General features: G+C 37.9%; 50 protein-coding genes, 9 tRNA genes, 1 pseudogene and 1 riboswitch. Of the genes and pseudogenes, 33 read left to right on the top strand and 27 right to left on the bottom strand.

Features of this window, described 5'->3' with window-relative positions; genetic code table 11:
• Window positions 1-294 (top strand): IS200/IS605 family transposase (gene tnpA / locus LMB57_RS09325; protein WP_229278044.1); only part of this gene is annotated, 294 nt, incomplete at its 5' end.
• A 139-nt stretch (window positions 295-433) separates the two neighbouring features.
• Here tnpA and thiE read toward each other — a convergent pair.
• From thiE to thiM, 3 genes are read right to left on the bottom strand one after another with little or no spacing between them, the layout of a single operon-like run.
• Window positions 434-1084 carry a thiamine phosphate synthase gene (gene thiE / locus LMB57_RS09320; RefSeq protein WP_229271799.1) on the bottom strand — a complete coding sequence of 217 codons (651 nt, stop codon included), beginning with the start codon at window positions 1082-1084 and terminating at the stop codon, window positions 434-436.
• Window positions 1081-1899, bottom strand: coding sequence for a bifunctional hydroxymethylpyrimidine kinase/phosphomethylpyrimidine kinase (gene thiD, locus LMB57_RS09315; protein ID WP_229271800.1), 819 nt, complete (start codon window positions 1897-1899; stop codon window positions 1081-1083). Before thiD ends, thiE begins: the two co-directional genes overlap by 4 nt.
• Window positions 1892-2701, bottom strand: coding sequence for a hydroxyethylthiazole kinase (thiM, locus tag LMB57_RS09310; protein WP_229278209.1), 810 nt, complete (start codon window positions 2699-2701; stop codon window positions 1892-1894). Before thiM ends, thiD begins: the two co-directional genes overlap by 8 nt.
• A gap of 58 nt (window positions 2702-2759) precedes the next feature.
• Window positions 2760-2865, bottom strand: a riboswitch (TPP riboswitch).
• Window positions 2866-2981: 116 nt separating this feature from the next.
• Here thiM and LMB57_RS09305 point away from each other — a divergent pair.
• On the top strand, window positions 2982-3287 hold the full coding sequence (locus tag LMB57_RS09305) for a hypothetical protein (RefSeq protein WP_003663603.1): 306 nt from the start codon (window positions 2982-2984) through the stop codon (window positions 3285-3287).
• A complete protein-coding gene (locus tag LMB57_RS09300; RefSeq protein WP_229271796.1) occupies window positions 3288-5174 on the top strand; it encodes a DUF6933 domain-containing protein in 1887 nt (628 codons plus the stop codon).
• A gap of 179 nt (window positions 5175-5353) precedes the next feature.
• Here LMB57_RS09300 and LMB57_RS09295 read toward each other — a convergent pair whose 3' ends face one another.
• From LMB57_RS09295 to LMB57_RS09285, 3 genes are all read right to left on the bottom strand, one after another.
• Complete coding sequence (locus tag LMB57_RS09295; protein ID WP_229271795.1) at window positions 5354-6019, bottom strand: Crp/Fnr family transcriptional regulator; 666 nt, start codon at window positions 6017-6019, stop codon at window positions 5354-5356.
• Window positions 6020-6990: 971 nt separating this feature from the next.
• Window positions 6991-7428 carry a hypothetical protein gene (locus tag LMB57_RS09290; RefSeq protein WP_229271794.1) on the bottom strand — a complete coding sequence of 146 codons (438 nt, stop codon included), beginning with the start codon at window positions 7426-7428 and terminating at the stop codon, window positions 6991-6993.
• A 9-nt stretch (window positions 7429-7437) separates the two neighbouring features.
• Window positions 7438-8397, bottom strand: coding sequence for a hypothetical protein (locus LMB57_RS09285; protein WP_229271793.1), 960 nt, complete (start codon window positions 8395-8397; stop codon window positions 7438-7440).
• Between the two features lie 136 nt (window positions 8398-8533).
• Between LMB57_RS09285 and LMB57_RS09280 the strand changes: the two genes are divergently transcribed.
• Complete coding sequence (locus tag LMB57_RS09280; protein ID WP_229271792.1) at window positions 8534-9553, top strand: ABC transporter substrate-binding protein; 1020 nt, start codon at window positions 8534-8536, stop codon at window positions 9551-9553.
• Between the two features lie 58 nt (window positions 9554-9611).
• On the opposite strand, the gene LMB57_RS09275 is transcribed toward LMB57_RS09280, so the two are convergent.
• From LMB57_RS09275 to LMB57_RS09265, 3 genes are read right to left on the bottom strand one after another with little or no spacing between them, the layout of a single operon-like run.
• Window positions 9612-10388: an ABC transporter ATP-binding protein gene (locus LMB57_RS09275; RefSeq protein WP_229271791.1), complete on the bottom strand. Its 777-nt coding sequence runs from the start codon at window positions 10386-10388 to the stop codon at window positions 9612-9614.
• Complete coding sequence (locus LMB57_RS09270) at window positions 10385-11380, bottom strand: FecCD family ABC transporter permease (protein ID WP_324255239.1); 996 nt, start codon at window positions 11378-11380, stop codon at window positions 10385-10387. Before LMB57_RS09270 ends, LMB57_RS09275 begins: the two co-directional genes overlap by 4 nt.
• Window positions 11373-11822 (bottom strand): flavodoxin family protein, encoded by a 450-nt coding sequence (locus tag LMB57_RS09265; protein WP_229271789.1) that lies wholly within the window; start codon window positions 11820-11822, stop codon window positions 11373-11375. Before LMB57_RS09265 ends, LMB57_RS09270 begins: the two co-directional genes overlap by 8 nt.
• Before the next feature lie 130 nt (window positions 11823-11952).
• Here LMB57_RS09265 and LMB57_RS09260 point away from each other — a divergent pair, with 130 nt between their 5' ends.
• The 3 genes from LMB57_RS09260 to LMB57_RS09250 are packed head-to-tail and all read left to right on the top strand — an operon-like array spanning window position 11953 to window position 13837.
• Window positions 11953-12354: a molybdenum cofactor biosynthesis protein MoaE gene (locus LMB57_RS09260; RefSeq protein ID WP_267493693.1), complete on the top strand. Its 402-nt coding sequence runs from the start codon at window positions 11953-11955 to the stop codon at window positions 12352-12354.
• Complete coding sequence (locus LMB57_RS09255) at window positions 12354-12599, top strand: MoaD/ThiS family protein (RefSeq protein ID WP_229271788.1); 246 nt, start codon at window positions 12354-12356, stop codon at window positions 12597-12599. The genes LMB57_RS09260 and LMB57_RS09255 overlap by 1 nt, the downstream gene beginning before the upstream one ends.
• Before the next feature lie 44 nt (window positions 12600-12643).
• Entirely contained in the window at window positions 12644-13837 is a 1194-nt protein-coding gene (locus tag LMB57_RS09250; protein WP_229271787.1) for a nitrate/nitrite transporter, read from the top strand.
• Window positions 13838-13896: 59 nt separating this feature from the next.
• Here LMB57_RS09250 and LMB57_RS09245 read toward each other — a convergent pair whose 3' ends face one another.
• From LMB57_RS09245 to LMB57_RS09195, 11 genes are all read right to left on the bottom strand, one after another.
• A complete protein-coding gene (locus LMB57_RS09245) occupies window positions 13897-14805 on the bottom strand; it encodes a polyprenyl synthetase family protein (RefSeq protein WP_229271786.1) in 909 nt (302 codons plus the stop codon).
• Window positions 14806-14809: 4 nt separating this feature from the next.
• Complete coding sequence (locus LMB57_RS09240) at window positions 14810-15778, bottom strand: hypothetical protein (RefSeq protein WP_229271785.1); 969 nt, start codon at window positions 15776-15778, stop codon at window positions 14810-14812.
• Between the two features lie 5 nt (window positions 15779-15783).
• Complete coding sequence (locus LMB57_RS09235) at window positions 15784-16056, bottom strand: hypothetical protein (RefSeq protein WP_229271784.1); 273 nt, start codon at window positions 16054-16056, stop codon at window positions 15784-15786.
• Between the two features lie 95 nt (window positions 16057-16151).
• Window positions 16152-16805 (bottom strand): response regulator, encoded by a 654-nt coding sequence (locus tag LMB57_RS09230; protein ID WP_229271783.1) that lies wholly within the window; start codon window positions 16803-16805, stop codon window positions 16152-16154.
• A complete protein-coding gene (locus LMB57_RS09225; protein ID WP_229271782.1) occupies window positions 16798-17856 on the bottom strand; it encodes a sensor histidine kinase in 1059 nt (352 codons plus the stop codon). Before LMB57_RS09225 ends, LMB57_RS09230 begins: the two co-directional genes overlap by 8 nt.
• Before the next feature lie 150 nt (window positions 17857-18006).
• On the bottom strand, window positions 18007-18291 hold the full coding sequence (locus LMB57_RS09220; protein WP_229271781.1) for a hypothetical protein: 285 nt from the start codon (window positions 18289-18291) through the stop codon (window positions 18007-18009).
• Entirely contained in the window at window positions 18281-18853 is a 573-nt protein-coding gene (locus LMB57_RS09215) for an NTP transferase domain-containing protein (protein WP_229271780.1), read from the bottom strand. Before LMB57_RS09215 ends, LMB57_RS09220 begins: the two co-directional genes overlap by 11 nt.
• Entirely contained in the window at window positions 18850-19341 is a 492-nt protein-coding gene (gene mobB, locus LMB57_RS09210; protein WP_229271779.1) for a molybdopterin-guanine dinucleotide biosynthesis protein B, read from the bottom strand. Before mobB ends, LMB57_RS09215 begins: the two co-directional genes overlap by 4 nt.
• Window positions 19320-20537, bottom strand: a complete 1218-nt coding sequence (locus tag LMB57_RS09205; RefSeq protein WP_229271778.1) for a molybdopterin molybdotransferase MoeA — start codon at window positions 20535-20537, stop codon at window positions 19320-19322. The genes mobB and LMB57_RS09205 overlap by 22 nt, the downstream gene beginning before the upstream one ends.
• Window positions 20527-21024, bottom strand: a complete 498-nt coding sequence (locus LMB57_RS09200; protein WP_229271777.1) for a MogA/MoaB family molybdenum cofactor biosynthesis protein — start codon at window positions 21022-21024, stop codon at window positions 20527-20529. Before LMB57_RS09200 ends, LMB57_RS09205 begins: the two co-directional genes overlap by 11 nt.
• On the bottom strand, window positions 21021-22040 hold the full coding sequence (locus LMB57_RS09195; protein ID WP_229271776.1) for a HesA/MoeB/ThiF family protein: 1020 nt from the start codon (window positions 22038-22040) through the stop codon (window positions 21021-21023). The genes LMB57_RS09200 and LMB57_RS09195 overlap by 4 nt, the downstream gene beginning before the upstream one ends.
• A 145-nt stretch (window positions 22041-22185) precedes the next feature.
• On the opposite strand from LMB57_RS09195, the gene LMB57_RS09190 reads away from it, so the two are divergent.
• Genes LMB57_RS09190 through narI form a run of 4 tightly spaced genes read left to right on the top strand, consistent with a single transcriptional unit; the run spans window position 22186 to window position 28653 of the window.
• Entirely contained in the window at window positions 22186-25851 is a 3666-nt protein-coding gene (locus LMB57_RS09190) for a nitrate reductase subunit alpha (RefSeq protein WP_229271775.1), read from the top strand.
• Window positions 25841-27400 (top strand): nitrate reductase subunit beta, encoded by a 1560-nt coding sequence (gene narH, locus LMB57_RS09185; RefSeq protein ID WP_229271774.1) that lies wholly within the window; start codon window positions 25841-25843, stop codon window positions 27398-27400. The genes LMB57_RS09190 and narH overlap by 11 nt, the downstream gene beginning before the upstream one ends.
• On the top strand, window positions 27393-27971 hold the full coding sequence (gene narJ, locus LMB57_RS09180) for a nitrate reductase molybdenum cofactor assembly chaperone (RefSeq protein WP_229271773.1): 579 nt from the start codon (window positions 27393-27395) through the stop codon (window positions 27969-27971). The genes narH and narJ overlap by 8 nt, the downstream gene beginning before the upstream one ends.
• The gene (gene narI, locus LMB57_RS09175; RefSeq protein WP_229271772.1) at window positions 27964-28653 is read left to right on the top strand and encodes a respiratory nitrate reductase subunit gamma; all 690 of its coding nucleotides are present in this window, start codon (window positions 27964-27966) and stop codon (window positions 28651-28653) included. Before narJ ends, narI begins: the two co-directional genes overlap by 8 nt.
• A 79-nt stretch (window positions 28654-28732) precedes the next feature.
• Here narI and LMB57_RS09170 read toward each other — a convergent pair whose 3' ends face one another.
• From LMB57_RS09170 to LMB57_RS09160, 3 genes are all read right to left on the bottom strand, one after another.
• Window positions 28733-29623, bottom strand: a complete 891-nt coding sequence (locus LMB57_RS09170; protein WP_229271771.1) for a DMT family transporter — start codon at window positions 29621-29623, stop codon at window positions 28733-28735.
• Between the two features lie 108 nt (window positions 29624-29731).
• Entirely contained in the window at window positions 29732-30379 is a 648-nt protein-coding gene (locus LMB57_RS09165; RefSeq protein WP_003663651.1) for a site-specific integrase, read from the bottom strand.
• 16 nt (window positions 30380-30395) lie between these two features.
• Window positions 30396-31250: a patatin-like phospholipase family protein gene (locus LMB57_RS09160; RefSeq protein WP_229271770.1), complete on the bottom strand. Its 855-nt coding sequence runs from the start codon at window positions 31248-31250 to the stop codon at window positions 30396-30398.
• A gap of 446 nt (window positions 31251-31696) precedes the next feature.
• Here LMB57_RS09160 and LMB57_RS09155 point away from each other — a divergent pair, with 446 nt between their 5' ends.
• A complete protein-coding gene (locus tag LMB57_RS09155) occupies window positions 31697-34072 on the top strand; it encodes a glycoside hydrolase family 68 protein (protein ID WP_229271769.1) in 2376 nt (791 codons plus the stop codon).
• 99 nt (window positions 34073-34171) lie between these two features.
• Here the strand turns inward: LMB57_RS09155 and LMB57_RS09150 are convergent, their stop codons facing one another.
• The 3 genes from LMB57_RS09150 to LMB57_RS09140 form a co-directional block, all read right to left on the bottom strand.
• A complete protein-coding gene (locus tag LMB57_RS09150; protein WP_003674018.1) occupies window positions 34172-34330 on the bottom strand; it encodes a hypothetical protein in 159 nt (52 codons plus the stop codon).
• A gap of 71 nt (window positions 34331-34401) precedes the next feature.
• A complete protein-coding gene (gene xerS, locus LMB57_RS09145; RefSeq protein ID WP_229271768.1) occupies window positions 34402-35481 on the bottom strand; it encodes a tyrosine recombinase XerS in 1080 nt (359 codons plus the stop codon).
• Between the two features lie 67 nt (window positions 35482-35548).
• Window positions 35549-35622 (bottom strand) — tRNA-Pro (locus LMB57_RS09140).
• 182 nt (window positions 35623-35804) lie between these two features.
• Between LMB57_RS09140 and fabZ (LMB57_RS09135) the strand changes: the two genes are divergently transcribed.
• From fabZ (LMB57_RS09135) to LMB57_RS09035, 21 genes are all read left to right on the top strand, one after another.
• Window positions 35805-36251, top strand: coding sequence for a 3-hydroxyacyl-ACP dehydratase FabZ (gene fabZ / locus LMB57_RS09135; protein WP_003667749.1), 447 nt, complete (start codon window positions 35805-35807; stop codon window positions 36249-36251).
• 86 nt (window positions 36252-36337) lie between these two features.
• The gene (locus LMB57_RS09130; protein WP_229271767.1) at window positions 36338-36784 is read left to right on the top strand and encodes a MarR family winged helix-turn-helix transcriptional regulator; all 447 of its coding nucleotides are present in this window, start codon (window positions 36338-36340) and stop codon (window positions 36782-36784) included.
• A 19-nt stretch (window positions 36785-36803) separates the two neighbouring features.
• Complete coding sequence (locus tag LMB57_RS09125; RefSeq protein WP_229271766.1) at window positions 36804-37778, top strand: beta-ketoacyl-ACP synthase III; 975 nt, start codon at window positions 36804-36806, stop codon at window positions 37776-37778.
• Between the two features lie 19 nt (window positions 37779-37797).
• Window positions 37798-38040, top strand: a complete 243-nt coding sequence (locus LMB57_RS09120) for an acyl carrier protein (protein ID WP_003674025.1) — start codon at window positions 37798-37800, stop codon at window positions 38038-38040.
• Window positions 38040-38990, top strand: coding sequence for an ACP S-malonyltransferase (locus tag LMB57_RS09115; protein ID WP_229271765.1), 951 nt, complete (start codon window positions 38040-38042; stop codon window positions 38988-38990). The genes LMB57_RS09120 and LMB57_RS09115 overlap by 1 nt, the downstream gene beginning before the upstream one ends.
• Window positions 38974-39708: a 3-oxoacyl-[acyl-carrier-protein] reductase gene (gene fabG / locus LMB57_RS09110; protein WP_229271764.1), complete on the top strand. Its 735-nt coding sequence runs from the start codon at window positions 38974-38976 to the stop codon at window positions 39706-39708. Before LMB57_RS09115 ends, fabG begins: the two co-directional genes overlap by 17 nt.
• 10 nt (window positions 39709-39718) lie before the next feature.
• Window positions 39719-40951 (top strand): beta-ketoacyl-ACP synthase II, encoded by a 1233-nt coding sequence (gene fabF, locus LMB57_RS09105; RefSeq protein ID WP_229271763.1) that lies wholly within the window; start codon window positions 39719-39721, stop codon window positions 40949-40951.
• Window positions 40952-40957: 6 nt separating this feature from the next.
• Entirely contained in the window at window positions 40958-41410 is a 453-nt protein-coding gene (locus LMB57_RS09100; protein ID WP_035156358.1) for an acetyl-CoA carboxylase biotin carboxyl carrier protein, read from the top strand.
• Window positions 41403-41837 (top strand): 3-hydroxyacyl-ACP dehydratase FabZ, encoded by a 435-nt coding sequence (fabZ, locus tag LMB57_RS09095; protein ID WP_085680892.1) that lies wholly within the window; start codon window positions 41403-41405, stop codon window positions 41835-41837. Before LMB57_RS09100 ends, fabZ (LMB57_RS09095) begins: the two co-directional genes overlap by 8 nt.
• Before the next feature lie 8 nt (window positions 41838-41845).
• Window positions 41846-43216 carry an acetyl-CoA carboxylase biotin carboxylase subunit gene (gene accC, locus LMB57_RS09090; RefSeq protein WP_229271762.1) on the top strand — a complete coding sequence of 457 codons (1371 nt, stop codon included), beginning with the start codon at window positions 41846-41848 and terminating at the stop codon, window positions 43214-43216.
• Complete coding sequence (accD, locus tag LMB57_RS09085) at window positions 43213-44061, top strand: acetyl-CoA carboxylase, carboxyltransferase subunit beta (protein ID WP_229271761.1); 849 nt, start codon at window positions 43213-43215, stop codon at window positions 44059-44061. The genes accC and accD overlap by 4 nt, the downstream gene beginning before the upstream one ends.
• Window positions 44054-44830 (top strand): acetyl-CoA carboxylase carboxyltransferase subunit alpha, encoded by a 777-nt coding sequence (gene accA / locus LMB57_RS09080; protein ID WP_229271760.1) that lies wholly within the window; start codon window positions 44054-44056, stop codon window positions 44828-44830. Before accD ends, accA begins: the two co-directional genes overlap by 8 nt.
• Window positions 44831-44840: 10 nt before the next feature.
• Entirely contained in the window at window positions 44841-45605 is a 765-nt protein-coding gene (gene fabI, locus LMB57_RS09075; RefSeq protein ID WP_229271759.1) for an enoyl-ACP reductase FabI, read from the top strand.
• Window positions 45606-45808: 203 nt separating this feature from the next.
• Window positions 45809-45880, top strand: a tRNA-Glu gene (locus LMB57_RS09070).
• A gap of 5 nt (window positions 45881-45885) precedes the next feature.
• Window positions 45886-45957: transfer RNA gene (locus LMB57_RS09065), tRNA-Gly, on the top strand.
• A 16-nt stretch (window positions 45958-45973) separates the two neighbouring features.
• Window positions 45974-46059 (top strand) — tRNA-Leu (locus LMB57_RS09060).
• A 6-nt stretch (window positions 46060-46065) separates the two neighbouring features.
• A tRNA-Pro gene (locus tag LMB57_RS09055) sits at window positions 46066-46139 on the top strand.
• A 185-nt stretch (window positions 46140-46324) separates the two neighbouring features.
• Window positions 46325-46395 (top strand) — tRNA-Gly (locus tag LMB57_RS09050).
• Window positions 46396-46412: 17 nt separating this feature from the next.
• Window positions 46413-46484, top strand: a tRNA-Glu gene (locus LMB57_RS09045).
• 5 nt (window positions 46485-46489) lie between these two features.
• A tRNA-Val gene (locus LMB57_RS09040) sits at window positions 46490-46562 on the top strand.
• Between the two features lie 39 nt (window positions 46563-46601).
• A tRNA-Gln gene (locus LMB57_RS09035) sits at window positions 46602-46673 on the top strand.
• A gap of 116 nt (window positions 46674-46789) precedes the next feature.
• Here LMB57_RS09035 and LMB57_RS09030 read toward each other — a convergent pair.
• Window positions 46790-47990: pseudogene (locus tag LMB57_RS09030) on the bottom strand (ISL3 family transposase).
• Window positions 47991-48116 lie beyond the last annotated feature (126 nt).

Here is a 48116-nt window from a genome sequence, read left to right as displayed (position 1 = left end):
GGTCATATGATGCCAGATCATGTGCACTTGTTAGTAAGTATTCCGCCGAAGCTAAGTGTATCGCAGTTTATGGGATACTTAAAAGGGAAAAGTGCATTAATGATGTTTGATCGACATGCAAACTTAAAATACAAATATGGGAACCGACATTTTTGGGCTGAAGGCTACTACGTAAGTACAGTTGGATTGAATGAATCCACGATAAAGAAGTATATCCGAGATCAAGAGAAACATGATATAGCAATGGATAAGCTAACAAGTGTGGAATATTCGGACCCTTTTAAGGGTAAGTGAAGTAGTACAAACACCGCTTAAAGCGGTGGCAAAGTAGTCAGAGCATTTTGGCTTGAGCAAAGCGAAAGCCAGCGCCTTGAGACGCCGGCTTTTATTATCGGCTTATAGCCGATGTGCAAACCACCCGTTTGACGGGTGGTTATGATTTATACAAATTCTTCATTTCCTTTACAGTTGTTGCAAGATCCTTGCTATCAAATACTAATGAAATAACTGCTAGTCCTGCAACTCCAGTGTCATGAACAACTTTCATATTTTCTTCATTAATGCCCCCAATTGCTACTACAGGACGTTCACTGATCATATTTAAACGTTCAAGGCGATTAATACCAATAGCAGTATCAGCGTCCGGCTTTGATTTTGTAGGGAAGACAGGGCCACAACCAATGTAATCAACAAAGTTCATTGCATTAGCACGTTCAACTTGTTCTGGTGTATTACAAGAATAGCCGATGAACATCTGATGACCCACCGCGACAGATACTTGTTCAATTTTGGTATCATTTTGACCAACGTGAACTCCATCAGCGTTAATTTGCTGGGCCAATTCATAGTCGTCATCAACAATCAAGGGGATTCCATAGCGCGTACATAAGGTCCGTAATTCTAGTCCTAAGTCTACTCGTTCATTAGGCCGTAACTTCGAATTTCCTTTTTCTCGATATTGGAAAGCAGTGATACCACTTTTCATTGCTAGCTCCACTTTTTCGAGAAATTTAACAACATCATTATGAACATCTTGTGTTCCGCCAACTAAGTATACTTGTAACATTTTTGGATCAAACATCATTTTAGATCGTCTCCTTCAATTTTAACCCAGTGATTAAGTGGCCCATGACCGTGACCAACGTTAATACCCTTGCTAATCGTCTTTTCAACATATGTCTTCCCAATCATAATCGCCTGTTCCATGGAGTGACCCTTAGCAATTTCCGCAGTAATACATGCAGAAATTGTATCACCAGTTCCGTGAGTATTTTTAGTATTAACACGAGGCGCAGTTAACCACATATCATTACCATCTTCAAATAAAATATAATCATCAGCTTTGTCTGAAGATTCTGCATGGCCACCTTTTATGAGAATATTTTTTGCTCCGCGCTTTTGTAATTCGTGGGCACCCTTTCTAATATCATTTTTATCCTTTATTGCGATTCCCGTCAACTCACAAGCTTCTGGAATATTTGGCGTAACCAGCGAGGCGAGGGGGATAAGTTCATCCCTTACAATTGAAATTGCATCATCACTAAGTAACTTTGCGCCCCCTTTTGCTACCATGACTGGATCGACAATAAGTGGGCCTAAATCATATTTCTTTAAATTTCGGACGACAGCTCTTACACGGATAGGATCAGCCAGCATCCCCGTTTTACAAGCCCTAATTTTTAAATCATCAGCAATTGAAGCAAATTGCTCATCAATTAATTTTTCAGGCATTGGCAGGACATCTTGCACTCCTAATGTATTTTGAGCTGTGACTGCTACGACTACCATTGCTGAATATACTCCTCGCATTTGCAGCGTCTTTATATCCGCTGGAATACCGGCACCACCGCCACTATCAGTTCCAGCAATTGTTAGGGCCTGGGGATAATCATTAATCAAGGTAATCTTCCTCACTTTCATCAAAGAATTCTAGTAATGCTTTTGTATCCATAATCGAAAGCTGGTCAAAAAATTGTACTTGCCACGAACCTAGTCCGACTGAATAACGGTTAGCTAATACTCCAGCGGCAGATACCAAAACCGTTGCAACAATACAAGCATCCCAAGTATTAGAAGTGACCCCTAAAAATGCAGCGATGATACTAGAAAGCATGTCGCCACTACCCACATTCATCGTTAACATATCAGCAGAAAAGGGATTTTCATAGATAACTTGCCCATCAGTTATTATGTCGGTTTCACCAGTCAAGACTACAATCGAATGGTAACGTCGAGCACACGTTTCGGCAATTTGAACCTGGTTAGGAACTTTACCGGCGTCGATTCCATGGCTAGTATTGTCAGCCTCTACTAAAGCAGCAATTTCACTGGCGTTACCACGAATAACATCAAAATGAAAAGCATTTAGCAATGAGTGGGCAAACTTTAAGTGGGATGGAACCGCACTTACCGCTACTGGATCTAAAATGAGGGGCTTTAGTGGCGTGGCAGCTTGCAAAATCGTCCTAATTTGTGTTGCCTGATGCTCATTAATTGTTCCGAGATTGATAGAAAGGGCATTTGCCAGCGTTACCATTTCATCTGCTTCAGTGGGCTCAACAGACATGATTGGCGACGCTCCGACAGCACTAACGGCATCGGCAACTTTATCAATTGTTACTAAATTGGCCAGGTTAAGGACAATCGGATTTTTAGCACGAACCCGATCGATTAGTGACCAGTTAATTTGACGTTGTACCATAAAATTAGCTCCTTAAATAAAAAAATACTCAAGGTAGGAGATACACCTACTTTGAGTATTAAAGTCCGGTGCATTTTCCTACGCAAGTGTTAACTTACAGGTTCTAGAGTCCATGCATCACTGCATATCTCAGCCCAGCACTATGGGCACCCCTAATGCAATAAATTGTCTATTAATAGTATACCGCAAATTATTCTTTATGAATATCAATAAAGATAATTGGCAAAATGGGAATGATAATTGTAAAATGTAATAAATAAAAAAGTAGGAGAATTTAGAAATGGAAGAAGAAATACGTCAAACTACTGATAAAGCTGAAGTTGTCATTATAAACGATGATACTAGTCAAAAATTGACATTTAGCAACGGGGGAGTAGACGGCGAATTTGAGATTATCGTCACAGATAAAAAGCCAGTGCCAGAGCTCTTCCAACCTGTTGGCACCTTACCAGATGGAAAATATACGATTAAGGGGAATTATGCTGGACAAGACTACCGAGAAATTAAGTTGAACGGTGCTTATGAAGTCTATGGAAACCCAGAAGATGGAAATGTAATGATTACGAAAAGAGATGGGGGAAACTAAGTGTTTATTAACGTTGAGAGGCGAGCACAGAAGCTATTTAATACTTATCAACAAGCAACGAGCGAAGAAAATATGGCCATGGTCTTAGCTAATCCGCTTTTTTCGTGGCATGCTACTTACTATACTGCTAAACGCAAGAAGAACATAATTTTCTTAAATGATGCTACCACCATGGCAATCGTCTTATTTGACGTAAATGCTAAAAATAAGCAAACGATTAAAGAACGTTTTGAGAAACAACTAGCAATAATTTGGCAAGAATTAGGGTTGTCTGCCGAATCATTGACAGATTACTTAGCCACAGGCGGGGATTGGCAAATCGGTAAAACAGTTCACCCTTTACAAATAAAAACTATAACTAATTTTTATCAAGATGTCATAAAGCCACAAGCCAAAACCGTAGTCAATGAAGTAGACTTAGCACAATCATTGGTTAAAAAGGTACAACAAAAGGGTAGAATTTATGTTGGTGAAGGCGAGACGGTTAAGATAATCGAAATGGCTCAACCTTTTAACATTAAACACGTAAATTTAGAAGAATTGTACTTAAAAGAAATTACTAATAAGTTAAGAAGATTAAGTCAGTTAGATGGAGAAAAACTTACTGCCGATGGTGTTGATAATGCAATTCAACAAATCCAAGATGCAAATAATCAACTCTTAGACCTTTTCCTTGCTGATGCTAAGCGTAATTCTAGTACTAGAACTATTCGCCGTTATCGAGATAACTTGCAATTTTATCTTAATGAATGGGTCGCCTATCGTTTGAGCACTATTTTTAATCTTGATATTCAAACTAGTGTTGATGAACTGGAATTTCACGGAGTAGGAAAAACAGAACGAACGAATATTAAGGCCTCGTTGAAAAAACTAGCAAAGTACTTGAAAAATCAAGATATCCTTAGTGATAATGAATACGATGACATTATTGTATATACGCAAAAAGACCCTGTCGATCTTGATGAAGATAATGATCAAGTAATAGGGGATTTTCTCGCTTCATTATTTAGTGAATCAGAGAAGCTTCCAGCAGTATTTGGTCCACAAACTGATAAAATGCTTGACGAATATCTTAAATCATTCATTGCTTTGTATGGTCTTATTTCTGCACAACAAGCTTACCAAATTATTCATTCTCAAAATCCCACAATTGATAAAGAACGATTTGAGCAATATATTCAAAATAAATTCGACGAAATGACGATGGAATACTGCATTATTGATTTTAAAGAAGAATTTAAGAATGTTGATATTGCTCCTGAAATTTTCATTTTTAGTCCACTTCTTATTAAAGATGAGAATAGGCTTCCTTCATTTTATAAACATCAGCAGGGACTGCTATACTATATTCCAGAAAAAGAAATCTTAGTTGATAACAACTTTAATCCATTTACAAACATTAGCAACTATCAACAAGAATTAGAAGAACTGCTTGCAAACCAATATGGATTATCTGGAGACGATCTTAAAGGCGCTGCTTTCTTATCACTTTATCAATTAAAAATGAGTGATTATGGGCTTGAATTAGCAAGCGTAAATGATGCAATTAATAAGGTTGTTACATTCTTAAACGAGGAGCACGGCCTGAGTGTTAAACCGGATAAAGCTAATGAACCATTGATTAAAATCTTAGCATTAACTGCTACAAATATCCGACGTCCATGGAACCGGGGATGGTCTAATTATGAATTGTTAAGGACCAAAAATATTGCTAAACTAGTGTCTGAAATGGAAATTAATTTGGAAGCCCCTAAATTGTCAAGTGAGATTATTAGTGGAATTCAAGTGGGAAAAATTAACCGTGATGAGTTGCTAGATTTTCTTGAAAATAGTAATTTACCACCAAAAGTGATCTCAAAGCTATATAAACAAGTAGAAGAAATATAAAAAAGATGGAGACGTGAGAAAAAGTTCTCGATGTCGCCATCTTTTTGCTTATGAAGAGCTTAAAATCAATTGAATGACAAAAATTCTTCAAAATTCATTCTATTTCAATGTCAAATTATAGTTAATGTCAACATTCAGGATGTAAATAGCTATTAAAATTATGTTATTGGGAATAAGGTCTACTTAAACTGCTCCCAAAAAGCTGGTTTTATAATAATTTTTCTGTGATGTCGTTCTATCCAGTCCTTTGTTTCAAAATCCCTAAAATAACGGGAGAGACTTTCAGCACTAGTCCCTAAATAACTTGCAAGGTTTTTTAATGACATTGGGAGGGTAATGGAATTTTCTTCTTCATTATAAGCAACGTTATAAAGGTCTTCTAAATAGGCTGCTAATCTAATATCAACGCGGTAAAAAGATAGTAATTCCGCTTGTCTTTCCAATTCAACTGATTTTTGAGCGTTTAATTTTAAAAGATTTTGGCCAACTTGATGGTCTATTTTTAATAATTTGTGAAAATCTGCTTTATAAAGAATGCATACTTCAGTCTTAGTTAGAGCTATCCCATAAACTGTTGTATTTTGCAGATCAAACAAATAATTTTCTCCGCCGTAATCTCCAGCGCCGATAATTCGGATAATATGTTCTTTTCCATCTTTATTCAACTTATAAACTTTCATTTGACCTAAAATAACAATAATTAGCTCATCTTGTGAATTCGGTGAAAAAATAAGATCTCCTTTGTTAAAAGCTTTATGATGTAGTAAACTTTTAAGATACTCTTTACCCTCATTAGATAAATCATTAAATAGTGGGACACGATGTATATAATCTTTATTTTTCATAGCTATTATTCCTTTATTAAAATTTCAAAAGTTGATGCCTATCATTTTTTTGAATTTATTAATGAATTATAATTATCATAGGATATAAAAATGAATGTTTTAAACAGCTATGTACAGCACATTATGCGATAAGAGAGTAGAAAAAGCAATAAAAAAACTAAAAATAATTAAGAGGAGTTGATTAATCTTTACTAAGTATTTTTATTAGAAAACCTACGGGTAGAATGAATTGATATAGGCTTTTTGATATCACTTATTCTTAAAGAATACTATAAAATAATCAATTTAGTTAAAATGTTAACTCCATTCTTAAATGATAATACGTTTACCCCAAAAATAAATTTAGAGTATTTGAATACAGTTCATAATACTCCTTCGACCGTACTAAATAACTTGTAATATGCGTATAAAATGATTGTTAGTTTTAATATATAAAGTAGTTTATGATTAATAGCGCTACATTAACAAAATTACTTTCGGTAAGGTTACATTCTAAATTGATTTTTATTTATAGTTGATAAAAAGATGTCTAAATTTCATTAGGGAAGATTTTTGATGGATTTGAAGGTGCTCCATCAAAAATCACTTCGCGAATACTTGTTTTATTTGATTATTTATAATAAAGCGCGTTATTAGGGATTCGAATCATCATATGATTTGAATTTATGGGTGGTTTTTTAATAAAAGTTCGAAATAAATATATGAGATTGTAAATTGTTTTATTAGTGTTAAGAGATTAATATTGCTTTGTAAACATATTGTTGGTATCAGATATTTAGTAGATGATGGGGAGCGAGACAGAAGTCACTTGTGACTTCGTTTTCGAGCCCCCGCAAGCAACAATAGGCCTCTAACGTTCGGTTTTGCCGGACATTAGAGGCCATTGTTGTACTGCGTATTTGCTTTTTATAAAAGTAACTTAACTTATGTCACAGTCCCCTTTTATAAAAATCGGCTATCTAATCTATTATTTATTGAAGACGTACATTTTCTTCTTTCCCAACTTCTTCGTCAAAGTAACCTAATCCATTTACTTCGAGTGTTTTTAAATAAGCTACCAATTCAATTGCGGAACTAGGACTCAATTCATTTACTGCATTTAAGCCAAGGCCAGTTGGAACCGTCTCACTCATTGCTGTAATTTGATTATTATTCTCAATCTGAACTTGTGAGCAACTAATAGCCCAACGATTATTGACGTTTGGAGCAAAAATAAAGAAGAGGTTAAAATCAGTTGAAAGGTATACTGGTAAGAACCAAGCAACCTCGTCTAGGCGTTCTGGGATGAGGTTACCTTGAAACGCAAAACGGTTAATATTTTCTTCATAAGGCGCTATATTGAGCATAAACATAGTATTTTCAAATTCTTTTGTTCCTAGCTTCATTTCAGGTGTAATTTTAGGCTTCATTATAATCTCCTAACTAAAGTTTTCACGGTAGTAGTTATACTTGTTTTTGATATCTTGAAGCGGTTCATCCATCACGTGCATTTTCCCATGGGCATCAAGCTTGAAATTATTTGCGATTACTTGATTAAGCTGCAAGCGGAGACGAGGATATTGGATGAGAATTTTCTCGATGTTAGTTGACATAATATCAAGAGTGGCAAGATATTGGGGGACAAAAATTTTTTTAAATTCGTTAAACGTATCTGCAATCACTTCAGCATAGGCATGATCAGCATATTTCAGTTCATTTTCCTCTAATTTATCATAATACTCGTTGCTTGTCAGACCACGTTCATTTTTGATGTTATATTGCTCATCATATTGGTGGGTAAGGTAAGAATCCCAGTCACGATAGCAATAAGTAATCATTTGAATTACTAATTGTCGTCCCTCGTAATTAACGTTTTTCGGAACCATCTTTCCCTGTGGATTTAACAAGTAAGGTCGGATTAGTTGTCGTGTTACAACATCATAAAAGGTTCCTGGCACAAGTTCTTTATCTTGATTGTCCTCATACAAAGGACCAGAACCTTCAAGCCCTTTTAGTTTACGGAGACTTTCACGAGTTTGGTTAACAGCGTAAATAACATCTTCAATCTCTTGGTCAATGATTTCACGTTTACTAATTGTCTGTAATAGATTGGTATAGAGTCGAATCAAATTATGGAGTTCAGATTGTTGATTAGAATAGAAACCACCTTGTTGCTGATATTTTCTAGTTTCGCGTTCTAATTGTTGTTCAATTACAAGTGCTTGATGCTCGATCTTAACAGGTAGGACTGGTTGCGAAAAGCTATTTTTAGCAAGCTGCTGAACTGCTTCGCGGATAATTGGTCTCATTTCACGAAAATCCGGAAAATCAAAGAAATTTTGAAAATCATTAACAAAGTTTAGGTGTTTGTATACTGCTGATTTAAGATCTCGCTTCATAAATATTCCTCCATTTTCTTTGATTTTAGTACGAAAACAGGTAAGAAAATATTAGGGAATTAGATAAAAAACCTTATTTTATTTGTATTTAACTCGCCTATAATTAAATTTGGATAATAAAATAGAGGAGATCATAATGAAAAAATTATTGAAGTTTTTAGCAATCTTTTTACTGTTTAGTAGTATTGTTAGCAGTTCGGCGATAGCCAGTTCAACAAGAACCGTAACAGATATGACAGGGGAAAAAATAAAGATCCCAAAGAAGGTTAACCGCGTTGCTGACTTATGGCATGCTAATAATCAGGTTGTTTTGTTATTAGGAGGACAAAATAAGCTGGTCGCCACAACACCTCTTGTTAAGAAGCAACATTGGTTCACAGTGGTAGATCCAAAAATTGCTAAAGTTGCTGCACCATTAGCAGGTAATCAAATTCAAGTTGAAGAATTGGCAAGGACAAAACCGGACGTTGTAATTGCCTCTGATCAAGCTCAAATAAAGGAATCCCGTCAAGCAAAATTACCAACAGTTAACGCAATGTATACCGATTTTACTGGGTTAAAGAAGTCAGTTACATTAACTGCAAATGTTTTAGGCGGAAGTTCTCCAAGAATTGCTCGGCAATACAACAAGGAATTAACAAACAACATTAATCTTGTTAAGCAAAATTTGAAGAGCCGAAAATCGACGCCAACGGTTCTTCATATTGTTAATTCAACAGATCTTACCAAGGTTGACGGGCAAAGAACAATTGTTAACGAGTGGATTAAACTAGCAGGTGGAGAGAATGCTATTCCTAAAAAGGGAAATCAAATCTCAGTTACGCCTGAAGAATTAATTAAAGCGAATCCAGATGTAATTATCGTTGGTAGTACGTCTACTACCCAAGCACGAAAAGCATTACGTGCTAATAGTCAGTTAAGTCAATTAAAAGCTGTGCGCGAAAACAAAGTATATGGAAATCCTCAAGGGACCTTCCCATGGGATCGTTATAGCGCGGAAGAAGCACTGCAAGTCTTATGGGCAGCAAAGACTCTTCATCCCCAAGAAATGAAGAATATTAACATGGTCTCTGAAGTTCAAAAATTTTATCAAAAATACTACCACTACAATTTAACAGTTAAACAAGCAAAGCAAATTTTAGCTGGTGAAAATTAGCATAAAAAACATCCCCTAAACTGGATATTAATTATCCAAAGCAAGGGGATGTTTTTAATTAGAGCTTAATTTGACAAGTATATCGTTGAAGATCAGGTAGATAAGTAAGAGTTAGTGGAACATGATAGATCCTTTCTAGCTGTTCAGTTGTCATTAACTCCTCACACGATCCGGTAAGCATGGAACCTTTTGAATCAAGAAGGCCGATTGTAGTCGGTAGCATTAAAGCATGATCTGGAAGGTGGGTAGTAAGAATAATGGTGATTTTTTGCTGAGCTAAGTCTTGAATTAGTTTTAATATTTCGTACTGTCGACTTACATCAAGGGCAGCCATCGGTTCATCGAGAATTAACAAGCGTGGTTCTTGGATTAGGGCTCGAATAATCGTAATTAGCTGTTGCTGGCCGCCGCTTAATGAAATAAAAGAATGATCACGAAGAGACGAAAGATAAAAACGTTGTAAGTAGGTTTCAGCAAGTTGAACGTCTTTCTGATGCGGAGTTTGGAGAAAAGAAAGATAAGGTGCACGACCAGTTAATAGATAATCAAGTACTGTGAGATTGGAATTAACATGATAATCCTGAGGAACATAGGCAACTTGTTGGGCAAGCGTTTTGCGCTTCACAGTCCCAAGCTCTTTTCCATCAATTATTACGGTTCCTTCATTTGGTGTTAAAAGTCCGACTAAGCAGTGGAGAAGCGTTGATTTTCCAACACCGTTAGGGCCAAGGATAGTAAATACCTCTCCAGCTTCGAGACTAAAGTTAACGTTGCGAAAGACCGGATGTGTTTTTGAATAGGCAAAACTAAGATTATTAACTTCGAGGACTTTCAATTTAATTGCACCTTCTTCTTAACTAGAATGTAAACAAATAGGGGTGCTCCAATGAAGCCAGTTAGAATACTTAATGGGATTTCCCCTGCCGATAGAGATCGAGCCATTGTATCGACAATTAACAAAAAGAGTGCACCGATAACTGCTGCAAGGGGAAGAGTTTCTTTTGTATCATCACCAACTAAAAGTCGAGCAATATGCGGAATCACAAGCCCAATCCAGCCAATATTTCCACTAAGACAAACTGTTGCAGCGGTTAAAAACGTACTGGCAGTAATTATCAGTAGTTGTTCCATATCCACATTAATTCCTTCTAGACGTGCTTGTTGGCTACCAAGTGAAAGAATTGTCATATGCCAGCGAAGGATAAATAGAATTATTGTACCTACAATCAAAAAGGGAAGGACAGCGATAATATTCGAAAAATCAACTTTTGCTAAACTACCTAGTTGCCAGTAGACAATACTTTGTAATTGTGAATCCGGATCAGCAATATACTTTAATAATCCAACCAATGCTTGCATAAATCCTGAAATCACAATTCCGGCTAATACTAGAATTAAGGTTCCGTGCTGATGAAGGATTTGGGCAATCAATAAAGTCAAGCTAACCGCAATAATCCCACCAATAAAAGCAAAGAGTTGAGTAAGTCCAATGCCATAGCCTAAGAGAATTGCACTAGCAGCTCCGGCGGCCGATCCATATGACACCCCTAAAATATCAGGTGAGACTAAAGGATTATGAAAAACACTCTGAAAGGAACAGCCAGCCATTGCTAGACCAGCGCCAACTAATAGCGCGCCGGTGATTCTAGGAAGACGGAGGTTAAAAATAATGTTTGCTGCGACTGGATTATTTTGCGGGTGCAAGAGGGTTTGAATGATCATAATTGGTGAATAATAGATCCGCCCACAAGAAAGAGCGAGAACTACTGCAATAATAACTAATAAGAATGCGGTAAAAAGTGTTAGGTGATAATGATGCTTAGTAATTAGAATCTCTTCCTTTTCTTAAGAAATTAGTGAGTTCATCAGTAACTGTTTGCTGAGCAGTTGGCAGGTCTTCATAGTCGATTTTTAATGAGGGTGCTAACGGTGAGGCACCATGTTGACGCAATTGGTGATCAAAAATATTTACTGCGTTAGCAAATTTTGCTGAACCAAAATTTTTATCTCCTACACCTGCAATATAGTAAATTAGCCTTGGGACAGAAAACTGACAAAGATAATTATAGAACTTTTCTTCAGATGCTGTCAGTTGTCCTTCACCATAAGTACAAGGACAGAGGATAAGCAAGTCAATCCTATCTAATTTTACTTGGAAGTCCTCCTTAAAAGAAAGAAAACTGGCAGATGGAAGGATAGTTTGATGAATAAAGGTTCCTAATTCGAAGTTATGACCGTAGAGTGTATCGTAGAGAATTAAAGTATTCATTGATTAATCATCCTTTCATTCAAATGCTAGTATAACAAGTCGCTAAAAATCCTATTATTAGGGATTTGACTAATTCTAAAGAACTATTATCGTGTGTAATAATAAGCATGATAAAGGCGGGTGATTATTGTTGCATTATTTACGAATAAGCGATGAACCCATTGATGTAAGTGAGATGTATAAACAGCTCGTCGCTCCAGAGTACGGAGGAATTGATATGTTTGTCGGCACTGTTCGTCAATGGACTGGCAAGATCGAGACTACTAAGATTGAGTATTCAGCTTATCATCCCATGGCGGAAAAACAATTAGAAAAAATTGCAGCACCGATTGAAAAACAAGGAGGACGCGTTGTTGTCGCTCATCGGACTGGCGAATTAGCGCTTACTGATATCGCGGTATTCGTAGGTGTGGCGGCTCCGCATCGTGCAGAAGCATTCAAATGGTGTCAACATGTGATTGATACACTTAAGCATGAAGTACCAATTTGGAAAAAGGAATATGATACAGATAAGGTAAGGTGGGGAAACTAATGGAAATTAACGTTAAATTGTTTGCGTTTTTACAAGATCAGTTAGGGCCATCTATTACTCTTGACATTGCTAACCCTATTCGAGTAGACGACCTTCTTAAGCAAATTAGCCAGCGGGCACCGCAACTGACATCAACTTTAGCAAATTCGCGGATAGCGCTTAATCAAGAATTTGTTAACGCAGAGATAATTAGCTTAAAAGCCAATGATGAGATCGCAATTATTCCGCCGGTTAGTGGTGGCTAGAGTATTCTAGAAGACAGTTAGAACTACAATAGGAGGACTTGATTATGTCAGATGTTAAAGATGTTGCTCATGGGAGTAGGCGAAATGCTTATACTGCATTAATCCTCTCCACGCTTGCAATGATTGTTTGTTTTATGTCGTGGTCTAACTTTGCGCCACTTGCATCCCAGGTCGCTGAGATGTTTAACTTGGATGTATCGCAGCGAACGTTGTTATTAGCAACGCCAGTCCTTTTAGGATCAATTATGCGAATTCCAGTGGGGATCTTAAGTGATCGTTACGGCGGTAAAAAAGTTTATTTGATCTTAATGGCCTTTATTTTGATTCCACTAATCATGATCCCGCATGTCCATTCATTCGGAATGTTGCTCTTTGCCGCATTGCTTGTTGGGATGTCAGGAACATCATTTGCTGTTGGGGTTTCTTATGCTTCAGTTTGGTTTCCGCCAGAACAGCAAGGACTAGCCCTAGGGATCGTTTCGATGGGGAACATGGGAAATGCTGTGGCTGCCATGACTTTACCTTATATTTCCAAGGCAGCGGGATTTGATAGTGTTTACTACTTTTTGATTATTCTCACAGTAATCTTTGGTGTTCTTTTCGCAGTCTTTTGTAAGGAAATGCCAGTTGATAAAAGTAAAACGATTAAGGGTGCATTGTCTGTTGCCACAGACAGTGGAACATGGTATCTATCACTATTTTACTTCTTGACTTTCGGTTTATTTGTTGCATTTACAAACTTAACGCCAACGTTCTTGACAGGGATGTTTCATTATACTCCTGTTACTGCCGGCCTTTATTCAGCATTATTTGCTTTTGTATGTACGTTAGTTCGTCCATTTGGTGGTTACCTTGCCGATAGAAAACGCCCAATGGCATTATTACAATGGGTCTTTGTAGCAATCGTTATTTTTGCTATTTGGATTATGCTTAGTTTTCATAATCAATTCATGTTTATCGCAGGGATTGTTCTGGTTGGTCTTTCTGCAGGAATCGGTAACGGGGTTGTCTTCAAAATGGTTCCATATGTATCCCAAGGTAATACGGGAGCAGTTACTGGTTTCGTTGGAGCTGTCGGTGGCTTAGGAGGCTTCTTTCCACCACTAATTATTGGTTATATTTACCAATGGACAGGTAGTTATGAACTTGGAATTACGCTCTTAGCATTAACTGGGATAATTTGCTGGTTTGCTTTATGGAAACATTACATTCATGGTGATGTTCACATCGTTAAATAATACATTGAAAAAATGGAGATGAGGATAATTCTTCCTTAATCTCCATTTTTAGTTTTAAATTATTCTTTTTTTAATTTTTCAACTAATCTAAACAATTCATCCTGAGTTTGACCAGCTGGCAATACTTTAATATCAAGAATTAACTGGGAGAAGATATCAGCAGTCAATTGTTTGACCTCATGAAGCTGTTTCAACGATAATTCATAAGCTTGATTAAACATCGCTTGTGAAGGACGATGATCTGAAGAGAAGAAATTACTAAACCATTGTGGATTCTGTTGGCGCGCGAATAAAAGTGCCAGGGGATACTGACCACTCGTTATCATCTTTACAAACGAGTCGGGGTCATTACTAAGCTGTTGAAACTCATGTGTAATATAACTAGCAGTGCCAAAGGCTTGACCAATTTGTCCTGCAAGTGAAACAATTTCCTTTTCTGCTCCGCTAAGGACGGCACTTTGTTTTGCAGTCATTGCTCCAAGTAATCCCCATCGTGCTTTAACATCTGCTAAATAGTCAGCTACCTTAAATTGCTGATTATAGTTAAATTGTAGTCGCTGAATCTGTGATAGCATCACATCCCCAGCGTCAGTTGTCAATTCCTCAATTACCTGAGGAGGATTACCCACAGTCCTTAGCGAACGGACAAAGCGATTCATTAAGTAGTTTGCAACGTATGAATACGCCTTTTGACTAGCAAATTCCCCAGGAGTTAGGTTATTTGGCTGAAAAGAAGGAGGATTCAAATGAGTCGCTAATGCCAAAAGTTCTGGTAGTTGAGCAGCTGTAATTTGATCAATTGTGAGATCTTTTTCGTTGAAATAACTAAAAGCCTCAAAAAGCGACAACCTTAGCCGCCGTTCTTCTTCACCAGTACTCAAGTTAATCATTTCGCGAACCATTGGTGGATATTGATAAATAACGGTTGTTAATGCATCTACCAACCGTTCATCTGGCGTTAAATTCACAGTATCAGTCCTTAAATTTATTTACTTCAGCAATTATTTGTCCAGCAACGGGGATGAAGATATCACTGAAATACTCATTAAAATCAACATTTTTTACTTGCTTCTCAGTAAATTCTTGTGCACGGTGAAAAGCATCATTACGCATATTAACGATAAGAGCTTCTCGTTGATGTTTAAGTCGCTTATGTAGCTTCTCGTTGTCATTGCTCATGTAGAAATAGTAATAAATTTCGTAGAAGGTATTATCAAGAACCCAAAAGAGGGTACTCCGTCGAATATTATCGCTTATCATTTCAGTAAAGGAATTTTTACCAAGAAGCTCATGGTTAGCAAAGGCTCCCGCAGATAATACGATTGCTTGAACTTCATGCATATCAGCCATATAGTGGCTGAATTGGTTAATTTCATTTTCTGGAACACTAAATCCCAGCTTTTCTTTTCGTTCCGCCTCAGTCATCTTAGAAAAAGTGATCTGATACTCTTGCATCACATTCTGACTATCTGCAATCAAATCCTTTTCGATAATCATTAGTAAAGCAAAATTATCTTGCATAAATTCCTTAACAGTTTGCCATATTTTTTCAATTTGTTCATTAAAGTTTGTGAAAAGATCTTGAACGGTGCCTATTCTTTTTTTAACCACTTCTTTTTTCTCTACATGAGGGGCATATTGAATTAGAAGAGGAATATCATCGTTATGTTCATCTAGACCGTGCTTGGACCGTTGTTCATTTTCATATTTTTTAAGTTCATCAAGATCAACAAGGCCGAGGGGCATTACATTAATTTCACCATTTGTAAGCATGATTTGTAAGGCAAACGGGGTTGTTGCTTCTTGATTCTCGACTAATGATTTTAAGGCATCAAATAATTTTCTACGATTTGCAAGTTCATTATCTGGATCTGCGTAAAAGCCTGCAGTATAGATCGATTTATTTTCGTAATCTCGTTTTAGCTTATTTTGAATGTCCATCTTAATTAATTCTCCTTTGTTGATTGAGCAAGAAGTTGTGCAAGCTTATTACGACCGCGATCAGTTAAAACAGCATTTTTTAAATTTATCTCTGCTAATGTTGAACTAAATGATGCGTCGATAACTGCTCCAGAAATATATTGTTTTTCAATGGCGTATTTAGTTGTTAAAAATAGGTTAGAAACAGGATTAACTTGTCGACTATTAGTAAAGCGTTTGCGAGCAATATCACTAAGAATTCCTCGTAATTCATCATCCCGACTGAGGTTCGTAGCCATTAGAAATCCACTCCTTTAAGCGTATTTTCTTTATTGTAGAAAAACATCGAAATAAATAAAATCGGGGATTCTTCCTAATTCAGAATCCCCGCTAGTTAAAAGTCAATTAAATGGTGATGAATAGCATATTGTACCAGCTCAACTCGACCATGTAAATGAAGTTTGCGCGAAATATTTGCTTTATGTGCTTCTACTGTCTTTGTTGAGATAAACATCTTTTGTGAGATCTCTTTATTTGAATACCCTAAAGCAATGAGGGGAAAAACTTCTTTCTCCCTTTTTGAAAGACTATTGTAGCCTTTTAGTTTTAAGGTGTTGCCAGATGCATTTATTTCTTTAATATCTGTCTTACTAACAATGATATTTGCATCAAGATATTTCTCGCCATTTATAACATGTTTTAGGGCATTAACAATTTCGATATCTGGTGAACTTTTCAAAATATAAGACATTGCGCCATTTGCCATTGCCTTGTTGATATATTCCTGTTCTTCATGCATCGAGAGAATGATAATTTTAACTTTGGGAAACTTATCATGGATTCGACGAGTAGTAATTAGGCCATTTTCGCCAGGGGGCATACTTAAATCCATAATTAAGATATCAATTCCGCCTTGTTCAACTCGAATATATGTATCAGTTCCACTCGCTGTCCCATCAACCACCGTAAAATTCGGTTGAAGATCGACTAAGTATGAAATTCCTGAGCGAACAATTGCGTGGTCGTCTGCAACTAAAACGTTATACATTTGTTCTCACCATATCCTTATTTAAAGCATTATTATAGGGAAACTTTACCTTGACTGTCGTTCCCTTATTAATTTTTGATGTAATTGTAAAGGCTCCGTTATATGCCTTAACGCGTTCATTCATATTCATTAATCCAAGTGAATGCCCATTAAATCCACTATGCTGATCAATATCAAATCCAGTACCATTATCAAGAATCTCTAACTGAAGGTAACTATTATGGTTCGTAACAATAATACTTATTTCTGTTGAATGAGCATGCTTAATTGCGTTATTAATTGCCTCTTGTGTAATTCGGTAAAGAACATTTTGAATATTTTTTTGCAGTTTTTCGGCAGAGGTAAGGGCTATAACGTCAATTGTGATTCCTGTACTGTTTTGAAGACGTTTCGCTAAAGCTTTGATTGCCGGAATTAAGCCAAAATTATCGAGAACTGAGGGACGAATATCAAGAGCGAGCTCTTTAATTTCTTTAAGAGTCGTTTGTAGCTGCTTTTCAATTGCAGCACTCATTGATTGAAACTGCTCAGGGTCCCTTTGATTTTGAACTGTTGCTAATCTTTGAATACCCATTATTGCTGCATAGATTCCCTGTGCAACACTATCGTGAAGATCCTGTGAGATTTTTTGCCGTTCCTTTTCGTGTGCTTCATTTACGTATTGATTGAGAATTCGGTGCTCTTCAACCTGAGAAAGGCGTTGCTGTTGCTCACGATTTTCAAGAGTCAGGGCAAAGACATTTTCTTTATCGGCAAGAGGACGATAAACCATTGAAAAATGAAAAGGATGAGTAGCATTGGAGTGAAACGTTATCGGAACTGTAGCTCCCATTAACCGCTTTTTAATCAAACATGAAGCACAATCATCATTTTCTAGTTGTGACCAAGCATTTTTACCAATTTGCAGTAGGTAATTAATATCTAAATTAAGCATAGTAACTAACCGCTGTGCCGGCTCATTACTAACTAAAAGATCATCATTTTTAAATAAGAAGATTGCATCTGGTGATTGATTAAAATATTTTTGTATCCAATTAGCTGTTTCAAGCACGATCTGCTTCCTCCCCAATAAAATTCCCCAATTGTCATCATAATATTCCTATTTTATATAATAACGCTTTCTTTAGGTAGAAGCAACGCTGGCCCACTTAAAAGGCAGGGCTAAGAAAAGCTCTGCTTCTTTAGCCCTGCCGTCTGAGTTTTAAGAATGTCGTGGTAATCCCATCGATGGTCCCTGGAAATACTTGGTTGCACTAAAATCAAATTCCGGATCCTGAAATTCGCGGTAATGATCAAAATCAGCTTGAATCTGTTGAATTTGGTCGTCCAGTTGTTCTAACTCCGCATCTTTTTCCAGCGAACTCATTTGTTGGTTTACTTCTTGTTCCCGATTTTCTAGCATTGTTCGTCTAATTGTTAAGTCATTTAAAACAAGGGAAATGAGCTTTTGAAAATCAGGATTTGTCATTGAATCTTTACTTTTCATTTAAATCGACCTCACGATAGTTTAAATTTGAAAATTCGTTACTTGAGCGATACGTAAGGGGGTGGCACACGCACTTATTAGTGATAAAACTACGTAATCGCCAGTCGTCATTATTATCAACCCAAGTAGTAACTTGTTCATTGCTAATTGAAAAATGAGCTAATGAATAGTGATTGTGCTGACTTGTTGCAATATAAGAACTAGATGTACGTGCAAGAACGGCAAGTGAGTTTTTGGTGATATATGGATAATCAACAGCCAGGGTTAAATAATCCTGAGCAATGGAAAATTGGTTAGTACAAGCAATAATTGCTGAGAGGGGACCATGGCAGTCGTAAGGAGGAATATCACAGATAATCTGCACAGCTGGTACCTGGCCAACTAACTTTACTATATGTGCTTGATTTATTTCATTAGCACAAACAACGATCCGCTGACAAAGGGGCGTTAATTTCTCGACTGCTAACTGTACATTAGTAGCTGGTAATCCGGGAACACGATAAGTAGCTTTATCTTTACCAAACCGGCTAGATTTACCGCCTGCGTATACTAGTCCAATCATCTTATCCTCCTTTTACTGTGTCTTAAATAGTCGTAACACCAATTTACAATTACGTCTTTTCCTAGTAAGTCCGCATTTATTCCCCTAAAGATACTACCTGTTTTAAGCGGTGGAATAGGGGCAATATTGGTAGGATCTTCGCCAGGCTTTAATAATAAAATTTGCGGATATTGAGTGGCTTCCTTATGACCTTCAATCAAGACAAAATCATTGTCGACACTTAATAACTCAACCATTTCCGTTAAAGACGGCACATTACTTTTTTGATGAAAGAAAAATTCAGTCGCAGATTGTAAAATAACCTGTTTAGCTCCAGCGCTACTCATTCTCGCACTGTCAGTAGTTGGCACATCCATTGCATCATTATGGGCATCATGCTTAAGAGCTGCTACCCGATATCCTTCTTTTGAAAGTCTTTTAATTAAGGCTGTAGTGATAAGAGTCTTGCCACTTTTTTTATGACCGATTATTTGAAGGGTAATAGCCATGCGTCTGTCTCCGTTCCGACCTTCATTGGAGTAGTACTATGCGGAATCAGTGCTAAACAGGTTGTTGTCTGGAGGTTAGCTAATGAGCCGGAGCGGTTGATTCCATTTGGATAAACATAAAATTGATTGTCTTTGAATTCATAAGTACAACGAAGGTAACGGTCGAACCCGTTTGTTTTATTATAGGGGGCAGCTAATATTGCCCGTACTTGCTTAATTCGGCTTGCTTGATGTTGATAACGTCGAATCAGCGGTTCCATGTAAAGGTAAAAGCCAGTAAAACAAGCTCCTGGATTTCCAGAAAGGGCCATTATTAACGTGTTATTTTGAACAAAGGCAGTCGTAACGCTGCCTGGTCGTTGTTTAATCTTATTAAAAAGCAATTCATCAGCTTTACGTGCCTCATCTCCAATAAAATCAAAATCACCAACTGAAACACCACCATCAGTAATTACAATTTCATGAGTTGCCATTTGTTCTTCAAGGGTCTGCTTGATAAGATCAGCATCATCTGGTAATTGGGTTTCAAAATCAACAATCCCACCAGTTTCTTCTACCAGATTTTTTAGCATAATGCCATTACTATTAAAGATCTTTCCCGGCTCAATTGTGGCATTAGGTCCTAATAATTCAGTTCCAGTGGAGATAATTGCAATTCGTGGTTTTTTATAAACTGTTACTTCTTGAACACCAAAAGCTGTTAAGACTGCTAGACCACCGGGATTTATTTCCTGGTCTTTTGCTAAAACGATATCACCGCGTTTTACATCAGTACCGGCTTCCGTAATGTTAGTCTTGCTTTCAGTCGTAATAATTTGAACCTTATTTCCATCTTTAGCGGGCCGCGTTTTTTCAATTCGAATTACTTTTCCTACATCAGAAGGGACATATGCACCAGTCATAATTCGGACCGCATCCCCCGCTTGTAATGGTTGATCCCAAGTTGCACCGGCTTGAATTTCTCCCCGGACATTGAACTGACGGGGAAAATCATGATCATCGCTGGCTAAAATGGCATAACCATCCATTCCTGCTCGGCGAAAATGAGGATAGTCATAATGAGCATGGACATCCTCAGCTAAAATCCGATGGTTAGCCTCTGATAGGGGAATTGTTTCGGTAGTTGTTTTAAGGGGAATTTCGTTAATCTTTTTCTGTGCCTCGGCAACTGAGATTGGTGTTCTTCTAGTGAGCATGATGATGAACTTCCTTTCGTTGAGAACTGCTTTCAAATAATAAATGTTCATATTCTGGTAAAATCAGCTTATCTAGTGCTGTTTGACAGGCATTTTGGGAACCTGGTAAGCAATAGGTGAGCTGATTACGGTAGTTAAATCCGGCTAATGCTTGTGATGCAAGGGCCCGAGTACCGATTTCGGTAAAGGATATCTGGCGAAACGCTTCTCCAAAACCAGGAATTCGGCGTTTGAGGAGTGGACGAATAGCTGGAATAGTAACGTCACGCTGGGCAATTCCCGTTCCGCCGTTAGTAATAATGATATCAGGTGCCTGCTGTTCTAATTGAAGGTAGGCTGTTTGAATATTAACGATATCATCATTAACGATTACCCGATCAACTACTGATAAGCCAGCATTAGCCATTTTTGTAGCAATTAATTTTCCAGAAGTATCGGTATTTAGTGTTCGGCTATCGCTAACCGTTAAAATTGCGACGTTTTTCATGATAGGTCTTCTTTCATCAAAGTATTTAACGACTTAAACTGTTTCTGGGCAATCGCCGCAGTGGGTAAGTCATACATAATAATCTTACCATTCTTGAATAAACTTACTGGACGATTCTCCCATTTAAAATGAAGGAACAATCGATTGGCGTTAATTAAGAGCTCTTTTTTAGCTAAAAAGTCCTTAAGTCTACTAAAATTAATAGATTTCTCTTTGACCGTATAGTATGCATTTTCCCCACATAACATATGTAATTCTGGTGTTGATTCTTCCGCCAAAGAAATGCTGCTAGGATTAGCACAAGCGGAACAATGGCTATTTTTATTAATAATAAACTTACTAAATTGCATTGACCAATTATCAACAGTGACCAATTCATTAAAGTTAACCTGTGCCTTATCAACCAGATATTGAAGCGCTAAGGATACTTGCATTCCCGCTACGATCGGAATTAAAGCAGTGTTAACCCCAATTAAATCACAATCGTTTTGTTTTAGTTCATTGATATTAGGAAAAAGACAGTTCAGACAAGGATGATTTTGCGGTGAAATTGCCATTACATTCCCATAGGTTCCTGCACAGCTTGCAAATAGATAATCAAAATTTTTGGTAATTGCTAATTTGTTTAATAAATCACGTGCTTGATAGTTATCCAGACAGTCTAAGCAAAGGGTAAAGTGGTATTCATCAATAAGGTCAGCAGTAATCGGTGCCGGGATCGCAATAATTTGACATACTGAATTAATTTCATGTAGATGTTCTTTAGCTGCTTCGACCTTAAGTCGTTGTTGTTTAGCATCTTCTTCGGTAAAAAGCGACTGACGCTGAAGATTAGTTACGTCAACAGTGTCAGGATCAATTAAGACCAGTCTTTTAACTCCGGCACGAACAAATTGCTCGGCCGTATAACTTCCCAATGCTCCTACACCGACAATCATAATCGTTGCACGGCTAATTTTTTGCTGACCAACACTACCAATTTGGTGTACCCTTTCTTGACGATCATAACGATTCATGGCTATTAGCACCTCATTTAGTTCAAAAATATAGGTATTTCCCTAGTCGTAGTATAGCAGTTATGGTGCTAATCTTTACATTAGGGAAAAGACTTACTTTATTTTTAATATTGGTAAGCCATTCAATAAAGGAGGTCAATCAACGATGAAGTCACGGTTCTTTAACAAGATTGAGAAGTTTAACGGAACCTTTACGCAACTTGAAGAAAATAGTCGTCGTTGGGAAAAACTTTATCGCCAGCGATGGGCGCATGACAAAGTTGTCCGCACAACTCATGGAGTTAACTGTACAGGCTCATGTTCTTGGAATGTTTATGTCAAGCAAGGGATTATTACTTGGGAACACCAAGCCACAGATTATCCAGCATGCGGACCTAATATTCCAGGATATGAACCACGGGGATGTCCACGAGGAGCGAGTTTCTCATGGTATGAATATAGTCCCGTTCGCATTAAGTATCCATATATTCGCGGTAAATTATGGAAACTTTGGACCGCTGCCAAGAAAGAACATGAAACCCCCTTAGATGCGTGGGCAAGTATTGTCGAAGATCCAGAAAAAGCTAAAAAATATAAAAAGGTTCGCGGACACGGTGGCTTAATTCGCGTTCATCGTTATGAAGCACTAGAATTGATTTCAGCCGCTTGCTTGTACACGATTAAGAAGTATGGACCTGACCGTATTGGCGGTTTTACCCCAATTCCTGCAATGTCAATGATGAGTTTCAGTGCCGGAGCACGGTTCATTGCCTTAATGGGTGGGGAACAAATGAGTTTCTATGATTGGTACGCCGATCTACCGCCTGCATCCCCTCAAGTTTGGGGTGAACAGACTGACGTTCCAGAATCTGCGGAATGGTACAACAGTTCTTACATTATTATGTGGGGATCAAACGTCCCATTAACCCGGACGCCCGATGCACACTTTATGACAGAAGTTAGGTACAAAGGAACAAAAATTGTGGTGGTTAGCCCTGACTATGCTGAAAATGTAAAGTTTGCTGATGACTGGCTTGCACCAGAACCAGGTAGTGATTCTGCGGTTGCGCAAGCGATGACCTATGTAATTTTAGATGAATTCTACCAAAAGCACCCAGTCAAACGTTTCATTGATTATTCCAAGCGATTTACTGATTTACCATTTATGGTTGAATTGGAACCAAGTACAGCAAATAGTAATCACTATACACCAGGCCGCTTCGTCCGGATTAGTGACTTGGTTGATGATGATACAATTGTTAATCCAGCATGGAAGACAGTTGTTTATGACCAAAATAACCACAAGATTGTTGTTCCAAATGGAACGATGGGGCAAGAATATAATGCTAAAGAAAAATGGAACCTTGAATTATTAGACCAAAATGGTAATAAGATTGACCCAGCGCTCTCTATTAATGATCAAGATGGCGAAACTGAACAAATTATTGCTGATTTTCCAGCGTTTAGTAATGACGGAAATAGTGTTGTCCAGCGTCATTTACCAGTTAAGAAGCTTAAATTCGCAGATGGCAAAGAACATTTAGTAACCAATGTTTATGATCTAATGATGGCTCAAATGGGAATTAACCGAACTGGTAATGATGAACTTGCCGCTAAAGATGCAATGGATGCTGAGAGCTACTTTACCCCTGCTTGGCAAGAAAGTCGTTCAGGAGTAAAAGCAAAACAAGTTATTCAAATTGCTCGTGAATTTGCCCAAAACGCGGCCGAAAACAAAGGTCGGAGTATGGTAATCATGGGTGGGGGAGTCAACCACTGGTTCAACGCTGATATGAACTATCGAAATATTATTAACATGCTGATGTTATGTGGTTGTGTTGGTATGACTGGTGGTGGTTGGGCTCACTACGTCGGTCAAGAAAAGCTTCGTCCACAAGAAGGTTGGGCGAACATTACCTTTGCCAACGACTGGGAAAAAGGTGGTGCCCGTCAAATGCAAGGTACTACTTGGTACTACTTTGCAACTGATCAATGGCGTTATGAAGAAATTGATAACCAAGCTCAAAAATCACCTGTTTGGAAGAGTAAACATTCCTACTTACATAATGCTGATTATAATCAAATGGCAATTCGTTTAGGATGGTTACCATCATACCCACAATTTGATCGTAATCCGTTATCTTTTGCAAAAGATTACAATACAACTGATATTGATAAAATTTCAGAGAAAGTTGTCGATGAACTAAAAAAGGGTACTTTGCATTTTGCTGCTGAAGATCCTGATGCTAACCAAAATCAGCCCAAGGCCTTCTTCTTATGGCGTTCAAACTTATTTGCTTCTTCTGGCAAAGGTGCGGAATACTTTATGAAACACTTATTAGGCGCTGAAAACGGATTGCTTGCCAAACCAAATGATCGAGTTAAGCCCCAAGATATGATTTGGCGTGACAAGGGAGCAATTGGTAAGTTAGATCTTGTTGTTGATATGGACTTCCGAATGGTTTCAACACCTATGTACTCTGATGTTGTCCTGCCAGCTGCTACTTGGTATGAAAAGAAGGATCTTTCATCAACTGATATGCATCCATTTATTCACCCATTTAATGCAGCAGTTAGTCCGATGTGGGAATCAAAGTCTGACTGGCAACAATTCAAGCTCTTGGCTAAGACTGTTTCTGAAATGGCAAAGAAATTCATGCCGGGAACCTTCTATGACCTTAAGAGCGCACCGCTAGGGCATAATACTCAGGGGGAGATTGCTCAACCATACGGAGAAATTAAGGATTGGAAAAAAGGCGAAACAGAGCCAATCCCTGGAAAAACCATGCCTTCCCTGAAGTTGGTTACTCGTGATTACACCAAGATTTACGATAAATTCATTACCCTTGGACCTAATATAGTGAATAACTATGGCTATAAAGTCGATGATCAATACGATTACTTAAAGGGAATGAATGGAACTGCCAACGAAGGTATTGGTGCGGGCTGCCCGCTACTTGATGAAGATGAAAAAGTATGTGATGCAATCTTACGGATGTCAACTGCTTCTAATGGTAAACTCGCCGATCGCGCTTGGGAAAAGAAGCAAGAGCGAACTGGTGAACATTTAACAGATATTGGCCGGGGCCATGCTGATGATTCAATGTCATTTAAGCAAATCACTGCTCAGCCACAAGAAGCCTATCCGACACCAATCGGAACTTCTGCTAAACATGGTGGAGCTCGCTACACACCATTTTCATTAATGACCGAGCGAAATGTTCCTACATTTACTCTTACAGGACGTCAGCATTATTACATTGATCATGAAATTTTCCGTGAATTTGGTGAAAATATGGCAACTTATAAACCATCTTTGCCACCGGTTGTAATGGCCCCAGGGGATGTTGAGGTTCCGCCAATAGAAGATGAAGTTACACTTAAATATATGACACCTCATGGTAAGTGGAATATTCATACAATGTACTATGACAACCTTGAAATGCTGACATTGTTCCGGGGCGGTCCAACTATTTGGATTAGTCCACAAGATGCCGATAAGATTAAGGTAAAAGATAACGACTGGATTGAAGTTTATAACCGCAATGGGGTCGTTACTGCGCGGGCGGTTGTCTCTGTCCGAATGCCTGAAGGATCAATGTATATGTACCATGCTCAGGATAATGAAATTTATGAGCCTCTTTCTACCATTACCGGTAATCGTGGGGGATCGCATAATGCACCAACGCAAATCCACGTTAAGCCAACACATATGGTCGGTGGATATGGACAATTGAGTTACGGTTGGAATTACTACGGGCCAACCGGAAACCAACGTGACCTTTATGCAAATGTAAGAAAACTGAAGAAGGTGAACTGGAGTGAAGATTAAAGCACAAATCAGTATGGTCTTAAACCTCGATAAGTGTATTGGTTGTCATACCTGTTCAGTGACTTGTAAAAATACTTGGACAAATCGACCGGGAGCTGAATACATGTGGTTTAACAATGTTGAAACTAAGCCAGGTGTCGGTTATCCAAAACGCTGGGAAGATGAAGATCAATACCATGGTGGTTGGACATTAAATTCAAAAGGTAAACTTAAATTACGTGCAGGAAATAAACTAAACAAAATCGCTCTTGGTAAGATCTTTTACAATAATGATATGCCAGAGCTAGATAACTACTATGAACCATGGACCTATGATTACAAGACGTTATTTGGCCCCGAACAAAAGCATCAACCTGTTGCTCGCCCTAAGTCGCAAATTACTGGTGAAGGGATGGAATTAACAACCGGCCCTAACTGGGATGATGACTTAGCAGGATCAACTGAATATGTTCAACAAGATCCTAATATGCAAAAAATTGAAGGGGACATCAAGAATAACTTTGAACAGGCATTTATGATGTATCTTCCCCGATTATGTGAACACTGTTTAAATGCTCCATGTGTAGCCTCTTGTCCATCAGGTGCAATGTACAAACGAGACGAAGATGGGATTGTTTTAGTAGACCAAGAACGTTGTCGGGGATGGCGTTTTTGCATGACTGGATGCCCATATAAGAAAGTCTACTTTAATTGGAAGACTCACAAGGCTGAAAAATGTACTTTTTGTTATCCACGAATTGAAGAAGGTCAACCAACTGTTTGTGCTGAAACCTGTGTCGGTCGGATTCGATATATTGGTGCTATTTTATACGATGCTGATCAAGTAGAAGAGGCTGCTTCAACTCCTGATGAAAGTAAGCTGTATGAAGCACAACTAAGTTTATTCCTTGATCCCAATGATCCAAAAATTATTAAACAAGCACTCAAGGATGGTATTTCTGAAGAGATGATTGAAGCAGCACAAAAGTCGCCAATCTATAAAATGGCAGTAAAAGAAAAGATTGCCTTTCCACTTCATCCTGAATACCGGACAATGCCAATGGTTTGGTATATTCCACCGCTATCACCAGTTATGAGCTATTTTGAAGGACGGGACTCAATCAAGAATCCTGAAATGATCTTCCCAGGAATCGATCAAATGCGGGTGCCTGTGCAATACTTGGCAAGTCTATTAACTGCTGGGAACGTTCCTGTCATCAAGAAAGCCTTATATAAACTTGCAATGATGCGGCTATACATGCGTGCTAAGACTAGCGGTCGGGATTTTGATAGCAGTAAACTAGAACGAGTTGACTTAACAGAAGAGCGGGCAACATCACTTTATCGTTTACTGGCAATTGCTAAATATGAAGACCGCTTTGTTATCCCAAGTAGCCAAAAGGCAGAAATGGAAGATGCACAAACCGAGCAAGGTAGTCTTGGTTATGATGAATGTGAAGGCTGTGCATTGGCTCCCCAACACAAGAGTATGTTTAAGAAGGCAGAAGCTGGCAAATCAACTAATCAGATTTATGCTGATAGTTTCTATGGGGGGATTTGGCGTGATTGATTTTAGACGATTAACAGATTTAAAAGATGCATTTGCTATTCTTTCACGCTTGATTGACTATCCTGATGCAGAAACATTTTCACCAGAGATTCGTCAATTATTACTTACAGATAACTCATTATCAACTGCAACACGGGGAGAATTATTAAGCCTCTTTGATGAATTAGCCGCGCTATCTCCAATCGAAGTCCAAGAGATGTACACTCACCTTTTTGAAATGAACCGACGTTATACCCTTTATATGTCATATTATAAGATGACTGATTCCCGTGAACGAGGAACCATTTTAGCACGGTTGAAAATGCTATATGAGATGTTTGGTATATCAGAAGCAACTAGTGAACTTTCAGATTATTTGCCTTTATTGCTAGAATTTCTAGCATATGGCGATTATGCTAATGATCCGCGGCGTCAGGATATCCAATTAGCATTAAGTGTGATTGAAGATGGAACTTATACTCTTTTAAAAAATGCAGTGACAGATAGTGATAGTCCCTATATTCAGTTAATTAGACTTACACGCTCACTAATTGGTTCGTGTATTAAAATGGAGGTGCAAGAAGATGTATAATGGCTGGGCAATTTTCTTATGGGTTATTTATCCATATATAATGCTGGCATCATTTTTCATTGGAACATTTGTTAGATTTAAATATTTCCATCCCTCAATTACTGCTAAATCAAGCGAACTTTTTGAAAAGAAATGGTTAATGATCGGAAGCGTTACTTTCCACATTGGAATTATTTTAGCTTTCTTTGGTCACTGCTTAGGAATGTTTATTCCGGCAAGTTGGACAGCTTACTTTGGCATTACTGACCATATGTACCACATCTTTGGTTCATTAATGATGGGAATTCCAGCAGGGATCCTTGCATTTGTGGGAATTGCGATTTTGACTTATCGGCGAATGACTTGTTCTCGTGTTTATAAGACAAGTGATATCAATGATATTATTGTCGACTGGGCTTTGCTAATTACGATTGCATTAGGCTTAGCATGTACGATTACGGGGGCATTTATTGATTACAACTATCGGACAACAATTAGCCCATGGGCAAGAAGTCTATTCCTTCTTAATCCTCAATGGCAATTAATGCGTTCAGTGCCATTAATTTATAAAATCCACGTTCTTTGCGGATTAGCAATTTTTGGCTACTTCCCATACACCCGGTTGGTTCACGCTTTAACGCTACCTTGGCAATACATTTTCCGTCGTTTTATCGTTTATCGTCGCCGCGCAAGAATTTATTAATATATAAGAAGATATAGCAAGACATAATAAAAGCATCAGAATTCTCCTTGTGAAGAAATCTGATGCTTTTAAAGTATAATTATTCTTGATGTGGTCTTGTAAAGGTAACAATTGTACTTGCCAAAATTACGAGAATAGCTCCTAAAATCAGGGTAGGGGTTATCTGAACCGGAAAGAAGAAGGAAGAGTAAATAATAACAATTACTGGGCCAAGCGCACGAACAATATTTGCTTTACCAGCTGTAATAAACTGTAAACTAGTATAGAAAAGAAGTAGGGACATGAAACCATTGAAGAATGCCCCGCCAAAGTTAAATGCAACTGCTTGACTAGAAATATGGTTAAATGATGTTCCTGTCATGAGAGCATAGAAGAAAAGTAGAAGAGCTGAAGTAAAATGGTTAAAGAACAAAACATTATTTGGCTCTTCGTTACTAACTAGATATTTAGCCACGATATTGTTGGCGGCATACATTAGGGGGTAGATGAATGCACATATCAGTCCAAGAAGGTTATCACTAAATTGAAGACGGCTTCCTGAAATAAAGAAAGAACCGAGAATGCAAAGAATAATTGCTAAGTAATCCCACTTTGTAATCTTTTCTTTTAAGAAGATATAAGATAGGAAGAAAACGTAAACTAAATACATCCGAGCGATAAGGGTAACTGTGATTGGACTTAGGGTTGAGAGGGCAATGTATTGAAGAATAATTCCAATTGCATTTGTTCCACCCAAAAGCCATAGCCACAGACTCTTAAGATTGGTCAAAGAAACATGCTGACGAGTAATGAGAATTGTTGCAAAGGTAAAAATTGTGGCAAACGCACTAGTGAAAATTCCTCCAACAACCGGACTTAAACTAGTAAGTGAAAATTTATTAAGAACCGGACTAATACTACTAAATAGGAGAGAAATCAGATTTAATTCAATTCCCCATAATTGCTTCTTCGAGACACTTTTTATATTCATTTAGTCACATCCAATACTTTTTGTTACTTTAATCCTAATAAATTATATTTCTAAGTCTATTAGGAAAATGACTAAATATCTTAGTTTACATAATATTTAGAATAATAACTATTCAAATTTAAAATTTTGAACAACTTTATCAAGGTCTTCTTGTTCAATTCCTAGGTAGTGGCGCGTATTTCGTTCGGAGGAGTGATTAAACAACTGGGAAATAATTTCAACGTTGACACCCTTTTTATAGAGTTGTCGACCAAAAGTCTTTCTAAAAGAGTGTGTTCCAATCTTAGCAACGATTTTATTATTTTCCGTTTTTCTAGCCATTCGTTGTAACATCTCATAAAAGCCATGCACTGAAAAATGACCTTCTTGTTTTCCAGGGAAAAGATAATCATTTTCATCTTTATAATCTAAGTCATTAAGGTAATCAATAATCTCGGCAAGGCAATTATTCCAAAAGAGTGTTTTAGCCTTGCCTGTTTTTTGCTCAATAACACGGGTTTTAGTCTTATTTAGAACATGGCCAACCCTTAACGTTACAACGTCTGATGCTCGTAATCCATTGTTGAGGGCGATTGCAATTAGTAATAGGTTCCGGTTAACTAATTCAGGACGAGAATGCAGCTTAATTGTCTCACGTAACTGATCATATTCTTCGAGAGTCAAGAATTTAACATTTTCCACCCATATTTTCCGCTTACCTTTAATTTGACCATTAGTCTTATTTTTGGGAATATAAACTCGTTTTTTAGTTGACATAATATTTATTCCTTTGTTAATTTGTGAGGTAATCAACTAAAGCAGGAACTATTTTTTCTCCTTCTTTCCGACCAGTTTCATAAAGTGCGCGAATCTTCTTAACATTTCCTTCAATCCGCTTAATCTTAATTGGTTTAGAGGGAGCGATGTTAAAAATCTTTCCTTCACGAGATAAACGATTAATTTCAGCAATCTGTTGGTTGTAGAGAAGGGGGCGATTAATTCCTGCTTTAGCAAATTCGGGATAATCTTTATATACCATGTTGTATAGCTTCTTTACAGCAGAACTGGATGGCTTCTTTCGGTAGTTAACGTCCCGGGTCCGGACAACAACAATCTTGTCATAACCTTGTTGTTGTGCAATATCAAATGGAATTGAATCTGTAATTCCACCATCAAGGCAAGGTCCTTGAGAAGTTTCCTGAGGATCTGAAAGAAATGGCATCGAAGAAGAAGCTTTGAGGGCATTAGTTAGCTCCTCACCAACTGGATCTGTAAATAAAACTGTTTTTCCTGTTTTTACAGAAGTAGCAACTGCTGTGAAATGAGATGCTGACCGCCGATATGCCGCTTCATTAAAATTCTGCCAAGAATATCCATGATCTTCAAAAAGATAATCAAGATTAATTATTTGCTTTTTAAATACGCGAGCCATCGATATATATTGGCGATCGTGCCGATGATTAATATTGATATTGGCAGCGCGTCCGTATTGCTTAGAAACGAAATTAACTCCACAAAGCGAACCAGCAGAAACGCCAATCACACTTCGAAATTCAATATGGTGAGCGAGAAATGTATCAACAATTCCGGCAGTATATTGTCCACGGAATGCGCCACCTTCTAAAACTAATGCTGCATTATATAACATAAACTGAAATAACTCCTTTTTGTTCGCTAAAAATAGCAAAAGATGACTCAATTTTAGTGAGACACTTTTTCAATAAAATTATACAACAGTCTTACATGAAAATATAGGATTTTAAAAGCTTGTTATATCAGCGTTCTTCGTTACTATCCGTAAGACTCTTTTATCAAAAGAGTCTTACTACTTTTAAAATAATACAAAAGTAGGCCTAAAAACATCTTTTGCCTCTCAGACGAACTGAAATTTATTTTGATGAGTAATAGGTCATTACAATTCGTCTCAGAAGAAAAATAAGTATAACTAGCAAGAAAATGAGTAAATAGGCAGTAAATATTTAAATATGAACTTTTTATGAAGAAACTATTGATCATTTAAGATAATCATAATAAAATAGTGCTCAGTTAATTGTTAAACGTTTAACAAAAAAGTAAAGAAACGGGGTTATTTCTATGCTAGAACGCAAGGAACATAAGAAAATGTATAAAAGCGGTAAAAATTGGGCAGTCGTTACACTCTCTACTGCTGCGCTGGTATTTGGTGCAACAGCTATAAACGCATCCGCGGACACGAATACTGAAAAGAATGAGTCTTCTACTGTACAGGTTACAACCGGTGATAATGATATTGCTGTTAAAAGTGTGATGCTTGGTAGCGGTCAAGTTAGTGCAGCTAGTGATGCGACTATTAAAAATTCTGCTAATGCAAATAGTGCTTCTTCTGCTGCTAATACACAAAATTCTAACAGTCAAGTAGCAAGTTCTGCTGCAACAACATCATCTACAAGTTCCGCATCTTCATCAAATAACACAGATAGCAAAGCGGCTAAAGAGGATGATACGCAAAAAGCTGCACCAGCTAATGAATCTTCTGAAGCAAAAAAAGAACCCGTTGTAGACACAAACGATTCTTCAGCTGCAAAAAATGATGATCAACAATCCGATAAAAAGAATCCTACTGCTAAGTTAAACAAGGATGCTCAAAACGTTGTAAAAAATGCGGGAATTGACCCTAACAGTTTAACTGATGACCAGATTAAAGCATTAAATAAGATTAACTTCTCAAAAACTGCTAAGTCAGGTACACAGATGACTTATAATGATTTCCAAAAGATTGCCGATACGCTAATCAAACAAGATGGTCGGTATACAGTTCCATTCTTTAAAGCAAGTGAAATCAAAAATATGCCTGCCGCTACAACTAAAGATGCACAAACTAATACTATTGAGCCTTTAGATGTATGGGATTCATGGCCAGTTCAGGATGTTCGGACAGGACAAGTTGCTAATTGGAATGGCTATCAACTTGTTATCGCAATGATGGGGATTCCAAACCAAAATGATAATCATATCTACCTCTTATATAATAAATATGGTGATAATGAATTAAGTCATTGGAAGAATGCAGGTCCAATTTTTGGTTATAATGCTACCGCGCTTTCCCAAGAATGGTCAGGATCAGCTGTTTTGAACAGTGATAACTCTATCCAATTATTTTATACAAGGGTAGACACGTCTGATAACAATACCAATCATCAAAAAATTGCTAGCGCTACTCTTTATTTAACTGATAATAATGGAAATGTATCACTCGCTCATGTAGCAAATGATCATATTGTATTTGAAGGTGATGGCTATTATTACCAAACTTATGATCAATGGAAAGCTACTAACAAGGGTGCCGATAATATTGCAATGCGTGATGCTCATGTAATTGAAGATGATAATGGTGATCGGTACCTTGTGTTTGAAGCAAGTACTGGTTTAGAAAACTATCAAGGCGAGGACCAGATTTATAACTGGTTAAATTATGGCGGAGATGACGCATTTAATCTCAAGAGCTTATTTAGAATTCTTTCCAATGATGATATCAAGAGTCGGGCAACTTGGGCTAATGCAGCTATCGGTATCCTCAAACTAAATAAGGACGAAAAGAATCCTAAAGTGACAGAATTATACTCACCATTAATTTCTGCACCAATGGTAAGTGATGAAATTGAGCGACCAAATGTAGTTAAATTGGGTAATAAGTATTACTTGTTTGCCGCTACCCGTTTAAATCGAGGAAGTAATGATGATGCGTGGATGAATGCCAATTATGCTGTTGGTGATAATGTGGCAATGGTCGGATATGTTGCTGATAGTCTAACAGGATCTTATAAGCCATTAAATGATTCTGGAGTAGTCTTGACTGCTTCTGTTCCCGCAAACTGGCGAACAGCAACTTATTCATATTATGCTGTCCCTGTTGCCGGAAAAGATGACCAAGTATTAGTTACTTCATATATGACTAATCGAAATGGAGTAGCTGGAGAGGGCATGGACTCGACCTGGGCACCAAGCTTCTTGTTACAAATTAATCCTGATAATACGACTACTGTTTTAGCTAAAATGACTAACCAAGGGGATTGGATTTGGGATGATTCAAGCGAAAATCTTGATATGATTGGTGATTTGGACTCCGCTGCTTTACCTGGGGAACGTGATAAACCTGTTGATTGGGACTTAATAGGTTATGGATTAAAGCCACATGATCCTGCTACACCAAAGGATCCGGAAACCCCAGAGATACCTAATACTCCAGAAACACCAAAAACTCCAGAAACACCAAAAACTCCTGAAAATCCTGGGACCCCTCAAACTCCCGACACACCTAATACTCCGGAAGTTCCTTTAACTCCAGAAACGCCTAAGCAACCTGAAACTCAAACCAATAATCGTTTGCCACAAACTGGAAATAACGCTAATGAAGCCATGATTGGCCTAGGTATGGGAACCTTGCTTAGTATGTTTGGTCTTGCAGGAATTAACAAGCGTCGCTTTAACTAACTATATACTAAAAAAATAAAACCGCTAAGCCTTAAATGCAGCTTAACGGTTTTTTATTTTGAAAGTTTTTATTGTAAAAAAAGCGAATTATCATTAATACTAATGCAATTGTTGTAAGACCTTACGACAGTAGTAACAATGAATTTGCCCATCTTTGTCGGCTAGCTTGCGTGCATGCATCGCAGAAAAAGTATAGTGCTCATGACAAAATGGACAAACATATTGCTTCTTTCCAAATAATGAGGTAATAAAGCCCAAAATTTTCTCCTCCATAAAAAATTATACACCGCTTAACATTATAGCGAAGATTCTCTTTATAGAAAAGGATTTTATTCATTTATTTTTTTATGTGAAGTTTCACTTATTTCTTTAAGAGCATCACGCTGCTGTTTCTGGTCAACGTGGGTATATAAATCTGTAGCAGATGTTCCTTTTTGTCCCAACTGTTGGGCCACGAGTACTTGATCTTTTGTTACCTCATACATTTCAGAAGCAAGGGTGTGCCGTAATTTATGGGGAGTGAGAGGATGTCCAAATGCGGTTGAATACTTTTTAACCATTTTTTCAATTGCATTAGCTGTCATCCGCCGAGTTTGCTTGTGATAAATAGTTAGGAAAAAAGCAGTATCCTTTTTTAAAGCGTGGTATCGCTGCGCACGAATCGCTTGGTAAGCTTGAATATAAGTAATAGCCCAAGGTGCGATTGGTACTGAATCTCTCTGGCCACCTTTTCTTATTACATCTAGCAGTGATTGCTTTAAATTTAAATCCCCAAGGTTTACGTTAGCTGCCTCGGATACTCGGACGCCTGTTCCTAAAATAAGAGCAATAATTGCAATATCTCGTTCCTTATTGACTTTATAAGAGGGGAGAGCTCTTTTATCACATTTGTTAGGGTATTCTTTTTCGATGAAGGTAATAAAATCAAACTTCATTTGTCCCCGGTACATGTGTGAAGCCAGCGTATGAGCCCGATAATTTAACGTTTTTGTATCGTTAAGTGAGTCAATTTTCAGCATTACATTACGGTCAAAATAAGATTCACCATCATTGTTATCTGCGGTAACTGTTAAAAATTTATACAGTGACCTTAATGCATTAATAGACCGATTAATTGAAGTGGGAGAATTTAACCGTCCTTGTGCATTAGTAGTATGCTGCAAATAATCGATATACAACATTACATCACTACGCCGTAAATTAGCCAGCGTATCAATTGGTAAGTTCTTATTAGAGTTAACAGAGACAAGTCCACTTGACCGTAACCAATCAAAGAATCGCCGGATTTCGGTTAAGTACTGATAGGTGGTTGTAACTGCATGGTTGGTCCCTAAATAATACTCATTAACATAATCAGGAAGGTTCTGAAGCTCCTCTTGAATTAGCTTTAAATATTTATCTGCTTCCATTTTTATATCCTCCTTGATACTAAAAAGAGTCGCTTGAAAGAAAACTTTCAACGACTCTCTAAAACTATCGGGAAAACAGGATTCGAACCTGCGACCCCCTGGTCCCAAACCAGGTGCTCTACCAAGCTGAGCTATTTCCCGTTAATAACGAACAAATATTATTTTACCAATTCTCAATTAAATAGTAAAGAAATATTTTAATTTGCGACCATTAAGAATTAAATGACATAAAAATAATTTGACATTCAAAATATTTTTGAATATAATTTGATCATCGAATATTTTGATACTCGAAATATTTTTTTGAAGGCAGGTGAATCTTTTTGGCAATAATGAATGCGCAGGAGATTATGGAATTAATTCCTAATCGATATCCGATTTGCTACATCGATTATGTAGACGAATTAGTTCCTGAAGAAAAGATTACCGCAACAAAAAATGTCACAATTAACGAATCATTTTTTCGCGGTCATTTTCCTAATAATCCTGTTATGCCTGGAGTTTTAATCATCGAAACATTGGCCCAAGCTGCTTCAATTTTGATATTAAAATCACCGCATTTTTATAAGAAAACAGCTTATCTTGGCGCAATTCATAAAGCGAGGTTTCGACAAATGGTCCGTCCTGGTGATGTATTAAAACTAAATGTTGTTATGAAAAAAGTTCGATCATCAATGGGAATTGTGGAAACACAAGCGCTTGTGAACGACAAAATAGCTTGTAATGCAGAACTTGTCTTTATCGTTGCTGAACGAGAAGAAAAGATTTAGCATGGTGAATCATTATCATTTATAATATATTTTGATAATCAAATTATTCGGGGCTATAGAATAAAATTGAAGGGAAGAAATATATTATGAGTAAAGATAATGATTACGAAAAAATCAATAAAGGATTAATCAAAGTCTATTCCGGAATTCTATGGATTGAAGAAAATGAGTTACGGAAAAGTACATTCAATGATTTAACAATTAAAGAGATGCATGCAATTGATGCAATTACGATGTATAACCATCAAACAATTTCTCAAGTAGCAGAAAAGCTTCATCTAACTCCAGGAACAATGACTTCAATGGCTGATCGCTTAATTCGAAAAGGATATGTTGAAAGAATTCGTGATAAAGATGATCGCCGCATTGTTCGGTTACGTTTAACCAAAAGAGGACGGGTACTATATCGTGCGCACCGGGCCTTTCATAACATGATGGTTGAACGTTTTCTCAAAGGAATGAATGATGAAGAAATGAAGGTTATTAAAAAAGCCTTGCAAAACTTAGAAGATTTTGTGGATGAGCATGCTTAGAGATAAGGATTGACAAACATTGCAAAATTTAAGAATTACTAGTACTGCGAGTTATCATCCACCACTTAATATTACTAACCAGCAATTATCAACTATTATGGATACTTCAGATGAGTGGATTAAATCGCGGACTGGAATTCATCAACGTTATATCAGCAATACTGAAAATACTTCAGACCTGGCTTTTAATGTTGGTAACCAGTTATTGACTAATGCCAATTTGAAGGCAACTGAACTTGATTTAATTATTATTGCAACGATGTCTCCCGATGCCTATACGCCGTCAACTGCTGCCATTGTTCAAGGAAGATTAGGGGCGAAAAATGCAATTGCGTTTGATATTTCAGCAGCTTGTACTGGTTTTATCTATGCCATGAATACAGCTGAATTAATGTTGAAAAGCTCTAGTTGGCAAAATGCAATGGTAATTGGTGCAGAAGTATTATCAAAACTGATTGATTGGAAAGATCGAAGTACCGCCGTATTGTTCGGCGATGGGGCTGGCGGAGTGCTACTTCAAAAGCCAACTACGGCAACTCCTTTAATCCTCGGCCGTGATCTCCATACATTTGGTGAGTTGGGAGATAAAATTATTGCCGGAAAAACAACGCCTAAAGCTGGCTTCCCTAAGCAACTAACATCCCTTTCACCATTTGCGATGGTCGGTCGTGACGTATATCGTTTTGCCACTCATGAAGTACCGCGCTCAATTACCTCTGCCGTTCAACAAGCTAATTTAAAATTAGACGATATCGATTATTTTTTATTACATCAGGCGAATGAACGGATAATTACTCAAATTGCAAAGAGACTGGCGCAACCAATTACAAAGTTTCCAATGAATATTAGTGAATATGGAAATACAGGCGCCGCTAGTGAACCAATTTTATTGACGCAAGCTGTTGCTCATGAATTGGTTACACCAGGTGACATTATTGCAATGAGTGGTTTTGGCGGCGGTTTAAGCACAGGAACAATAATTTTAAACTATTAATAGAGAAAGAAGAATGAATATGACTAAAGAAGAAATTTTTGATACTGTAAAAACTATTACTGTTGATGAATTAGATGTTGACGAAGATCGTGTAACAATGAACGCACGAATTAAAGATGATCTTGATGCTGACAGTCTTGATGTTTTCGAAATTATGAATGAACTTGAAGATAAGTTTGAGATTGAATTAGATGCCGATGAAGGAATCGAGACTATTAGTGACGTTGTTGATTTCGTAAAGAAACAATTGGATGAAAAATAATGTACTACGGAATATTATTTAGCGGTCAAGGTGCACAGCGATCGGGAATGGGAGTCGAGCTTATGGCCGACTCCCTTTTTTCAAGGGTTGTTAGTCGGGCAAGTGATGTTTGTGAGCTTGATTTACTCAAAATTATGAAAAACGAGCATAACGAGTTGAATAAAACAGCATATGTTCAACCAGCAATTGTAACAGTTAGTTATGGAATCTACCGAATGTTAAAACGGGATTTACCGCAACTACCAATTAAGGGGATGATCGGCCTATCCTTAGGCGAGTACGCTGCCTTAATTGCTAGTAATTCACTTTCGTTTGAAGAAGGAATCAAACTAGTTGCGGATCGTGCTCGCTTTATGCAACAAGACGCAGATAGGGAAATAAGTACATTAGCAGCTGTCCTTGACCCTCAACTTCAAGAAATAAAAGAACTAATCACTGCTCAACAAGAAAACGGTCAGCGGGTTTATATTGCCAACTATAATTCACCACGCCAAATCGTAGTGGGCGGGGCATTAACCGACTTAAAGGCTACCCTTAAAAAGATGGAAGAAGACAAGCTTGTTAAAAAAACGATTCTGCTCAAAGTTAATGGTGCATTCCATACTCCCTTCTTTAACGGTGCACGTCAACAGATGCATAACCGGTTACAAACGGTCGACTTCCATGAACCACAGATTGAAGTTATTAGCAATACTACTAACAGCTTGTTTCATTGTGAGGATCTTCCAGGAATTCTTGAAAAACAATTAGCTGTTCCAACACACTTTGGAGCTAATGTTAAGAATTTAGTCAAGCACGCGAAAATTGACACAACATTAGAAATTGGTCCTGGAAAGACGTTATCTCGCTTTGCTCACCAAGTTGACCGGCACTTAAATACCCAACACATTGAAAATCTTGTTGATTATGAAAATTTTATAAAGGAGCAAAAAGATGGAACTGACAGATAAAGTCGTTTTTATAAGCGGAAGCACACGCGGGATTGGGGCGGCTACTGCATTAGAGTTTGCTAAGACTGGTAGTCGGCTAATTCTCAATGGGCGTCAAGATAACTTACCAAAAGCGCTTAAAGAAAAACTAGATCTACTAGGGACAGAATATCACTATCTTAAGGGCGATATTGCAAATGAAGAATCAGTTAATGAATTAGCAGCAGCGGCTTGGCAAATATACGAGAAGATCGACATTCTTATCAATAACGCGGGAATCACGAATGATAAGTTAATGATGGGAATGAAAGCGAGCGATTTTGACCAGGTCATCAATGTTAATTTACGCGGAACATTTATGTTAACGCAACCTATTTTTAAGAAGATGCTCAAAAAAAGAGCCGGTTGCATTATCAACCTTGCTAGTATTGTGGGTCTCCATGGTAATACGGGACAAGCTAATTATGCGGCAAGCAAGGCAGGTATCATCGGCCTTACTAAATCTATTGCCCACGAAGGAGCGCGCCGCGGAATTCGTTGCAATGCGATTGCTCCCGGAATGATTACTAGTGATATGACTGAAAAATTATCTGAGCGAGTAAAAGAACAAATTCTTAGTCGCATCCCCCTCAACCGCTTAGGACAGCCAGAAGAAATTGCTAAGACCGCAAAATTTTTAGCAGAAAACGATTATTTGACCGGTCAAACCATTGTAGTTGACGGTGGAATGACAATTTAGGAGGAACTAAATGACAAGAGTTGTAATAACAGGAATGGGTGCTGTTGCTCCTAATGGTAATGGTATTCAAGAATTTATAAGTAATAGTTTTGCAGGCAAAGTTGGAATTAAAGCGATCAAGAAATTTGATGCCAAGCCGACAGGAATTACCGTGGCGGGTGAAATTGACGATTTTGCCCCTAATGATGTCATTGGGAGAAAAGCCGCGCGCCGAATGGATCTTTATTCTCAATACGCCTTACAAAGCGCTATTGAAGCAATGGAAATGGCGGAGATTAACGAAACAAATACCAAACCAGTCGACATGGGTGTTATCTATGGATCTGGAATTGGCGGTTTGACAACTATTCAAGAGCAAATTATCAAAATGCATGATAAGGGTCCTAGACGGGTATCACCAATGTTTGTTCCAATGTCAATTGCTAACATGGCAGCTGGTAATATTTCCATTCATTTTAATGCGCAAAATATTTGTACATCGATTGTGACTGCTTGCGCCACTGGAACTAATGCAATTGGAGAAGCCTTTCGTCAAGTTAAAGAAGGACGCGCCAAAGTAATGATTGCCGGTGGATCAGAGGCTTCGGTAAATGAGATCGGAATTGCTGGCTTTGCGGCATTAACAGCCCTATCACAAGCAACTGATCCACTTAACGCCTCCATGCCATTTGATAAAGCACGCCAAGGATTTGTTTTGGGTGAAGGCGGTGCAACACTTGTTTTAGAGGATCTTGAGCATGCGCAAAAACGCGGTGCTAACATTCTTGGTGAGATTGTCGGTTATGGTGCTACCTCGGACGCTTACCATATTACATCCCCTGATCCAACTGGTGCAGGGGCGGCAAGAGCAATGGAACTGGCAATTAAAGAAGCTGGAATTAGTCCTAACGAGATTTCCTATATTAATGCCCACGGAACCGCTACTCATGCTAATGATGAAGGCGAATCTAAAGCAATCAATCAAGTATTTGGTTCTGATAGCAATGTTCGTGTCAGTTCAACTAAGGGAATGACTGGACATTTGCTTGGGGCTGCAGGAGCAATTGAGGCAGTCTTAACAGTGGCTGCTTTACAAAAGGGACAATTACCGTTGAATATAGGTTGTTTTAATCAAGATCCGAAGTGCTCGGTTAACCTTGTGACGGCAGAAAATAGTGACGCATCAAACGCCCGTTACGCAATAAGCAATTCTTTTGGTTTCGGTGGCCATAATGCTGTTTTAGCCTTTAAGAAATGGGAGTGATCTATCTTGGAATTTAAAGAAATTCAAACATTAATGCAGAATTTTGAAGATTCTGATATTCGTGAATTAGAAATAAATCAAGATTCCTTTCAGCTCTATTTAAGCAAAAATAAGCAAACCCACAAGCATGAAAATCTTATAACAACCGAAAAAACAGAGCAAACGACTTCAGTTAAGAAAAAAGCAAACGAGCAACCAACTTTACCTTCGCAAAATATAACTGCGCCCCTAGTTGGAACTGTCTATCTCCAACCAACCCCCGATGCAGATCCCTATGTTAGAAGTGGCGACCATGTAAAAAAGGGGGATGTTGTTTGTGTGATTGAAGCAATGAAAATGATGACAGAGATAAAAAGCCCTTTTAACGGAATCATTACTTCAATTTGTGTAAGCAATGAAGAACTAGTTGAAGTAGAACAACCGCTTTTCTCAGTTCAGGAGGATAAAGATAATGACTAATAAAACTTTAGATATAACTGAAATTCAAAAAATCCTTCCGCATCGTTACCCAATGTTACTAATTGATCAAGTTGATGAATTAATCCCTGGTAAGAAGGCCGTTGCACGGCGTAATGTCACGATTAATGAAGAGGTTTTTAATGGTCATTTCCCTCAAAATCCAGTTTTACCAGGAGCATTGATTGTTGAATCATTGGCGCAAACAGGTGCCGTCGCTCTCTTATCTCAAGAAGAGTTCCAAGGCAAAACAGCCTATTTTGGTGGGATTCGGTCAGCAGAATTTCGTAAAGTAGTCCGCCCTGGTGATACGTTAAGGTTAGAAGTCAACCTAGAAAAAGTTCATAAAAACATTGGAATTGGTAAAGGCATTGCAACGGTCGATGGCAAAAAAGCCTGTACAGCCGAATTAACTTTTATGATTGGGTAGGTGGTTTGATGTTTTCCAAAGTACTAGTCGCCAATCGTGGTGAAATTGCTGTCAGGATAATACGGTCATTACGGGAGCTAGGGATTAAGACAGTAGCTATTTATTCAACTGCAGACCGCGAAAGTCTTCATGTTCAACTAGCGGATGAAGCTGTATGCGTTGGAACCGCCCGTGCCCAAGATTCATATTTGAATGCGAAAAATATTTTGGAAGCTGCTCTTGGTACAGGTGCCCAGGCGATCCATCCCGGCTTTGGCTTTCTATCAGAAAATGCGGAATTCGCGACAATGTGTGAAGAATGCGGAATTACTTTCATCGGTCCCCAAGCCTCAGTTATTGACTTAATGGGGAACAAGGAGCATGCACGGGAGCAAATGAAAAAATCAGGGGTGCCTGTAATTCCTGGAAGCGATGACTATATTACCAATATTAATGACGCTGTTGAGGTCGCAAACAAGATTGGGTATCCAATTTTGTTAAAAGCAGCTGCTGGTGGTGGTGGTAAAGGGATCCGACGAATTAACGATCATAACCAGATGCGGCAAATATTTAGCGAGGCCCAAAACGAAGCCCGACTTTCGTTTAATGATGACCGAATGTACCTTGAAAAGATTATGGAGAATGTTAAACACATTGAGGTCCAAGTATTTCGTGATAATTTTGGCAATGCCGTTTTCTTTCCTGAACGAGACTGCTCAATTCAACGGAATAAACAAAAATTGATTGAAGAAAGTCCTTGTGTCCTAGTAAATGAACAAGAGCGAAAAACGCTAGGACAAATTGCCATGCGAGCCATTAATGCGATTAACTATCATAATACGGGGACAATAGAATTCCTAATGGACAAGAACCATCACTTTTACTTCATGGAAATGAACACTCGTATTCAGGTTGAACATACAGTGACGGAGATGGTAACTGGGATCGATTTAGTGAAGGCACAGGTGATTGTCGCTGCAAATGAACCACTTCCCTTTACCCAACAGGATATTCAGGTTCATGGACATGCGATTGAGTGCCGGATAAATGCAGAAAATCCTAAGCAAAACTTTATGCCAGTGACTGGGACGATTAATTACTTGTATCTTCCAGTCGGTAATTTGGGGATGCGAATTGATACTGCTATTTATCCTGGCAGCAAGATTACTCCTTATTATGATTCAATGATCGCTAAGGTAATTGCCCTTGGTCAAGATCGCCAAGAAGCTATTGAAAAAATCAAACGACTTTTAAATGAAATGGTAATTACGGGCGTAACGACCAATCAAAATTTCCATTTAGCAATCCTAAACAATCCTAAATTTTTGGCAGGAACAGCTTCAACAACGTTTCTTGAAGACTCTTTCTTGCCGCAATGGAAGAGGGGGCTGACAGCGTGAAATTATATGATCAAAATAATACTTTAAGTGAACGGCACATCAAAGCAGATAAAAATGCTGATGAAAGGGTCCCAGATCAAATGTGGTTAAGGTGTCCACATTGTCATCAATTACTATTTGCCAAGCAGTTAACACAATATGCTGTTTGTCCTAACTGTGACTATGGATTACGAATACCTGCCCGTCATCGACTCTCATGGTTAGTAGATTCGTTTGAAGAATTCGATAAGGATCTCCAGACAAAGAATCCGTTACATTTTCCTGGATATCAAGAAAAAATCAGCAAACTTCAAAGACAAACTAAGCTGAATGATTCAGTCCTAACTGGTGAAGCTTCGATTAATGATCAGCTATTTTCACTAGGCATTATGGATCCAACATTTATTATGGGATCACTCGGAACTGTTACAGGTGAAAAGATAACGCGCTTATTTGAATATGCAACTACCCATCGCCAAGCAGTAGTATTATTCACTGCTTCAGGCGGGGCACGGATGCAAGAAGGAATTATGTCGTTAATGCAGATGGCTAAGGTTTCACAAGCAATAAATGAGCATGCTGCTGCAGGACTTTTATACATCGTGATATTAACCGATCCAACAACTGGTGGAGTAACTGCTAGTTTCGCAATGGACGGAGATATTATTCTCGCTGAGCCTCATGCACTTGTTGGCTTTGCTGGCCGCCGCGTTATTGAACAGACAATCCACCAGCAAATTCCTGTCGACCTCCAATCAGCTGAAAACATCCTGCATCATGGGTTTATTGATCGAATTGTAAAACGTCAAGATGAAAAAAAGCTGCTTGAATGGCTATTAAAAACAGGGAGCGTTGCTAATGAATGAACAATTATCAGCAAGCGAGATTGTTAAACGTGCTCGCAGCGACAATAAAATTACGGGGCTGGAGATTATTCAAAATGTTTTCCCAGATTTTGTTGAGTTGCATGGCGACCGGGCAGGCGGGGATGATCCTGCAATCGTTGGTGGAATCGCTACTTTCCATCAGCAAGCAGTTACCATCATTACCACCGATCGAGGAAAAACAACAGACGAGAAAATTATAAAGCATTTTGGCTCACCAATGCCTAGTGGTTATCGCAAGGCACTCCGCTTAATTAAGCAAGCAGCTAAATTTAAGCGACCTGTATTCTGTTTTGTTAATACCGCAGGAGCATTTCCTAGCAAGGAAGCCGAAGAAAATGGGCAAGGAAGTGCGATTGCCCAAAATATTTTACAAATAAGTCAGCTTGCCATTCCAATTATCACGATTATTTATGGTGAAGGAGGTAGTGGGGGAGCCTTAGCATTGGCATGTGGAGATGAAGTATGGATGTTAGAAAACAGTACTTATTCTATTTTATCTCCTGAAGGGTTTGCCTCCATCATGTGGAAAGATAGTACGAAAGCAGATAAAGCGGCAGAATTAATGCAAATGGTGCCGCAAGCTTTATTAAAACAAGGGATTATTGAAGGAATTATTCCAGAAAGCGAAGAGCATCGTAAAACTTGCAAAAATATCGAGCAGGTTTTACTAAAGCAATTAAACAAACTGCAAGAATTATCACCAAAGCAACTTCTAGCAAATAGAAAAAAACGTTATCGAAAGTTTTAAGGAGGATAATATGGGAAATATATTAACAGGAAAAAAGATCGTTGTTATGGGAGTAGCTAATAAGCGTTCTATTGCATGGGGATGTGCACAAATGATGGCTGAACAAGGTGCACAAATTATCTATACTTATCAGAATTCCAGAATGAAAAAAAGCCTACAACGGTTAGTAGATGATGAAAATCAATTAATTGAGTGTGATGTAGTGGATGATGAAAGTATTGAACAAGCCTTTACAACTATCAAGGAACGTTTCACAAAGGTAGATGGGATTATACACGCAATTGCTTTTGCCAAAAAAGAAGAATTAGCTGGCTCAATTCTTGGTGCTAGTCGTAAAGGTTATGCAATCGCGCAAGATATTTCTTCTTATTCCCTTATTGCTGTTACTAAGGTTGCCAATCAGTTAAACCTATTAAATACTCCTGCAAGTATTGTTACCTTAACCTATTTTGGCTCTGAACGTGCTATTCCTAACTATAATGTAATGGGAATTGCTAAAGCTGCCCTTGAAGCTAGTGTTCGCTATTTAGCACGGGATTTAGGACAAAAACGAATCCGTGTTAATGCAATCTCTGCTGGAGCGGTTAAGACATTAGCAGTTACAGGTATTAAAGGTCATGATGAACTTTTAAAGATGTCCCAAGCAAGAACTGTTGATGGAGAAGATGTAACTATTAGCGAAATTGGGAACGTGTGTGCATTCTTAATGAGCGATTTATCAACTGGAGTTACTGGCGACACCATTTATGTTGATAAGGGGGTACATTTGATTTAAGAATATAAATTTTAAAGACTGAGAAATGAGGTTTTTTCAGTCTTTTTGCTGTCTTTTAGAAGGAAAACATAACAATAGCAAGAACTTTTTTAGTTTTTTCTAAAAAAGTTCTTGCTATTTTATAGATCAGTTGGTATTATTAATAACGTTGTGAAAGACGAGTTAACAATTTTGAGAAAAGTTGTTTAATATATTTAAAAAATGGCCCGTTAGTCAAGTGGTTAAGACACCAGCCTTTCACGCTGGTATCGTGGGTTCAAATCCCGCACGGGTCACTTTTGCGGAAGTAGTTCAGTGGTAGAACATCACCTTGCCATGGTGGGGGTCGCGGGTTCGAATCCCGTCTTCCGCTTAGTCAGTTCTATTATGCCGGGGTGGCGGAATTGGCAGACGCACAGGACTTAAAATCCTGCGGTTAGTGATAACCGTACCGGTTCGATCCCGGTCCTCGGCACTATTTCGGGAAATAGCTCAGCTTGGTAGAGCACCTGGTTTGGGACCAGGGGGTCGCAGGTTCGAATCCTGTTTTCCCGATCTGGCTAAACAGCTAAGAGGTAATCTTCTTAGCTGTTTTTTGTAGTCAAAATTTGATTTATTACTTTGTAACAAGCGGTACTAAAGCAGCCATTAATTAGTTTTTTGAAATAAAACAAACTTTTTTTGAAAAAAGTATTGCTTTTTATAGGATAACTTGATAATATAATATTCGTCGCTGATATGCGGGTATAGTTCAGTGGTAAAACCACAGCCTTCCAAGCTGTTGTCGCGAGTTCGATTCTCGTTACCCGCTTTTAATTAATTTAATATGGCCCGTTAGTCAAGTGGTTAAGACACCAGCCTTTCACGCTGGTATCGTGGGTTCAAATCCCGCACGGGTCACTTTTGGAGGATTAGCTCAGTTGGGAGAGCATCTGCCTTACAAGCAGGGGGTCACAGGTTCGAGCCCTGTATCCTCCATTGAACAATTTTAATAGTTGTTCAACATTTTAATATAATTGGGCTATAGCCAAGCGGTAAGGCAACGGTTTTTGGTACCGTCATGCGCTGGTTCGAATCCAGCTAGCCCAATTAGCCTAAAACAGTGAGTAAAATTACTCTCTGTTTTTTATTAGAAAAAATAGGATATCTGTCAACTGGTATGGTTGACTAAAAATACTTCCTACGAAAATGTAGGGGTATTTTTTTTATGAAAAAATACAATCAATTCTAAAAAAGAAAAATTTTTGATTTTGCGATTGATGCCTTCTAAAGGACCATTAGAGTATTCAAATTTAGCGCTATTTAAGACATATTTTCTGTTTTGACGAAGGGTTTGAATAGCGGTATCCATTTCTGTATTGGTTTTTTGATAGTCTAAGATGGTTGACTCTAGTAATTCACTATTGCGCTCGTTTAGGGCTTTCGTGATATCTTGGTAAGTTTGGTATACTTCAGCGAACTTGGAAAATTTACTAGTAATGAGATCAACAGCATTTTGGCGAGTCATATATTGTTTAACGCCGCGAAGAAAAACTACTTCTTCAGGGTGAAGATCTTCAGCTTTTTTATGGAATAGCTTCCAATGTGACTTCATAATTTTATATTCTCGGCTCTGTTTATCGAGTTGTTTTAGGATAGAGATACGACAATTGTCCAAAGCACGACCAGCTAATTGTACAAGGTGGAAGCGATCAATAATGATATTGGCATTAGGGAAAAGGCGATAGATAAAGCTTTGATATTGAGTATTTAAATCAATTACAACTGATTGAACGCATTCGCGTTCGGCTTTTGAATAACGACTTTCAAAATAATCAATAATGGTAGGTGATAGACGATCCTGTAACTTTGTGACAATTTGGTGGGTTTCAGCGTCACAACAGATAAAGACTTAGTTGAACGAAACTCGTCAAAACATAGATGCTTAGGCAACTTAGCCACACGATAGTGTGGTTCCATGCGCTCTAAAATTGTTCGACGAACGCTGCTAGGAGAACAGTGACACATTTCAGCAATCAGCTGACCAGATAGTCCTTTACGAGCTAAAAGCATGATTTGATTTTTGAGATCACTGGATAAGGTTTGATTTTCTTTGGTTAAATTAGTAATAGCACCAAAAGTAGTATGGCATGATTTACATTTATAGCGTTGTTTACGAAGCTCTAGTTCATATCTTCTCCCGTTTAACCTTGCCAGTCGTACATGAGTTTTGGGAAAGCCATCCTTATTAACTGTGGGAAAGCCACAGTTACGACAACGATTAATCGGATAAGAAAGAGTAGCTGTTATTAGCGTTATATACTCTTTAACAGAATCATTGTTGTGTTCAGCTTCTTCAACAGAAATAATTTTAATATTTTTATCTTTAATTCCAAGAATATTTAGGATAGAATCATTATGGGACATTTGTTTAACCTTCTTTCATGATTTTTGTGGTGAATTGATTGTATAACGAGGGGACAGCAAATGTCCTCTTTTTTGTATAAAAAAATCTGGCATGGAATCTCTCTCCATACCAGAAAGTGTATACCC

The sequence above is a fragment of the Limosilactobacillus secundus genome (assembly GCF_020784695.1).
Taxonomy (GTDB): Bacteria; Bacillota; Bacilli; order Lactobacillales; family Lactobacillaceae; genus Limosilactobacillus; species Limosilactobacillus reuteri_F.
Note: the sequence above shows the minus strand (reverse complement) of the source record. Positions and strands in the feature narration are given on the sequence as shown.

Bases quoted from the DNA above. Each gene is read 5' to 3' on its own strand.
- LMB57_RS09130 (WP_229271767.1), top strand. From the start codon at position 36,338: ATGAGTAAAGATAATGATTACGAAAAAATCAATAAAGGATTAATCAAA.
- fabI (WP_229271759.1), top strand. From the start codon at position 44,841: ATGGGAAATATATTAACAGGAAAAAAGATCGTTGTTATGGGAGTAGCT.
- fabZ (WP_085680892.1), top strand. From the start codon at position 41,403: ATGACTAATAAAACTTTAGATATAACTGAAATTCAAAAAATCCTTCCG.
- LMB57_RS09155 (WP_229271769.1), top strand. From the start codon at position 31,697: ATGCTAGAACGCAAGGAACATAAGAAAATGTATAAAAGCGGTAAAAAT.
- LMB57_RS09215 (WP_229271780.1), bottom strand. From the start codon at position 18,853: ATGATTGGACTAGTATACGCAGGCGGTAAATCTAGCCGGTTTGGTAAA.
- xerS (WP_229271768.1), bottom strand. From the start codon at position 35,481: ATGGAAGCAGATAAATATTTAAAGCTAATTCAAGAGGAGCTTCAGAAC.
- LMB57_RS09220 (WP_229271781.1), bottom strand. From the start codon at position 18,291: ATGAAAAGTAAAGATTCAATGACAAATCCTGATTTTCAAAAGCTCATT.
- accA (WP_229271760.1), top strand. From the start codon at position 44,054: ATGAATGAACAATTATCAGCAAGCGAGATTGTTAAACGTGCTCGCAGC.
- narI (WP_229271772.1), top strand. From the start codon at position 27,964: ATGTATAATGGCTGGGCAATTTTCTTATGGGTTATTTATCCATATATA.
- mobB (WP_229271779.1), bottom strand. From the start codon at position 19,341: ATGGCTATTACCCTTCAAATAATCGGTCATAAAAAAAGTGGCAAGACT.
- LMB57_RS09305 (WP_003663603.1), top strand. From the start codon at position 2,982: ATGGAAGAAGAAATACGTCAAACTACTGATAAAGCTGAAGTTGTCATT.
- LMB57_RS09255 (WP_229271788.1), top strand. From the start codon at position 12,354: ATGGAAATTAACGTTAAATTGTTTGCGTTTTTACAAGATCAGTTAGGG.
- LMB57_RS09230 (WP_229271783.1), bottom strand. From the start codon at position 16,805: ATGTATAACGTTTTAGTTGCAGACGACCACGCAATTGTTCGCTCAGGA.
- LMB57_RS09250 (WP_229271787.1), top strand. From the start codon at position 12,644: ATGTCAGATGTTAAAGATGTTGCTCATGGGAGTAGGCGAAATGCTTAT.
- LMB57_RS09280 (WP_229271792.1), top strand. From the start codon at position 8,534: ATGAAAAAATTATTGAAGTTTTTAGCAATCTTTTTACTGTTTAGTAGT.
- accC (WP_229271762.1), top strand. From the start codon at position 41,846: ATGTTTTCCAAAGTACTAGTCGCCAATCGTGGTGAAATTGCTGTCAGG.
- LMB57_RS09285 (WP_229271793.1), bottom strand. From the start codon at position 8,397: ATGAAGCGAGATCTTAAATCAGCAGTATACAAACACCTAAACTTTGTT.
- LMB57_RS09165 (WP_003663651.1), bottom strand. From the start codon at position 30,379: ATGTCAACTAAAAAACGAGTTTATATTCCCAAAAATAAGACTAATGGT.
- LMB57_RS09295 (WP_229271795.1), bottom strand. From the start codon at position 6,019: ATGAAAAATAAAGATTATATACATCGTGTCCCACTATTTAATGATTTA.
- LMB57_RS09115 (WP_229271765.1), top strand. From the start codon at position 38,040: ATGTACTACGGAATATTATTTAGCGGTCAAGGTGCACAGCGATCGGGA.
- LMB57_RS09205 (WP_229271778.1), bottom strand. From the start codon at position 20,537: ATGCTCACTAGAAGAACACCAATCTCAGTTGCCGAGGCACAGAAAAAG.
- LMB57_RS09235 (WP_229271784.1), bottom strand. From the start codon at position 16,056: ATGGCTACGAACCTCAGTCGGGATGATGAATTACGAGGAATTCTTAGT.
- LMB57_RS09170 (WP_229271771.1), bottom strand. From the start codon at position 29,623: ATGAATATAAAAAGTGTCTCGAAGAAGCAATTATGGGGAATTGAATTA.
- LMB57_RS09240 (WP_229271785.1), bottom strand. From the start codon at position 15,778: ATGGACATTCAAAATAAGCTAAAACGAGATTACGAAAATAAATCGATC.
- fabF (WP_229271763.1), top strand. From the start codon at position 39,719: ATGACAAGAGTTGTAATAACAGGAATGGGTGCTGTTGCTCCTAATGGT.
- fabG (WP_229271764.1), top strand. From the start codon at position 38,974: ATGGAACTGACAGATAAAGTCGTTTTTATAAGCGGAAGCACACGCGGG.
- LMB57_RS09120 (WP_003674025.1), top strand. From the start codon at position 37,798: ATGACTAAAGAAGAAATTTTTGATACTGTAAAAACTATTACTGTTGAT.
- LMB57_RS09265 (WP_229271789.1), bottom strand. From the start codon at position 11,822: ATGAATACTTTAATTCTCTACGATACACTCTACGGTCATAACTTCGAA.
- thiE (WP_229271799.1), bottom strand. From the start codon at position 1,084: ATGATGTTTGATCCAAAAATGTTACAAGTATACTTAGTTGGCGGAACA.
- LMB57_RS09200 (WP_229271777.1), bottom strand. From the start codon at position 21,024: ATGAAAAACGTCGCAATTTTAACGGTTAGCGATAGCCGAACACTAAAT.
- LMB57_RS09290 (WP_229271794.1), bottom strand. From the start codon at position 7,428: ATGAAGCCTAAAATTACACCTGAAATGAAGCTAGGAACAAAAGAATTT.
- thiM (WP_229278209.1), bottom strand. From the start codon at position 2,701: ATGGTACAACGTCAAATTAACTGGTCACTAATCGATCGGGTTCGTGCT.
- LMB57_RS09195 (WP_229271776.1), bottom strand. From the start codon at position 22,040: ATGAATCGTTATGATCGTCAAGAAAGGGTACACCAAATTGGTAGTGTT.
- LMB57_RS09160 (WP_229271770.1), bottom strand. From the start codon at position 31,250: ATGTTATATAATGCAGCATTAGTTTTAGAAGGTGGCGCATTCCGTGGA.
- LMB57_RS09190 (WP_229271775.1), top strand. From the start codon at position 22,186: ATGAAGTCACGGTTCTTTAACAAGATTGAGAAGTTTAACGGAACCTTT.